Source organism: Agromyces sp. GXS1127 (assembly GCF_050565425.1).
Lineage (GTDB): Bacteria > Actinomycetota > Actinomycetes > Actinomycetales > Microbacteriaceae > Agromyces.
On sequence record NZ_JBOCIG010000003.1, the window covers coordinates 1 to 57,430 of the forward strand.

Genomic DNA, 57,430 nt, shown 5'->3' on the forward strand with positions numbered 1-57,430 from the left:
TTGGGCACGATGACATCCTTCCAGCCCGTCCCGCAGGACAAGCCAACTCAGATGTCACCTACTCGTGCAGCAGACCCCACGACGTGACGGGTTCAGCGCGGTCCCGTTGTCGGACAGCAACCGTTGCGGGACGCCGTGGGCAGCCATGGCCTTGTCGAACACGAGGACAGCGGCGTCGGCGGTCTCGCTGTGCGCGACGAGAGACGCGACGGCGTAGCGGGAGTGGTCGTCGATGAGTTGGAAGATCACGCACTTGCGGCCGCCGGTGAGGACGTACTCGGTCGCGTCCAGCTGCCAGCACGCGTTCGGCGCCGGGTACACGAATCGGCGCCACGCCGAACGCGGCTTCTTCTTCGGCTCCGCCCGCGCGACGCCCGCGTCGCGGAAGATCCGCGCCAAGGATGCGACCGAGGGCACCGGGGTCAATCCCATCGCCCGCATCCTGTCGTGCACGCTGATGGGCCCGTGATCCAACCCGGATGCTTCCAGCGACGCCCTCACCGCCACGGCGCGGGCCTTGACGTCTTCGGTCAGGCGCGTTGGGCTCGAGCGTGGGCGTCGGGAGCGGGGCTCGAGGATCGAGGCCGGTCCGTCGTCCAGCGCCCGCCGGCGCAGCGCGTAGAACGACTTCCGGGAGATGCCGTGTTCGGCGCAGAACGTCGAGACCGCACCCCGAGGCGCATCCTCGGGCCACTGGGCGATCGCGAGACGAACACGAGGGTCAATAGGTTCACTGGCAGCCATCCCCGCAGACTCGCCGCCGAAGTGTCACCCCAACAACCGAGGAAGCGTCACCAATGTCCTGAGGCAGAACTGTCACCGATGTCCTGAGATATGACACGGCGATCCGTGCGTCGGCTTGCCACACGTTCGAACATGTGTTCGAATGAGCCCATGCGGTGGAACGGGCAGGAACTGGGCGTCGAGCAGGAGGGCACGCTGCCGGGCCTCGCTCGCCTGAACAACCTCGTCCGGTCGGTACAGACGCCCGAGTTCACCGGGCTGACCTTCCACGAGGTGCTCGCGAAGTCGGCCCTGAACAAGGTCCCCGGCCAGTCGTACGTGCCGTTCGGCTGGACCATCAACCCCTACCGGGGCTGCAGTCACGCATGTGCCTACTGCTTCGCGCGGCCGACGCACGAGTACCTCGACCTGAGCCCTGGCGACGACTTCGACCGGGAGCTGATCGTCAAGGTCAACGTGGCCGACGTGCTCCGGCGCGAGCTCGCTCGTTCGTCGTGGCGGCACGAGCCGGTCGCCCTGGGGACGAACACCGACCCCTACCAGCGTGCGGAGGGGCGCTATGCGCTCATGCCCGGCATCATCGAGGCGCTCGCCGGCAGCGGCACGCCGTTCAGCGTGCTCACGAAGGGCACGCTCCTCCGTCGAGACCTGCCGCTGCTCGCGAGCGCGCGCGAGCACGTGCCGGTCGACCTCGCGATGTCGATCGCCGTGTACGACGACGAACTGCAGCGATCGATTGAACCCGGCACCCCCACGACGGCGGCGCGCCTGGCCACGGTCACGGCCGTGCGCGAGGCGGGCTTCGACTGCACGGTCTTCCTGATGCCGATCCTCCCGTATCTCACCGACACGCGAGCGCACCTCGACGACGCGCTGCGCCGAGCGAAGGCCGCGGGTGCGACCAGCGTCATCTACTCGGCGCTGCACCTGCGCGGTTCGGTCAAGCCGTGGTTCTTCACGTGGCTCGCGCGCGAGCATCCCGAACTGGTGCCGAAGTACCGGGCGATGTTCCCGGGCGCCGCGGCCTACGCGCCGAAGGCGTACCGCGAGTGGCTCGCCGCGCGCATCCGACCGCTCATGCGCGCGCACCGACTGGAGCGCGGTCGGGAGGACGCGGTCACGGGCGGGGTGCAGTCCTCGGCTGCGACCGGCGCGGAGCGCGGGCCCGGCGGGTCGGGAGCGGCGCGGTTCGCTGCCCGTCGGCGCAGCGAGGTGACGGATGCCGCCGCGCTCGCCGACGCCGCCCCGGCGATGCTCTTCTGAAGGCACCGTGGCAGCGGACGCCCGGCGCCGCTGCACGCGATCGACTTCGGCGGCGACCGCGGCGGATGCGATAATCCGGCCAGCGCCGTGTTCCCCCGCACGGCGGGATCGGAGCACGAATGACCCTCGGCCTGCCCGAGCACCTCGCACGCGCGTCCCTCAGCAGGGCGCTCGCGAGTGCCGGTCACGCCGCCGGCGCCGTGTGCCTCGCCGCCGCGCTCATGGTCGCCCTGGCATCCGTCGTCGTCGATCCTGACCCCGACGGCATCTCCGACCGGCAGACGGCGCTCATCGCGACCGCGATGGTCGTCGTGCAGGCGCTGCTCTACGCGCTCGTCACGCTGAACCCCTCCGTCACGCTCACCGTGACCTACCTCCTCGGCGGCACGGCGGTCGTGTTCGGCCTCACCACGCTGGTGATGCAGCCCGACAACGGCTTCGAGACGACGAACAACGCGGTCCTCGCGATGCCGAGGGTGGCGCTGCTGCTCGTCGGCGGCGCGGGGATCGGATCGCGCATCGCGATCACGTGGGCCGCGCTCGGATGGGGGCTCGGCGAAGCGGCGAGCCTGCTCGGTGCGGCGATCGTCGGCGGGGCGTGGGCGCCGAGCGTCGCCGCGGCCGCGGCGCTCGCGCTGGTCGTGGTCGCGCGGGTCTACGACTCGCTCACCCGGAGCGAAGGGCGCCGTGGGACGGCCCTGCACCGGGCGAGCCAGCAGACGCGCGAGCTCGTGATCCGACACGACTACGAACTGCGCGCGATCGCGCGCCTGCACGACACCGCCCTCAGTCACCTCGTCGCCATCGCGGCAGCCGGCTCGGGCCCGGTCGACGAACGGCTGCGCGCTGCCATCGGCCACGATCTCACGCTCATCGTCGGCCGCGACTGGGCGGCCGAGCACGCCGGGCAGTCCGACGTCGCGCTCGATGCCGCAGGGTCCGCGACGCGCGTGGGCGCTCGCGTGGGGGGCACGGATGGCGCGGGCGCGACCTCCCCCGGGCCGGCCGTCTCGCCGTCCGCCGCCGGCGCGAGGACGACCGCGGAGTCGGGCGGCGCGGACCGGCCGCGCGGCGCCTCCGCCGCGACATCCGACGGTCTCGACGACGCCCTCGCGATGGCCCGCGCCTCGGGCCTCACCGTGAACCTCTCGGGCTCGCCCGAGGCGCTCGCCCGCATCGGGCCCCAGCGGCGGGCCGCCCTCGAGGCCGCCGTCGCGCAGTGCCTCGTGAACGTGGCGCGCCACGCGGGCGTCGACGACGTCGAGCTCGCGATCGGCCCTGGCGACGGCGAGGTGACGGTCGTCATCGTCGACAGCGGACGCGGATTCGACCCGGATCGCGTGCCCGAGGACCGGATCGGGCTCAAGACCTCGATCCGCGGGCGCGTGGAGCAGGAGGGCGGCCGTGCCCGCATCTGGTCGCGACCCGGCGTCGGCACGACCGTGGTGCTCTCGGTCCCGGAGGGCGGCGCATGATCGGCACGATGCGCCTCACCCAGCAGGAGGTCGACCCGATCGGCGCCGTCGCGGCGGGCCCGCTCGTCCCGATCGGCGCGGTGCTCGCCCTCGGCGCCTCGGTCGCGCTGACCGCGTGGCACTGGGAGGAGGTCGGCTCCCCGTTCGCGGCCTGGCTCGGGATCCTGCTCGTCGCGATCGCCGGCCTCGTCGCCTCGCTCTCGGTGCGGGCGTCCCGGGCGCCGTTCACGGTGGACCGGCTCTGGTACGTCGTGTCGCTCGGCGTCGCCGGCGCGGTCGCCGAGTACCTGAGCACGGTCGGCGCCGACCGGTACCTCTACGACGACTACGGGCCGGTCGTCGTCGGCATGCTGATCCTCTCGCTCGCGCCGTTCTGCACGTGGATCTCGCTCCTGCTCGCCGGCACGGTGGCGGCCGCGGTGCTCGCGATCCTCGCCGTCGGGACGGCCGGCTCGAGCGTGCTGGACGTGCCCGCCGCGGTGCTCGTGGTCGTGAACTCGGTCGCCGTGCTCGCCCTCTCGGCGGCCGCGGCGGCGTACTCGGCGACGATCGTCGGCGCGAGCCTGGAATGGCAGCGGCAGGCGAACGCCACCGCGCTCGAGCGCGACGGAGGTCTGCGCGAGGGCATCGTCCGGTCGGTGCAGCAGGGGCGGGTCTCGGTGCTCGGTCGCGAGGTGCTGCCCTTCCTGGCGCACGTCGCCGCCGCCGACCGCATCTCGGTCGCCGACGCCGATCGCGCCCGCGAACTCGCCGACATGCTCCGCCGCGCCCTGAAGGCGGGGATCGAGTCGACCTGGCTGGACGACCTCGCATCCTCGCTCGACGCGGCCCGCGACATCCGGATCACCGTCGACGACCCGGGCGCGACCGCGTCGCGGCTGCCGAGCGACCAACGCCCCGCACTCACCGCGCTGCTGTCGTGGCTGTCGGCCGACGACCGCTCCGAGTCGATCCGGGTGACCGTGCGAGCCGACGACGGACGCGCGCGCGTCACGGTCGACGCGGTGACGGCGGGCGCCGCGCCGGCCCGACGCGACCTCGACCGGTTCGTGGCGGCCGCCCGAGCGGCGGGCGTGCGCGGCGAACTCGAGCTGTCGCGAGAGAATGTCCGGGTGGAGTTCCGCTATGACGCCTGATCCCGACGCCGAGGGGACCGTGCGCGTCGCCATCCTCGACGACCACGCCCTCATCGTCGACGGCCTCGCCGCGTGGATCGGCGAGCACGCGCCCGACCTCGACGTGGCGATCCGCACGACGCAGTGGCTCGACCTCATCCGGCATCCCGAGTTCCCGGTCGACCTCGTGCTCATGGACCTGCAGCTCGGCGACTCCGTCTCGATCGAGTCGCGGATCCGTGCATGCCGCGCGGCCGGCGCCTCGGTCGTCGTGGTGACCGCGCTCGACGACGCCGAGTCGCGCGAGCGCTGCCTCGCGGCCGGCGCCGACGGGTTCGTCTCCAAGACGCAGCCGCTGGGCGAGGTCGTCGGCCTCGCGCGCCGCGCGCTGCTGGGCGGGCGCGGGGGCGCGGTCGCGGTCGACGGCGACCCGGCGGCCGGCGGGGTGGCCGCGCCATCCGACGCCGCCCTGAGCGCCGCCGAGCGACGTGCGGTCGCCCTCTACGTGCAGGGCCGCTCGACCGCCGATGTCGCCGCCGCGATGGACGTCGGCTACGAGACGGCGAAGACGTACCTGCGCCGTGCGCGCGACAAGTACGCGAAGGTCGGCCGGCCCGCCGGGCGACGGGCCGAGCTGATCCGCCGCGCGGCGGAGGACGGGATGCTCGAGTAGTGGCGAAGCTCTACTTCCGGTACGGCGCCATGAACTCGGGCAAGTCGACCGCGCTGCTGCAGGCCGCCTTCAACTACGAGGAGCGCGGGCATCGGGTGCTGCTCGCGAAGCCCGCGATCGACACGAAGGGCGACCGCGACATCGTCTCGCGGCTCGGCGTCGTGCGTGAGGTGGACTTCACGATCGCCCCGCACGATCCGGTGCTCGAGCTGTTCCAGCGTCACCGCACCCCCGTGATCGAGGAGCACGGCCGCGACGTGAGCTGCCTCCTCGTCGACGAGGCGCAGTTCCTGACCGGGGAGCAGGTCGACGACCTCCTGCGCATCGCGCTGCTCGACGACATCCCCGTGCTCGCCTACGGCATCCGCACCGACTTCCAGACCGCCGCCTTCGAGGGCAGCCGGCGGCTGCTCGAGGTCGCGCACAGCCTCGAGGAGCTGAAGACGATCTGCCGCTGCGGACGCAAGGCGATCTTCAACGGACGGCGCATCGGCGACCGGTACGTGTTCGACGGCGACCAGGTCGCGATCGACGGCGTCGAGGTCGCCTACGAATCGCTCTGCGGCGTGTGCTACCTGCAGGAGAGCGGCGGCCGGCTGCGCGGCCGGCACGGGTGAGCAGCCGCCGGCAGCACCGCCCGTCGCGTTTCTCCCCAGTTCGGGGGGCACTTTCGACCCGGTCCTCCGTTGCGGGGACATCCGGAGATAGCCTAGCCATGCCCGTCGACCCGAACGGCGGGCGCTCGGGGGTCGACATCGGGCCCGCGAGCCACTGCGGCGGAGGTGGTGCATGACCCTCACGCGGCAGCCCACCGAGACGAGTCCGGCCGCGGTGGTCGCCGAGTGGCAGCGCTCCTACGCCCGCCGCCTGCTCGTCACCGACCTCCTCGTCATCGTGTTCGCCGTGTACGGATCGCAGTTCATCCGGTTCGGCACGACCGGCACCTCGCTCCGCATCCCCGGCGTCGACGGCGACGCCGACTACCTGCTCAGCTACGCCCTCGTCTCCGCGCTCCTCGCCGCCGGCTGGTTCGCGTCGCTGTCGATCTTCGCGACCCGCGACCGCACCATCATCGGTGCGGGCACCGCCGAGTACCGCCGCATCGCGGACGCGAGCATCCGGGTCTTCGCGATCCTCGCGATCGGGGCCTTCCTGCTGCGGTCCGAGGTCGGCCGCGCGTACGTGCTCGTCGCGCTGCCGCTCGGCCTCGCGCTGCTCATGACCGGGCGGTGGGCGTGGCGCAAGTGGCTGCTGCGCCAGCGCGCCGCCGGCCGGTTCCTGCACCGCGCCATCCTCATGGGGGAGCGGCAGAAGTCCGTCCACGTCGCGCAGCAGATCGCGCGGGACGGCATCTCGGGCTTCCTGATCGTCGGCGCCGTCACCGAGCACGGCGAGGCGGCGCGCGAGCTCGCGCCCGGCATCCCCGTCCTCGGAGCGTACGACGCGCTCGACGCGGCCCTGCGCGATGCGCGCGCCGACACGGTGGTCTTCACCGGCGCCGACACCATCGACCCGCGCGGCATGCGCGAGCTCGGCTGGCAGCTCGAGGCCACGTCGACGAACCTCGTGGTGGCGCCGGCGATGACGGATGTCGCGGGCCCGCGGATCCACGCGCGACCCGTCGCCGGCCTGCCCCTCATCCAGGTCGACTACCCGGTCTTCAGCGGCCGCAAGTACGCGGCCAAGCGCGCGTTCGACATCGTCGTCTCCGCGCTCGCCCTCGTCATCCTGAGCCCGGTCTTCCTCACGATCGCCCTGCTCGTGCGACGCGACAGCGACGGCCCCGCGATCTACTCGCAGGAGCGCGTCGGGCTCAACGGCGAACGCTTCCGCATGCTCAAGTTCCGGTCGATGGTGGTGGACGCCGAGGCGCAGCTGCCGACGCTGCTCGACCGCACCGACGGCAACGGCGTGCTCTTCAAGATGCGATCCGACCCGCGCGTGACGCGCATCGGCGCCATCCTGCGCCGGTACAGCCTCGACGAGCTGCCGCAGTTCATCAACGTCCTGCGCGGCGAGATGTCCCTCGTCGGGCCCCGTCCGCCGCTCGCGGCCGAGGTGGAGCGCTACGACGACTGGGCGCGCCGGCGCCTCCTCGTCCGGCCCGGCATCACGGGTCTCTGGCAGACGCAGGGCCGCTCCGACCTGTCGTGGGACGACAGCGTGCGCCTCGACCTCTACTACGTCGAGAACTGGTCGCTCACGGGGGACGTCATCATCCTCTACCGCACCGGCCGGGCCGTGCTCCGGGCGCAGGGCGCTTACTGATGGCGTGTCCGGATCGTGACCCCGCTCGGGGCCGTCTCCCGGTGAGCCGCGTCTACGATGTCACCCGTGGGTAGGCGAGGAACGGATCGGCCGAAGCGGCCGCTGGTGAAGAGCGCACGGCTATGGGTGCCGGTGACGCTGGGCGTCATCCTCCTCGCCCTCGTGGGTCTCGGCGTCGCGGGCGCGCAGGTCGCCGAACGCGGCTTCGCCGCGAAGGACGAACTCGAGCAGGCCATCCCGCTCGCCAAGCAGGCGCAGCAGCAGATCCTCGCGGGCGACCGCGAGGGTGCCACGGCGACCATCGACCAGCTGCGGACGCATTCGGCGAAGGCCCGCGAACTCACCGACGACCCGATGTGGCGGTCGCTGGAGTGGGTGCCGACGCTCGGGCCGAATCTGCAGGCGGTGCGCGTGACGTCCGCCTCGGTGGACGACCTCGTCGACGGCGTCGTGGAGCCGGCCACCACGTTGAGCATCGACGCACTGAAGCCCGTGGACGGCGCCGTCGATCTCACCGCGCTGACGCAGCTCTCGGAGACGGTCGACGGCGTGGCCGACACGATCGTCGAGGTCTCGGCCGAGCTCGACACGGTCGACCGTGAGTCGCTCATCGGACCCGTCCGCGACGGGATCGACCAGCTCGACGGCGCGGTGTCGGAGCTGGAGCCGATGATCCTCCCCGCCCGCCAGGCCCTCGCGGTCCTTCCCGGCGCGCTCGGAGCCGAGGGACCACGCAACTACCTCGTCCTCTTCCAGAACCTCGCGGAGGCCCGCGGAACCGGGGGCAATCCGGCCGCGCTGCTCCTCGTGAACGTCACCGACGGCCGCATCAGCATCGCCCGCCAGGCGTCGAGCTCGGACTTCCAGAACGGCCGGGCGACGCCCATCATCGAGCTCGATCCCGAGACCGAGGCGCTCTACGGCGACAAGATCGGGCGCTACATGATGGATGTCACGCTGACGCCCGACTTCCCCGAGAGCTCCGAGCTGATCAGGGCGTTCTGGGCCGAGTCGTTCGGCGACCAGGTCGACGGGGTGGTGTCGTTCGACCCGGTCGCGCTCGGGTACCTCCTCGGGGCGACCGGTCCCGTCACGTTGCCGACCGGCGAGAAGCTCACCGCCGACAATGCCGCGAGCCTCGTGCTCAACGAGGTCTACTCGATGTACGAGGAGCCCGAGGACCAGGACGCCTTCTTCGCCGCGGCGGCCGGTTCGGTGTTCAAGGTCCTGACCGCCGGGGGCGGCGACGCCGGTGACCTCGTCGAGGCGCTGAACCGGTCGATCGACGAGGACCGGCTGATGTACGTCCCGTCCGACGCCGACGAGGCCGAGTACATCGCCGGCGCGCGAATCGCCGGCACGCTGCCCGCCGACAACGCCGAGGAGAGCGTCGTCGGCGTGTACGTCAACGACATCACCCAGGGGAAGATGGACTACTACGTCCAGCTCGATGTCGCCGCGTCGACGGACGCCTGCACCGTCGACGCCGGCGCGGCGCCGACCTTCTCGACGAGCGCCACGCTCACCAACACCGTCCAGCCGGGCGACGTCGACGGCCTCGCTGCGTACGTCGCGACGGGCAAGTACTTCCCTCGGGGCGACATCTCGACCGACCTCGTCCTGTACGGACCCGTCGGAACCACGTTCGGATCGGTCACGGTCGACGGGAAGGCCGTCTCCGCGACCCCCCTGCCGCACCTCGGACGCCCCGCGGTGAAGGTCAACGTCCGGAACACGCCCGGCGCGTCGCACGCCGTCACCGCGACGTTCACGGGCGAGGCCGGCGCGGAGTACGGCCCGCTCGAGGTCAGGCACACCCCTCTCGTGCGGCCCGCCGGGATCACGATCGACGCCCCGGGCTGCACCGAGGGCTGACCGCCGATCGCCGCGTGCGCCACCCGCGGCTCGGGCAGAATGGGACGCGATGAAGGGCATCATCCTGGCCGGTGGATCCGGCACCCGCCTGCACCCGGTCACGATCGGCGTCTCGAAGCAACTGCTTCCCGTCTACGACAAGCCGATGGTGTACTACCCCCTGAGCACGCTCATGCTCGCAGGGATCCGCGACGTGCTCGTCATCACGACACCGCACGACGCCCCCCAGTTCCATCGCCTGCTCGGCGACGGATCGCAGTTCGGCATCGCGATCTCGTACGCCGAGCAGGCCGCACCGGAGGGGCTCGCCCAGGCGTTCGTCATCGGTGCCGACTTCATCGGCGACGACGAGGTCTGCCTCGTGCTCGGCGACAACATCTTCTACGGCCCCGGGCTCGGAACCCGGCTCTCGCGATTCCGAGGGCTCGACGGCGCGGCGGTGTTCGCGTACCGCGTGGCCGACCCGGCCGCGTACGGGGTCATCGAGTTCGACGCCACCGGGCGCGCGATCTCGATCGAGGAGAAGCCTGCGAGCCCGAAGAGCGCGTACGCCGTGCCGGGCATCTACTTCTACGACAACGACGTGGTCTCGATCGCCCGGTCGCTCGAACCCTCCGCCCGCGGCGAATACGAGATCAGCGACGTCAACGCGGCCTACCTCGCGGACGGACGCCTCGAGGTCGAGGTCCTGCCTCGCGGGACCGCGTGGCTCGACACCGGCACGGTCGACTCGCTGTCCGAGGCGACCGAGTTCGTGCGCACGGTGGAGCGCCGTCAGAACCTCAAGGTCGGCGCACCCGAGGAGGTGGCCTGGCGGCAGGGCTGGATCGACGACGACGCGCTCCGCGCTCGGGCGGCGGACCTCAGCAGGTCGGGGTACGGCGCGTACCTGCTCAGCCTCATCGAACGCGGAGGGAGCGCATGAGCACGCTGCTCGTCACGGGCGGGGCCGGATTCATCGGCTCGAACTTCGTCAGGCAGGCGCTCGAGCGGACCGACCACGACGTGCTCGTCCTCGACAAGCTCACGTACGCCGGGAACCTCGCCTCGCTCGAGGACCTGCCCTCCGACCGGTTCCGGTTCGAACGCGGCGACATCGCGGACGCCGACCTCGTGGCCCGCCTGGTCGGCGGACTCGACCCGGCGACCGACGCCATCGTCCACTTCGCCGCGGAGTCCCACAACGACAACTCGCTCGAGGGTCCCAGGCCGTTCATCGACACCAACGTCGTCGGCACCTTCACGCTCATCGAGGCGGCGCGTCGGCGCGACATCCGGTTCCACCACATCTCGACGGACGAGGTCTACGGCGACCTCGAACTCGACGACCCTGGGCGGTTCACCGAGCTGACCGCGTATCGGCCGTCCAGTCCGTACTCGTCGACCAAGGCGGCATCCGACCTGCTCGTCGCGGCGTGGGTGCGCAGCTTCGGCCTGCGTGCCACGATCAGCGGCTGTTCCAACAACTACGGCCCCTTCCAGCACGTCGAGAAGTTCATCCCGCGCCAGATCACCAACATCCTCCGCGGGCGGCGGCCGAAGCTGTACGGCACCGGGCGCAACGTCCGCGACTGGATCCACGTCGACGACCACAACAGCGCCGTCCTCGCGATCCTCGAGCGCGGCCGCATCGGGGAGACGTACCTCATCGGGGCCGACGGCGAACGGGACAACCTCGACGTGGTCGGGACGATCCTCGAGGTGATGGGTCGGGATCGCGACGCCTACGACCTCGTGGGCGACCGGCCGGGACACGACCTCCGGTACGCGATCGATGCGTCGAAGCTGCGCGCCGAGACCGGGTGGGCCCCGGGGACCACGGACTTCCGTGAGGGACTCGCGCGGACCGTCGAGTGGTATCGCGCGAACGAGGCGTGGTGGGCCCCGCAGAAGGATGCCACCGAGGCGCGGTACGCGGAGATCGGACGGTGAGCGGCGAACCGAGCCGGCTCGGCGTGCACGAGACCGCGATCGCCGGGCTGCTCGTCGTCGACCTGCCGGTGCACCCCGACTCCCGGGGCTGGTTCAAGGAGCACTGGCAGCGCGAGAAGATGGTCGCGCTCGGGCTGCCCGATTTCGGGCCGGTCCAGCAGAACGTCTCGTACAACGCCGCGGTCGGCACCACGCGCGGGTTCCACGCCGAGCCGTGGGACAAGTACCTCGGCGTCGCGACCGGCCGCGCGTTCGGCGCGTGGGTCGACCTCCGGCCGGGGCCGGGCTTCGGCACGGTCGTCTCCCGTGAACTGCATCCCGGGGTCGCGGTGTTCGTGCCCCGCGGCGTCGCCAACGCGTTCCAATCGCTCGAACCGGACACGGCGTACACCTACCTCGTCAACGACCACTGGTCGGCGGATGCCGCGTATGCCGCCGTCGACCTCGGCGATCCCGCGCTCGGCATCGACTGGCCGGTCCCGCTCGACCGGGCGGCCGTCTCGGAGAAGGACCGCAGGAACCCCCGGCTCGCGGATGCGGTGCCCGTGCCGCCGCGCTCGACGGTGGTGCTCGGCGGCAGCGGGCAGCTCGGCCGGGCGCTCCGCGAGACGTTCGCGGTCGAGGACTCCGGCGGCGGTGGCCGGTCCGTCCGATTCCCGCTCCGCGAGGAGCTCGACCTGTCGGATGCCCGGACGATCGCCGCGTACGACTGGAGCGGCGTCGGCACGGTCATCAACGCCGCCGCCTACACGGCGGTGGACCGCGCCGAGGGGGAGGACCGGGCGGCGGCGTGGGCGGTGAACGCGGCCGGCGTCGCAGCGCTCGCCGATGTCGCCGCTCGGCGGCGGATGACGCTCGTCCACGTCTCCACCGACTACGTGTTCGACGGATCGACGTTCCCGCACCGCGAGGACGAGTCGGTCGCGCCGCTCGGCGCCTACGGCGCCTCCAAGGCCGCGGGCGAGTTCGCCGTCCGACGGGTTCCGCGGCACTACCTCGTCCGCACGAGCTGGCTCGTGGGCGACGGCCCGAACTTCGTCCGGACCATGCTCGACTGCGCCAGCACCGGCACCGATCCCGCGGTGGTCGCCGACCAGACCGGGCGGTTGACCTTCGCGGACGAACTCGCCCGCGGCATCCGTCACCTGCTCGACCGCGACGCCGAACCGGGCACCTACCACCTCTCGAACGGCGGCGCCGTCGTCACCTGGCACGAGGTCGCGCGCGAGGTGTTCGCGGCGGCCGGACACGATCCCGATCGCGTGCGCGCGGTGACGGCCGAGGCCTACGCGGCGGAGGCCGCCGCCGACGGGCGCGCGGTCGCCGCGCGTCCGGCGCACAGCGAGTTCGACCTCGCGAAGATCCGCGCTGCCGGCTTCGACCCGGAGCCTGCGTCGTCGGCGCTCGCGCGCTACGTCGACCGGGTGGTCACGGCGTCAGCGTGACGATGCCGAGCCCGCCGGCCGTCCGGCCGGCGGCGCGGCCTCAGTCGTCGTCGCCGCGTTCGGCCGGCGAACGCCGCGGAAGACGACGTAGTGGTACAGCACGAACCGGAGCAGCACGACGACTACGATGCTCGCCAGGTTGATCGCGTTCACCGCGAGGGGGCCGGCTTCGCGACCGAGCATGGCGGAGGCCGCCACCACCCCCGCCCAGACGATGAGCGCGCCGAGCGCCGTGCACGCCGCGTTCACGATCACGAACAGCGTGATCTCGACCGCCCGGGAATGACCGCCGCGATCCCGGAACGTCCACTCGCGATTGCCGAGGTAGGCGTTGACGAGGGCGACCAGCGACGCGGTGACCTTCGCGACCACCACGTCGGCGCCGAGCACGAGGTAGAGCAGGTTGAACACCGCGATCTCGATGATCGTGCTGATCGCCCCGACCGTGAGGAACCGGGCCCCGAGCCCGGCGAGGCGGCGCCACCGATCGTGCTTCGACATTCGACTACGCTACTACGCGAGCCGACACCGCCCCGCGTGCGGCCGGACGTCGGGAGGGCGTGTGCAGCTGGACCATCTCGTCGTCGTCATGCCCGCGTACAACGAGGCCGAGGGGCTGCCGGGATTCCTCACCGAGATCCACGAGCACCTCGCCCCGCTCGCCGCTCGCCTCGACCTCGTCGTCGTCGACGACCGGTCGACCGACGACACCTACCGCGTGCTCGGGGAGCTCGGCGAACGTCTCCCGGGGCTCCGGGCGATCCGCGCCGACGCGAATCGAGGGCACGGGCCGACTGCGTTGGCGGCGTACCGCGCGGGGCTCGAAGGTTCGCCCGACCTCATCTTGCACGTCGACGGCGACGGCCAGTTCCACGGATCCGATCTCGCCCGCGCGGTGCGCGCCGCGCAGTCGACGGAGGCCGACGTGGTCCACGGCGTGCGACGAGGGCGGGAGGACCCGTGGTTCCGGCGCGCGCTGACGTTCGGCGTGGGGCTCGTGATCGCCGCCGCCGTGGGCCGCCGCGTTCCCGACGTCAACACGCCGCTCCGGGTGTACCGGCCGGCGCCGCTCAGGGAGCTGCTCGAGCTCGTCCCCTCGGACGCGCTCGTCCCGCACGTGCACTTCTCGCTCGCCGAGGTCCGACGCGGCTACGTCGTCAGGTACGTCGACGTGGCCAGCCTGCCGCGGCGCGGCAGCAACCAGACCGGGACGATGTGGGGGGTCGAGCGCCCGCCGAAGCTGCCGCCGAAGCGCCTCCGGCGGTTCGCGGTCGCCGCGGCGAACGAGCTCTGGAGGGTGTCGCTCCGCCCCGGAGCGGCCGGGTGACGGCCTCTCCGGTCCGCGGCGGCTCGGCGACCGACCGCCGGCGTTCCGTCGTCATGCGTGTCCTGTGGTGGGTCGCGGGCGGCGCGCTCGTGATCGGGAACCTGCTCGTCCTCGTCCCCGGCATCGCGGTCGTGCGGCTCTGGGAAGACGAGGCGTTCAACCTCACCGTGCCGCTCAATCTCGTCGACGGGCTGGGCTATGCGAGCGACGGCACGCTGTCCGGGAGCACGCTCACCCCGTTCGACGTTCGCATCTCGACCGGGCCGGTCATCCTCCTGCCGACCGCCGGGCTGATCGCGCTCGGCGTCGATCCGATCCTCGCGGGCAGGCTGGTGGCGAGCCTGGGCTACGTCGGGCTGCTGGCCGCCCTCGGCCTCGTGGGGCACCGGCTCGGCGGGCGGTGGGCCGCGCTCGTCGCGATGGCGCTCCCGCTCGCGTTCGAGACGGCCGCCCTGCCCTCGCCGATCCAGACTCCGGCCGACGTGCTCGGCGAGGTCACCGCGGCGGGATTCCTCGCCGGCGCGCTCCTGTTCCTCCACCGGCGACCGTGGCTCGCGGGACTGCTCGTGGGACTCGCCATCCAGACGAAGTTCATCGCCCTGCTCGCCGTGCCGGCCTTCGCGCTGGCGGTGCTGCTCGACGCGCCGGGCCCGCTGGCCGGGCGGCTGCGGACGACGGTGCCCAGGGTCCTCGCCGCGGCCGGAGCCGCAGCCGTGCCGACGGTCCTGTTCGAGGCCGCCAAGCTCGTCTCGCTGGGTCCGGCGGGCTACTGGGCGAACCTCCGCGATTTCGGATACTTCCTGCTCTCCGGGGGCCAGCGCGGGTACGTCGTGACGGCGCTGGACAAGCTCGGGGCCCTGGCGGGGTCGTGGAACCTGCCCATCGTCGTGTCGGCCCTCGTCGCGGCCCTGGCGATTTCGGGCGGGGCCGCGCTGCTCGTCATCGCGGCGCGACGCGTCCGTCGCACGCCCGCGCTGCTCGCCGATCCGGGTCGGGTGCGAGCCGGGCTCGCGGAGACGACCGCCATCCTGCTCACAGCCGGACTCGGGCTGGCGACGTTCCTGGCCTGGTGGTTCGTGTCGCGGCACACCCCCGCCTGGGTGCGCCACCCCGCGCCCGGGGTCCTGGCCTTCGCGCCGGTCCTCGCCGCATCCCTCGTGCCCGCTGCTCGCATCGTCTGGCGCAGCCATCGCACCACGGTCACGCGGGCCGCCGTGGCCGCGTTCGCGGGCATGCTGCTCGTCGCCTTCGTCTGGTCGGCGGCGGTCCGCGTCGAGACCGTCGGCACCAGGCCCGGCGTGCCGGGCGAGTCCCTGGCCGACCAGCGCGCGGCCGCGCGCGACGTCGCCGAGCTCGGCCACGAGCGGCTCGCGACGTGGTGGGGCGCCCCCGTGAGCGTCGCGGTGCTCGCCGGCGCGCACATCGGGCTCACCGACGCCGGCGCGGCCACCGCCGACGACCCGACCATCTGGTGGGGCGAACCGCCCTTCGACGGGTGCGACGAGGAGCTGCGAACCGGTCGTTACACCGTGTGCGCCCCGTTGCCCTGATATCGCGCGGCGGATTCGCGCTGGTTCGCGCCGGTTCGCGCCGGTTCGCGCGGATTCGCGGGCGTTCTCGCGGGCTCTCGCGGGTCGGACGCGGTGGCGGATGCGAGGATGGCGCAATGGCCGATGCTCCTGACCGCCGGGTGGCGCGCAGCCCGTCACGAGTCGACGGCGTCGACGCCGCGCGGGGCCTCGCCCTCATCGGGATGTTCGTCGCGCACGTGTCGCCCGCCGCGGACGTCGAGTTCTGGGATTCGGTCATCGCCGTCGCCGACGAGCGTCCGCGACTGCTGTTCGCCCTCACCGCGGGGATCGGGCTCGGCCTCCTCTCGGGCGCGATGACACCGCCCGCGTCGGGCGCTCGACGCGCGGAGCTCCGGCGCCAGATCGCGATCCGAGGGGTGCTGCTCATCGCGCTGGGCCTGCTCGTGGTCGCGCTGCTCCGCCCCCTCGTGTTCGTCATCCTCGACGTCTACGGGGTCGCGTTCCTGCTGATGCTCCCCCTCATGTTTCTCTCGGCCCGCGTCGCGCTCCCGCTCGGCATCGGGCTGCTCGCGATCACGCCGGCCCTCGCGGAGCTCGCCGCGCGAGACCGCGGCCTGGCGGAACTCGCCACGCAACCGACGGGCATCCTGGTCGAATGGTTCCTCGTCGGGGCCTATCCCGTCATCATCTGGGTGCCGGTCATGCTGATCGGACTCGGCCTGGCGCGCGCCGGCATCGAGGGCCGCCGGACGATCGCGTCGGCCTCCGTCGTCGCGATCCCCGTCGCGCTGCTCGCCCTCGGTCTCGGACGAGGGCTTCCCGATGCCGACGACATCGCGTCCGCTCCCGACACGACGGCCTGGAGCATCCCCCTGGGGACGTCGCTCGAGACGCTGGGGAACACGGCCGTCGGCGTGGTCGTCGTCGCGGCGACGACCGCGCTCCTCAGCTTCACGGGGCCTGCCGTGCGACGGTACTCGCACGCCATCCTGTCGCCGATCACGGCGATGGGCGCGATGCCGCTCACGATCTACACGCTGCACCTGGTCGTCATCGCCAACGCGAAGTACGTTCGCGACGACGGCGTGGTCTCCGACGATTCCTGGCCCCTGCTCATCGGTCTCGTCGTGGGATCCGCCGCGTTCGCCTGGCTGTGGCGCCGGACGATCGGACGTGGGCCCATCGAGCGGTTCTTCCGGTGGGCGAGCGGGCGCAGCCGAGCGGATGGCGCGGCCGCGGGCGAGTCGCGACGGGCGACGTGACTCGCGGTCGGCGAGGTGAAACGCATCGAGCCCCCTCGCACGGAGGGGGCTCGACATCCGGATCGCGCTGAGGCGCCGGGTTTCCCGGTCGGGGTGACAGGATTTGAACCTGCGACCTCTTCGTCCCGAACGAAGCGCGCTACCAAGCTGCGCCACACCCCGGGGGCCCGAAGGCCTCCACAAGCATAGCCGAGATTTTCCGTTCTCCTGACCACCCGGGATCGCCGGCACCGTCGCGCGCCGCCTCTGGGTCGCGGAGCCCCGAGCACGCCGGCGGAGCTCAGGACGCGGCGGTCAGCGTCATCAGCGTGGCCTCGGGCGGGCACGCGAAGCGAACGGGTGCCGTGATCGACGTGCCCAGGCCGGCCGAGACGTTCAGGTAGGCGCTGCGCAGTCCGTGACGCCACACGCTCAGCCCGCTGGCCTGCTGGCGCGGAATGTCGCAGTTCGTGACGAGCGCTCCGAACCCGGGGAGGCAGACCTGCCCGCCGTGGGTGTGGCCGGCGATGAGCAGCTGCGCGCCGTGGTTCACGAACGAGTTCAGCACGCGTCGGTACGGTGCGTGCGTGACGCCGATCGTGACCGTCGGGCGCACGGTCGGCCCGGTGTCCCGGTCCGGCCAGACGTCCTCGCCGAACGGATCATCGGCACGCAGGTCGTCGATGGCGGCGGCGACGACCTCGAGTCGGTCGTAGCCGCGGTGCGGATCGTCGACGCCGAAGAACTCGAAGTGCGTGCCACTGATCTCGATCGAGGTGGCGGCGTTGTCGAGGTCGACCCAGCCGAGTTCCGCGAAGAAGTCGTGCAGGGCGCCGATGTCGAGGCGTTCGGCACGGGCGACCCTGCCGGACGGCCCGCCGAAGTAGGACAGCGGGTTCTTCACGACGGGCCCGAAGTAGTCGTTGGATCCATTCACGAACACCCCGGCGACCCCTCGGAACGGCTCGAGGGCGCGACGCACGCCCTCCAGTCCGCGGCGGTGCCCGAGGTTGTCTCCGGTGTCGATCACCAGGTCGGGTCGCAGGGCGGCGAGTGACGCCACCCACTCCTGCTTGTCACGCTGCCAGGGCGCCATGTGCAGGTCGGACACGTGCAGCACTCGAACCGGATCGGATCCGGCCGGGAGGACCGGGACCTCGACGCGGCGGAGGGTGTAGCGGCGCCGCTCGACGAGCGAGCCCCACGCGAACGCGGCGGCGCCCGCCGCGCCGATCGCGAGTGCGATCCGCGCGACGGGCGTCAGTCCGGACCCCATCAGTCGCCCTGGTCGGGGGAGTCTCCGCCCGGCTCATCGGGGCCACCGCCCCCACCGGGGAGGTTGAGCTTTCCGACGACGATCTCGATGCGTGCGCCCGCCTTCACGGAGCCGCCCGCACTCGGCGACTGGCTGACGACGATCCCGTCCTGGGTCGGGTCCGTGACATCCTCCTCCCGCCGGTTCACCTTGAAGCCCGCGTCCTTCAGCGTGCGTTCCGCCTCGTCGCCGGTCATGCCGACCACGTTCGGAAGGCCGGACAGGTTGCCCCGGCTGACCTGCAGGCTGATGACCGCACCGCGGCTCGCGGCTCCGGAGGGCGACTGCGCGCCGATCGTGCCCTTGGGCTTGTCGGAGTCGACCTCGCCGTCCATCTGCCAGCCGAAGCCTGCGGACTCGAGCGCCTTCTGCGCCTCCTCGGGCGACAGCCCGAGAACGTCGGGCACCGAGACCTGGGGCGCGTTCAGCATGGAGCCCTGGACCTCGGGGAAGTCGCCTCCGCCGTACCGCTCGTTGGCGACCGACATGACTCGCGGCCAGATCTGGTGGCGGAGCGACGCAGCCTGGCCGGCGTCGAAGTAGGTGTCCCGGAGGTTGACGTGGCCCGTCACGTTGAACACGCCGACGACGGTGGCGACCTCCGTGGAGGCGCCGCTCATCCAGGTGGCTTCGGCGTTGTCCGTCGTACCGGTCTTGCCGATCATCGGGACCCAGGGGGAGGTGCGGGTGGCGGAGGCCGCAGCGGTGCCGCCTTCGGCGGTCCGCTCCATCGCGTAGGCCGTTCCGGCAGCGACCTCCGGCGTCAGTGCCTGCTTGCACTCCGACTTGGGCGGGTCGAGCTCGGTGCCGTCCTGCTTGGTGATCTTGTCGATCGCGATGGGCGAGCACGAGACGCCGTTGCCGGCGATGCCCGCGAACGCGGTCGCCATCGAGAGGGGAGCGATCTCATTCGTGCCGAGAACGGCCGACGGGAACTGCGAGAGCGGGTCGTAGTCGGCCCGGTGCACGCCGAGCGCCTCGGCGGTCTTCGCGATGCCGCACAGGTCGAGCTGCTTGGCCATCGCGACGAACCCGGTGTTGTAGGAGTTCATGGTGTTCTGGACGGCGGTCCAGTACCCGCCGGGGCTGAAGTCGTCGTTCTTCGGTCCCCAGCCGTCGCCGCTCATCGTGCCTTCGCAGCTGTTGTTGAACGAGCCCCAGTTCTCGCGGAATCGCGCATCGACGGACTCGTTGAGGGCGTGACCCTCCTTCAGCCACTCGGCGAGCGTGAAGACCTTGTACGTGGAGCCGGGCTGGAAGCCGCTGGAGCCGCCGTAGTCGATGTCGGCGTTGTAGTTCACCGCGGTGTAGTTCTTGCCCGAGGCGAGCACGTCGGGATCGTTCGAGTAGTCCTTGTTCTGCGCCATCGCGAGGATCCTGCCCGTCCCCACCTCGACGCTGACCACGGTTCCGCCGATGTCGACGCTGTCGGCGGACTTCGGCACGTTGTCGTTCAGGGCGCGGATGGCCTCGTCCTGCACGAAGAGGTCGATCGTCGTGTAGATCTTCAGGCCGCCCTTCTGCAGGAGCTCGCGGCCTTCATCGACCTCGGTCTCGGGGTCGTCGAACTTGTTGCGGATCTCCCACGCGACGTAGTCGCAGAAGAACGCGTGCCCCTTCGCCGTCACGCAGCCGGTGCTCGGCTCCGAGATCTTCGGGGTGACGGGCTCGGCGACCGCAGCGTCGTACTCCTCCTGGGTGATCTTCTTCTCGTCGAGCATCTCCCGGAGGATGTAGTCTCGACGGTCCTTGTTCGCCGCATAGGGCGTCGCCTCGCCTGCCGCGTCGACCGAGTTCGCCCCGTTCTCCTCGCTCTCGGGGTAGTCCAGGCGGAACTTCTCCGGGTGGTTCACGATCGCGATGAGGCTCGCGGCCTGCGCGAGCGTGAGGTCGTGCGCGTTCGTCCCGAAGTAGTACTGGGCGGCGGCCTGCACGCCGTAGACGCGACCGCCGAAGTGCGCGATGTTCAGGTAGCCGCGCAGGATGTCGTCCTTCGAGTACTTCTTCTCGAGCGAGATCGCGTACCGGATCTCCTTGAGCTTGCGCTCGGCGCTGACCTCGGTCGCCGCTTCGTAGGCGGCCGCCTTCTCCTCCTCGGTCGTCGCCTCGGAGACGCCGTTGTTGATGAGCACGTTCTTCACGTACTGCTGGGTGATCGATGATCCGCCCTGGGTGTCCTGGCCGATGACGGTGCTCAGCGCGCCGCGCACCGTACCCTGGATGTCGACGCCGCCGTGGCTGTAGAAGCGCGGGTCCTCACCCGCGACGGCCGCGTCCTTCAGGTACTGCGAGATGTAGTCCCAGGCGACCTCCTCGCGGTTCTCGTCGAAGAACGAGGCGAGTTCGATCCACTCGCCGTCGCCGTTCTTGGCGAGCACCGTCGACTTCTCGGAGAGCTCCTTCGGCTCGAGGTACCCCGGGAGGTTCTCGAACATGGTGATGCTGTTGTTCGCGGCCATGCCCGTGACGGCGAGCGCAGGGGTCACCGCGGCAGTCACGAGGATGCCGGCGAGCGCGCTCATGCCGACGAAGCCGAGGATCCCCGCGGCGGCATCGCTCATCGTTCGATTTTGGGCAGACATAGAGTGGAGCCTAACTGAGGAAGGCTGGCAAAATCCGGCATGCCGCAGGGCCGCAGCGCCCACGGCCGGCTGAGCCTCAGGATAGCCGCCCGTCCCGACATCGAGGAGTCGCCATGCCCGCCTGGGAGTACATCACCACCCCGCTGCTCATCCACAACACCGCCGCGATCCTGAACAACTGGGGATCCGAGGGGTGGGAGCTCGTGCAGGTCGTGCAGGGCCCGGAGGGCGGCCTCGTCGCCTACCTGAAGCGCCCCGCCGGCGATGACTCGTCGGCCGCGGCATCCGCCGGCCGGGCCGCGGCGGCGCAGGCCGCCAAGCAGTTCGAGGGCGACGCCTGATGGCCGCCGTCTCCGCCGAGGCCCGCCTCGCCGAGCTCGGCCTCGAGCTCCCGGATGTCGCGGCGCCCGTCGCCGCGTACGTGCCCGCCGTCGTGACGGGCGACCTGCTCTTCACGTCGGGGCAGCTGCCGTTCGTCGCCGGTGCGCTGCCCGCGACCGGCAAGGTCGGCGACGGGGACGGCCTCGTGCCGGCCGCCGACGCCAAGGAGTACGCCCGGCTCTGCGCCCTGAACGCCCTGGCCGCGGTCAAGGCCGAGCTCGGCTCGCTCGACCGCGTGACGCGCGTGGTGAAGGTCGTCGGCTTCGTGGCATCCGACCCCGCCTTCACGGGGCAGCCGGGGGTGGTGAACGGCGCGTCCGAGTTCATCGGCGAGGTCTTCGGGGATGCCGGCCGCCACGCGCGGTCCGCCGTCGGCGTGGCGGTGCTCCCGCTCGACGCCCCGGTCGAGGTCGAGCTCGTCGTCCAGTTCGCCTAGCGGCGGCCGGGCCGCGCGGCCCGCGCGCGACGGATGCCGCGGCCGGAACGCCCGGCCGCGGCATCCGCTGTTCGACGGGGTCAGCGCACCTGGGCGCTGATGACCTCCATGATCGAGGTGTCGGCGAGCGTCGTCGTGTCGCCGACCTCGCGGCCCTCGGCGAGGTCGCGCAGCAGGCGCCGCATGATCTTGCCCGAGCGCGTCTTCGGCAGCTCGTTGACGATGAAGACCTGCCGCGGGCGCGCGATCGCGCCGATCTGGGTCGCGACGTGCTTGCGCAGCTCCTCGCTCGCTTCGAACGGATCGGTGGCGTGCGAGACCTGGCTGGCCTTGAGGATCACGAATGCGACGACCGCCTGGCCGGTGGTCTCGTCGGAGGCGCCCACGACGGCGGCCTCGGCGGTCCAGGGGTGGGCGACGAGCGACGACTCGATCTCGGCGGTCGACAGGCGGTGGCCCGAGACGTTCATGACGTCGTCGACGCGGCCGAGCAGCCAGATGTCGCCGTCCTCGTCGCGGCGCGCGCCGTCGCCGGCGAAGTACTTGTCGCCGAACTTCTCCCAGTAGGTCTCCTTGAACCGCTCGGGGTCGCCCCAGATGCCTCGGAGCATCGACGGCCACGGCTCGGTCGCGACGAGCAGGCCGCCGCCCTCGCCGTCGACCGGCGTGCCGTCGTCGTCGAGGATGTCGATCGAGATGCCCGGGACGGGCACCTGCGCCGATCCCGGCTTCAGGTCGGTGACGCCCGGCAGCGCGGAGATCATGATCGCGCCGGTCTCGGTCTGCCACCAGGTGTCGACGACGGGGATGGAGCCGCCGCCGATGACGTGGCGGTACCAGATCCAGGCCTCCGGGTTGATCGGCTCGCCGACCGAGCCGAGCAGCCGCAGCGACCGGAGGTTGAACTCGTGCGGGATCTGCCGGCCGAGCTTCATGAACGAGCGGATGGCGGTGGGCGCCGTGTAGAGGATCGAGACCTTGTACTTCTCGACGATCTCCCACCAGCGGCCGGGGTGGGGCGTGTCGGGGGTGCCTTCGTAGAGCACCTGGGTCGCGCCGTTCGCCAGCGGACCGTAGACGACGTACGAGTGGCCGGTGATCCAGCCGACGTCGGCCGTGCACCAGTAGACGTCGCGCTCGGGGTGCAGGTCGAACACGTTCTTGTGCGTGAACGCGGCCTGGGTGAGGTAGCCGCCCGACGTGTGCAGGATGCCCTTCGGCTTCCCGGTGGTGCCGGACGTGTAGAGGATGAAGAGCGGATGCTCCGCCTCGAACGCCTGCGCTACGTGCTCGTTCGACGCGGTCGCGACGGTCTCGTGCCACCAGAGGTCGCGGTCGGCGTTCCAGTCGACCTCGTTCTCGCCGCGCTTGACGACGAGCACGTTGCGCACCGTGCCGCCCTCGGCCTTGTCGAGTGCCTCGTCGACCACGGGCTTCAGCGGGAACACGCGGCCCTTGCGGTAGCCACCGTCGGCCGTGATGACGACGGATGCCTCGGCGTCGTCGATGCGCGATGCGAGGCTGTCGGCGCTGAACCCGCCGAAGACGACCGAGTGGATGGCGCCGATGCGCGCACACGCGAGCATCGCCACGACGGCCTCGGGGATCATCGGGAGGTAGATCGCGACGCGGTCCTGCTCGCCCACCCCGAGGTCGGTCAGCGTGTTGGCCGCGCGCTTGACCTCGTCGGTCAGCTCGGCGTACGTGATGTCGCGGGAATCGCCGGGCTCGCCCTCCCAGTGGATGGCGACGCGGTCTCCGAGGCCGGCCTCGACGTGCCGGTCGAGGCAGTTCACGGCGACGTTGAGCTCCCCGTCGTCGAACCACTTCGCGAACGGCGGGTTCGTCCAGTCGAGCGTGCGGGTGAACGGCTTCTCCCACTGGAGGAGCGTGCGGGCCTGGTCGGCCCAGAACTCGAGCCGGTCTGCGCGAGCGGCGTCGTAGAGGCCCTCGTCGGCGACGGCCTGGGCGGCGAACTCGGGACTCGGGCGGAAGCGCCGGATCTCCTCGAGCGCGTGATCGATCTGCGCGTTCATAGTGGTGCGATCGCTCCTTCGCGAAGTGTTCAGATGACGGGTCGCCTGCCCCACACAGCACCATAGCGCCAGCCGCCCGATGTTTCGCTGCGTGTATCGCTCGCGCTCGCGCCTGCGGCGGGCGTATGGTGGGCCTCGCGCGAGGGGGCGCGACGGGCGGCATCGCGGCTGGGCGACCGCATCGGCGGCCGAGCGCCAGGGCACGACACGGCGCGGGTCGATGGAAATCGTTGCGGATTGTGCGTTTCGCACGTGATTTCGGCTCTCGCAGGCGCTCCGGCTAGAGGATCTCGACGAGATTCCTGTGTGTCCACACAAATGAGGACAAAAAGTACTTGCGCATGGACCTCCAGCCCCTACACTGATGTACGCCCGAACAACTTCGATTCGAGGCCTGCAGCGCATCTGATTCCCCCCAATCGGTGCGTTGCCGAGGCGGCACCTGTTCCCCCCAATGGGTGCCGCCCCCTTCTTTTAACGCGGCGTCCGAGACGTCGACGGCACGAGCTCTCCTCCACAACGGCGTGGCGGAGGGCTCGTCTCGTTTCGGGCGTTCCCCGCCGCCGGCGCCTCCCGAGTGCCGCCTAGCGTCGTGCCCATGTCCGCCCCGTTCGTCGCCGTCCCGTCGTGGGAGACCGACGCCGCGCCCGAGTGGGCACCTCCCGAAGACCGCGAGCTGCCGGATGTCGCGGTGTCGGCCGCCGGCGCCGACCGGGCCGCGCTCGGGGCGCCGCCGCACGCACCCGTGCCCGGAACCGACCGCGCGGCGGCACCCGACGTCACGTCGCTCGGGCCGCTCGCCCCGTTCGCCGCCGACGCGGGCGTCACCGATCTCTTCGTGAACGGCGAACACGGACTCTGGCTCGATCGCGGCGCCGGACCAGAACACCGACCGGAATGGCGGGCCGACGAGGCCGAGGTGCGCGCGCTCGCCGTGCACCTCATCGCGCGAGGCGGCCGGCACATCGACGAGGCGACGCCGGCGGTCGACGTCCGGCTCGGCGACGGCATCCGGGTGCACGCGGTCCTGCCGCCGTTGTCGGCGTCCGGAACGCTGCTCTCGATCCGCGTCCCGCGAGCCGCCGGTGCGAGCCTCGGCACGCTGGCGCGCGCCGGCATGTTCGATCCCGACCAGGAGGTGCGGCTCCGCGACGCGGTCGCCGCCAGGCGCAACCTCCTGATCACCGGTGCCGGCGGCACGGGCAAGACGACCCTGCTCGGCGCGCTGCTGGCCGAGGCGTCTCCGGGCGACCGGATCGTGCTGCTCGAGGACGTCGCGGAGCTCCGGCCGGCGCACCCGCACGCGGTGTCCCTGGAAGCGCGGCAGGCCAACCTCGAGGGCGCCGGCCGGGTGGGGCTCGACGCCCTGCTGCGCGAAGCGCTGCGCATGCGTCCGGATCGGCTCGTGGTGGGGGAGTGCCGCGGGCCCGAGCTCCGCGACCTCCTCGCCGCCCTCAACACCGGGCACGACGGCGGGGCCGGCACCCTGCATGCGAACTCCCTCGCCGACGTGCCCGCGCGACTCGAAGCCCTCGGCGCGAGCGCCGGCATGTCCGCCGAAGCGGTCGCGAGGCAGGCGGTCAGCGCGTTCGACCTTGTCGTGCACCTCGAGCGCCGCGATGGACGGCGTCGGGTCGGCGGCATCGGCGGGTTCGCCCTCGTCGACGGCCGACTGGAGGTGGAGGCGTGCTGACCCGTGCGCTGCGGTCGACGCCGCCCCTGCCGCTGCCCGGGCGCCGGCGGGAGCGCCTGCTCCTCGGCCGGCTCCTCGGCCGGCTCCTCGGCCGGCTGCTCGGTCGCGCGCGACGCGATGAATCGGCCGGCATCGACCTCGTCGCGGGGATCGCCGAACGGATGGCCGCCCTCCTCTCGGCCGGACTCGCACCGGCGACGGCCTGGGCGGCGCTCGACGCGGCCGCGGCGGACGACGCAGCGCCGACGCCGGACGCGGGCGTCATCGCCGCGGCGGCGCGAGCGGCCGTCGACGGGCTGCCCGTCGCGGTCGCCGTCGAATCCGCCCGGTCCACGGATCCGGCCGCGTCGCCGGGATGGTCGGTCCTTGCCGCGGCCTGGGCGGTGGCGGATGCCTCGGGGGCGCCGCTCGCGCGATGCCTCACCATGCTCGCCGCGACCCTGCGCGATGAGGCGCAGCTCCGACGAGAGGCGGCAGCCCTCCTCGCCGGTCCGGCGGCGAGCGCGCGACTCGTGGCGGCGCTGCCGCTCATCGCGGTCGCCTTCGGCGCCCTCCTCGGCTTCGACACGTTCGGCGTGCTGTTCGGCGGGCCGGTCGGCGTGGCCTGCCTCATCTTCGGCAGTGCGCTGCTGTGGGGCGGCGCCCGGTGGAACCGCGCCCTGATCCGACGAGCCGCGGTCGCGCAGCCCTCCGCGGGCCTCGAACTCGAGCTGCTCGCGATGGCGCTCTCGAGCGGCGCCTCGGTCGCCAGGGCCGAGCGGATGGTGCGTGACGCGCTCTCCGGGCACCTGCCGGATGCGACCTCGACGGTGGAGGCGGCATCCGTCGTCGCTCTCGCCGAGCGGGCCGGCGCCCCCGTCGCCGACCTGCTTCGCGCCGAGGCCGGTCGCGTCCGCGGCGCGGCGCGGTCGGCGGGCGCCGCCCGTGCCGCGACGCTCGGGGTGCGCCTGATGATCCCGCTCGGCTGCTGCGTGCTGCCGGCATTCGTGCTGCTCGGCGTCGCACCGCTCATGATCTCCGTCGTCACCGGCACCCTCGGCGCTGCCGCGTGACGTCGACCCGCCTCGTGCCACCGTCGCCGCCACGCGCGGCAGAGTCGCCGCCATGCGCGGCAGAGAGTAGGAGAACCCATGCACGAATCACCGTCCGCCGGCCGGTCCACCGCCGCGACCGACCACGCCGACGTGCGCGGCACCATTCACCAGCCCGTGCGGCGCGGAGCCGCCCGCCGGCGCCTCGTCGCACTCGCACGCCGCCTCGGGGGCGAGCGCGGCGCCGCCACCGCGGAGTACGCGGTCGCCACGATGGCCGCCGTCGGATTCGCCGGTCTCCTCGTGGTCATCCTGCGGGGCGACGAGGTCCGCGGCATCCTCACCGACCTCGTGCGGAATGCGCTCACGGTCGGGTGACGCCGAGCAGGGCAGCGTGACGGCGGAGTTCGCCGTCGCGCTGCCCGCGATCGCCCTGGTGCTCGCCGCGGCGCTCGCGTCGGTGCATGCGGTCGCGCTGCAGGTCCGGCTGGCGGACGCCGCGGCCGACGCGGCCCGCGCGCTCGGCCGGGGCGAGACGGCCGAGATCGCCGTCGGCATCGCATCGCGGCACGTCGGCGAGACCGGCCTCACGATCCTCGACGAGGGCGATCTCGTCTGCGCGCGGTTGTCGAGCCGCCCGGGTGGCCTGCTCGCCGCGCTCGAGCTGCACGCCGAGTCGTGCGCGATGCGGGGCGGGTTGTGACGGCGTCCGGTGCCCGTCGTCCCCGATCCCGCCGCGCCCGCCGATCGGGGCGCTCGGCGGACCAGGCGCATGCGCCCGCGGTCGCCGGCCTGGCGAACGAGGCGGGGGCTGCGACGGTCGTCGGACCGGAGGACGACGCGCACGCGCCCCTGGTCGCCCGCCCGCCGGACGACGGGCATGTGCGCCCGGTCGGCGGCGTGGCGGCCGACACCGGCGCCGCGACCGTCGTCGCCGTCGCGATCCTCGGCGCCGTGGTCGCGCTCGCCGTGGCGGTCGTCGGCGTGCTGGGCGCGTCGGTCCTGGCGCAGCAGGCAGCCAACGCCGCGGATGCCTCGGCTCTCGCCGCGGCCGATGCGCTGAGCGGGGCCATTGCCGGTGAACCCTGCGTCGTCGCCGGACGGCTCGCGAGCAGGAACGGCGCCACCGTCGTGACGTGCTCGGTCGACGGGCCGACCGCGCTCATCTCGGTCGTCGTCGAGGGCGGCCCGCTGAGCGCCACGGCGACGGCCCGTGCTGGGCCGCCCGGCTGGGCCGGGTGACCTGGCGCCATCCGCCGGTCGGCGCGACCGGACACGGCTGCCGGTACGCTCCTGCGATCGCGACCGGCTCAGCGCCCGAGCGCCGCCTCGAGCGCGGTGAGCACCGTGGGGTCCTCGATCGTCGCGGGAACCTTGTACGGCTCCCCGTCGGCGATCTGCCGCATGGTCTTCCGGAGGATCTTGCCCGAGCGCGTCTTCGGCAGGCGGTCGAGCACGGTCACGTCGCGGAAGGCCGCGACCGGGCCGACGGTCTCGCGCACGAGCGCGACGACCTCGCGCACGAGCACGTCGTGGTCGATGACCGTGCCGTGCTTCAGCGTCACGAAGCCGGCCGCACGTTGTCCCTTGAGCTCGTCCCGGATGCCGATGACCGCCACCTCGGCGATCGCCGGGTGGCCGTTGATGGCCTCCTCGAGGCCTCCGGTCGAGAGGCGGTGTCCGGCGACGTTGATGACGTCGTCGGTGCGACCCATCACGTACACGTACCCCTCGTCGTCGAGGTAGCCGGAGTCGCCCGTCGCGTAGTGCCCCGGGAACGCGGTGAGGTACGACGACACGTACTTCTCGTCGCCGCCCCAGAGCGTCGGCAGGCTCCCGGGCGGCAGCGGCAGCTCGAGCACGATGTTGCCCTCGAGCCCGGTCGAGACCGGACGGCCCGTGCCGTCGACGATGCCGACGCGATAGCCGGGCACCGGCACGGTGGGGGAGCCGGGCTTCACCGGCAGCGGTTCGATGCCGCGCGGGTTGGCGGCGATCGCCCACCCGGTCTCGGTCTGCCACCAGTGGTCGATCACCGGGCAGTGCAGTGCGTCGTCGATCCAGTGGTACGTCTCGGTGTCGAGGCGCTCGCCCGCGAGGAACAGGGCTTCGAGGCTCGACGTGTCGTAGCCGGCGAGGTGTTCGAGCGCCGGGTCCTCGCGACGGATGGCGCGCACCGCCGTGGGCGCCGAGAACAGCACCTTCACGCGGTACTCCTCGACCATCCGCCAGAACGCGCCGGCGTCGGGCGTCCCGATCGGCTTGCCCTCGTAGAGCACGGTCGTGGCGCCCGCGAGGAGCGGCCCGTAGACGATGTAGCTGTGGCCGACGACCCAGCCGACGTCGGATGCGGTCCACATCACATCGCCCGCGTGGATGTCGTAGATGTTGCGCATCGACCATGCCAGCGCGACCGCGTAGCCGCCGTGGTCGCGCACCACGCCCTTCGGCGTGCCGGTGGTGCCCGAGGTGTAGAGGATGTAGAGCGGATCCGTCGCCGCGAGCTCGACGGGCGCGACCGGATCGGCGTGGGCGAGCTCGTCCTCCCAGTCCAGCCAGCGGACGCCGACGCGACCGTCGAACGCCGCGGCATCCCCCGGCACCGCCTCGCGGTTGCGCACGATCACGGCCTCGACGCTCAGTTCGTCCTCCGCGACCACCGTGATCGAGCTCGTCACGGTGCCCGCGACCGAACGGTCGCCGACGATCATCGCGAGCGCCTTCTCGACGATCGGCAGGTACTCCACGACCCGACCGGGCTCGAGGCCGCCGGAGGAGGTGACGATGAGCTTCGGCGCGGCGTCCTGGATGCGCACGGCGAGTTCGTTGGTCGCGAACCCGCCGAAGATCACCGAATGCACGGCGCCGATGCGGGCACAGGCGAGCATCGCGATGACGGCCTCCGGAGTCATGGGCAGGTAGATCGCGACGCGATCGCCCCGCTCGACGCCGTTGCGACGAAGCACCCCGGCGAAGAGCTCGACCTCGTGCAGGAGCTCGGCGTAGGTGAAGGTGCGCTTGGACCCCGTCATCGCGGAGTCGTAGGCGAGGGCGACCTGGTCGCCCCGCCCGGCGGCGACCCAGCGGTCGAGCGCGTTGGCGCTGACGTTCAGCGTGCCATCCGGGAACCAGCGGTAGAGCGGCGCGGCACCGGAGTCGAGCGCTCGGGCGGGCGGGCGGACCCAGTCGATGAGACCGGCCGCGTCCAGCCAGAACCCCTCGGGGTCCTCCATGCTGCGGCGGTACTCGTCGGCGTAGCTCGTCGTCGTGCTCATCGCGGGGTTCCTCCCTCGAGGACAGCGGCGGTGCATGCCCTCGGGACTGCGTGTCTTCCGCACCGGCTGTGGTGCGCTGGCGCTCAATGTATACATAGAGGGGTCGAAAGGCGAGGGTCCTTTGGCCTATTCGCAGATTTCAGTGTCTTCGTTGCGCTGATCGCGGCGCCCGTGTATACATGAGTCGTCGACGACGAGGACGGAGGGCCGCATGCGAGCCGGTGAGCGGGCGTACGAGACCCTCCGCAGCGAGATCCTCGACGCGGTGCTCGGGCCGGGCACCGTCCTGCAGGAGGTCGAGCAGTCCGTGCGGCTCGGGGTCAGCCGCACGCCGGTCCGCGAAGCGCTCCGTCGGCTCGCCGCAGACGGCCTCGTCGAGCCGACCGCGCGCGGCACCATCGTCACGGCGATCTCAAGGGACGATATCGTCGCGCTCTACGAGCTGCGCGAGGCGCTCGAAGCGCGCGCTGCGGGCCTCGCGGCACGACGGCGGGCGGATGGCCCGTTCCTCGTGATCCGCGACCGGCTGCGCGACGCACCCCGGCTCCTCGGGGAGGGCGAAGCCGGACTCACGAGCTACTTCGAGATCGTCGACGACCTCGACGCGGCGATCGACGACGCGGCCGCCAATCCGTTCCTGGGCACCGCGCTGCGCAGCGTGCAGCTCCACTCGGCCCGGATCCGCCGTCTCTCGCGCCACAACCCGGATCGCCTCCGGGCGGCCGCGGCCGAGCACGAGCTCATCGTCGATGCGATCATCGCCGGCGATGCCGAGCTCGCCTCCCATGCCACCCACGTCCACCTCCACCGCAGCCTCACCAACGCGCTCGCGAGCGCTCCGGACGATGAGGCGGCACGGTCGGCCGAGGCCGATGACGGGCCGCGCGTCGCGTGAGCGAGGCATCCGCTCGCCTGATCGGCCGCCCCGTTGCGATCGGCCGGACCGCCCGGTTCCCAGCGGGCACGCAGACCACCGCAATGAACGAAGCGAACACCGAACCGAAAGGCCGAACCGTGCAGCAGCACCACGTGCGCGTCCACCGCAGCGAGGAGAACCTCGCCCGCCCCGACCAGCTCGCCTGGAAGATCGCCGAGGTCGCCGCCGACCCGGTCGAGGTGACCGACGAGGTCGCCGAGATGGTCGTGAACCGCGTCATCGACAACGCCTCGGTCGCCGCGGCATCCCTCACCCGCGGGCCGATCATCGCGGCCCGGTCGCAGGCGACCGCGCACCCCGTGTCGGTCGGCGGCGAGGGCGCGACCGTGTTCGGGCTCGAGCCCGCGCGTCGCACGAGCCCCGAGTGGGCGGCGTGGGCGAACGGGGTCGCGGTCCGCGAGCTCGACTTCCACGACACGTTCCTCGCGGCGGAGTACTCGCACCCGGGCGACAACATCCCGTCGATCGTCGCGGTCGCGCAGCACCTCGCCTCGCAGCGCGGCCTCACCGGCCGCGAGGTCGTGCGCGGCATCGCCACGGGCTACGAGATCCAGGTCGACCTCGTGAAGGCCATCTCGCTGCACCGGCACAAGATCGACCACGTCGCGCACCTCGGCCCGTCGGCCGCGGCGGGCATCGGCACGCTCCTCGGCCTCGACCCGGAGACGATCTTCCAGGCCGTCGGCCAGGCCCTCCACACGACGACCGCGACCCGCCAGTCGCGCAAGGGCGAGATCTCGACCTGGAAGGCGCACGCCCCCGCGTTCGCCGGGAAGATGGCCGTCGAGGCCGTGGACCGCGCGATGCGCGGGCAGACGAGCCCCGTGCCGATCTACGAGGGCGAGGATGGCGTGATCGCGTGGCTCCTCGACGGGCCGGACGCGAGCTACGAGGTCCCGCTGCCCGAGCAGGGCGAGGCGAAGCGCGCCATCCTCGACACCTACACGAAGGAGCACTCGGCCGAGTACCAGGCGCAGGCCTGGATCGACCTCGCCCGCAAGCTCAACCGCGAGCACCCCGAACTCGTCGCCGAGCCGTCGCGCATCGCGAGCCTCGTCATCCACACGTCGCACCACACGCACTACGTGATCGGCTCGGGCGCGAACGACCCGCAGAAGTACGACCCGACCGCGTCGCGCGAGACGCTCGACCACTCGATCCCGTACATCTTCACCGTCGCCCTGCAGGACGGCACGTGGCACCACGTCGACTCGTACGCGCCCGAACGCGCCGGCCGCCCCGACACCGTCGAGCTCTGGCGGAAGGTCACCACCGTCGAGGACCCGGAGTGGACCCGCCGCTACCACTCGCTCGACATCGCCGAGAAGGCGTTCGGCGGCCGCGTCGTGATCACCCTGACGGACGGCACGACCATCGCCGACGAGATCGCCGTCGCCGACGCGCACCCGCTCGGCGCCCGGCCGTTCGGCCGCGAGCAGTACGTCGAGAAGTTCCGCACGCTCGCCGACGGCGTGCTCGAGGCGGCCGAGATCGAGCGCTTCCTCGACGTCGCCCAGCGCCTGCCGGAGCTCGGCCCCGACGAGCTCGGCCAACTCACGATCATCGCCGCGCCCGGCGTGCTCGCCCAGTTCGAGACGCCCCGCGGCATCTTCTAGGAGGACCCATGCTGTACGCCCAGACCACCCCGGCCGACAAGCGCGCCGGATTCCGCGAGCGCCTCGCGAGCGGCCAGCTGCTCCGCTTCCCCGGCGCGTTCAACCCGCTCTCCGCCCGACTCATCGAGCGCAAGGGCTTCGACGGCGTCTACATCTCGGGCGCCGTGCTCTCCGCCGACCTCGGCCTGCCCGACATCGGCCTGACGACCCTCACCGAGGTCGCGGTCCGGGCGAAGCAGATCGCGCGGATGACTGAGCTGCCCGCGATCGTCGACGCCGACACCGGCTTCGGCGAGCCCATGAACGTCGCCCGCACCGTGCAGGAGATGGAGGACGCGGGCCTCGCGGGCCTGCACATCGAGGACCAGATCAACCCCAAGCGGTGCGGTCACCTCGACGGCAAGCAGGTCGTCGACGAGCACACGGCGCTCCAGCGCATCCGCGCCGCGGTCGACGCCCGACGCGACCCGAACTTCCTCATCATGGCGCGCACCGACATCGCCGCGGTCGACGGCCTCGACGCCGCGATCGATCGCGCGAAGGCGCTCGTCGACGCGGGCGCCGACGCCATCTTCCCCGAGGCGATGCGCTCGCTCGAGGAGTTCGCGGCGATGCGTGCCGCGGTCGACGTGCCGCTGCTGGCCAACATGACCGAGTTCGGCAAGAGCGAGCTGTTCACCGTGCAGCAGCTCGCCGACGTCGGCATGAACCTCGTGATCTGGCCGGTCTCGCTCCTGCGCCTCGCGATGGGCGCGGCCGACCGCGGCCTCGACGAGCTGGCGGATGCCGGTGCTCTCACGCGCCTGCTCCCGGAGATGCAGCACCGGGCCGACCTCTACGACCTCATCGACTACGAGGGCTACAACCACTTCGACACCTCCATCTTCAACTTCACGGTCGCGCGCTGAGGCGCGGCCCCGAGAGGAGCACGACATGACCGACACGATGACCGCCCCGGCGCCCGCACCCGAGATCCGCAAGGGCCTCGCCGGCGTCGTGGTCGACACGACCGCGATCTCGAAGGTGAACCCCGAGACCAACTCGCTGCTGTACCGCGGCTACCCGGTGCAGCAGCTCGCCGCGACCAAGCGCTTCGAGGAGGTCGCCTACCTGCTCTGGCACGGCGAGCTGCCGGATGCCGCGGAGCTGGCCGAGTTCCGTGCCGCCGAGCGGGCCGGCCGGGCGCTGCAGCCGAACGTGAAGGCCGCGATCGACCTGCTGCCCACGACCGCGCACCCGATGGACGTCGTCCGCACGGCGGTGAGCGTCATCGGCGCCTCCGACCCGACCACCGACGACGCGAGCCGCGAGGCGAACCTCGCCAAGTCGATGTCGCTGTTCGCGGCGCTGCCGGCGATCGTGGCGTACGACCAGCGGCGCCGTCGCGGCGAGGCGCTCGTGGACCCCCGCGACGACCTCGACTACTCGGCGAACTTCCTGTACATGTCCTTCGGCGAGGTGCCCGACCAGGTCGTGGTCGATGCCTTCGACGTGTCGATGATCCTGTACGCCGAGCACTCCTTCAACGCCTCGACGTTCACGGCGCGCGTCATCACCTCGACGCTCGCCGACCTGTTCTCCGCGGTCACGGGCGCGATCGGCGCGCTCAAGGGTCCGCTGCACGGCGGGGCGAACGAGGCCGTCATGCGCATCTTCGACGAGATCGGGGATGCCGCGAACGTCGTGCCGTGGCTCGATGCGGCGCTCGCCGAGAAGCGCAAGATCATGGGTTTCGGCCACCGCGTCTACAAGAACGGCGATTCGCGCGTGCCGACCATGAAGTCCTCGCTCGACACGCTCATCGCACACTACGACCGGCCCGACCTCGCCGAACTCTACGACGCGCTCTCGGGCGAGTTCGTCGAGCGCAAGGGCATCCACCCGAACCTCGACTACCCGTCGGGCCCGGCCTACCACCTCATGGGCTACGACACCGAGACGTTCACGCCGCTGTTCGTGGCCTCGCGGGTCACGGGCTGGACGGCGCACATCATCGAGCAGGCCGCGTCGAACGCGCTCATCCGCCCGCTCTCGCACTACGACGGGGTCGACGAGCGCCACGTGTGATCCAGACGGTCGGCGGGCCTGAGGCGGGGCGCACCGACGTGCTGCGCCCCGCCTCAGGCATCCGCCTCAGTCGAAGACGGTCTCGATGAAGCGGTACTCGACGGCCGACGGGCGGTCGTCGCCCGGCGACTCGAACTCGAGCCCCGCGCCCCGGGAATAGACGTAGTGCTTGCCGCCGTCGCCGGGGAAGCTGATCCGGGGTTGCGGATCGCCGGTGTCGAGGAACCCGGTCGAGACCGTCTTCCCCTCGAGAGGCCCGTCGATCAGCTTGGCGGTGTAGGTGCCGGATGACGTGTCCATGCCGTCATTCTCCACTCGTCCTGCACCGGCGCAAGGGGCTTTCCTCCCGTCGTCGCCTCGTGCCATGAGCGGTGTCCTCACGGTCGATATGTGTATGGTGTGCCATGTCGGCGTCCTGCGCCGGCCGATGGCACACCGCTCGGGGGCGCGGCGATGATGTGCGTCCCTCGTTCCCGTCCATTAGCAAGAGGAGTCCGGTGTCTGGCGCGAAGAAACTCGTGATCGTGGAGTCGCCGACCAAGATGCGGTCGATCGCCGCCTATCTCGGCGACGGGTACGAGGTGCTCTCCTCCGTCGGTCACATCCGCGACCTCGTCGAGCCGAAGAACCTGCCGCCGGAGCTCAAGAAGGGCTCGCTCGGCAAGTTCTCCGTCGACGTCGAGAACGGGTTCGAGCCGTACTACGTCGTCTCCGATGCGAAGAAGAAGACGGTCGCCGAACTCAAGCGCGCGCTGAAGGGCGCCGACGAACTCCTGCTCGCCACCGATGAGGACCGCGAGGGCGAGGCCATTGCGTGGCACCTCCTGCAGGAGCTGAAGCCCAAGGTGCCCGTTCGCCGCATGGTCTTCCACGAGATCACGAAGGACGCGATCCTCAAGGCGAAGGAACAGACGCGCGAGCTCGACACGGCGCTCGTCGACGCGCAGGAGACCCGGCGCATCCTCGACCGCCTCTACGGGTACGAGGTCTCGCCGGTGCTCTGGCGCAAGGTCGGTCCCGGCCTCTCGGCCGGCCGCGTGCAGTCGGCCGCGACCCGGCTCGTCGTCGACCGCGAGCGCGAGCGCCTCGCGTTCGTCGCGGCCTCGTACTGGGATCTGATCGGCACGTTCACGAAGGAGACCTCGTCGTTCGAGGCACGGCTCGTGCGCGTCGGCGGAGAGCGCATCGCGACCGGCCGCGACTTCGACGACGCCGGTCGGCTCACCGGCAAGGCGGTCGTGCTCGACGAGGCGACCGCGCAGTCGCTCACCGCGGCGATCCGCGACGACACGGTCGCCCGCCGCGTGAGCCGCGTCGAGTCCAAGCCGTACTCGCGTCGCCCGGCCGCGCCCTTCACGACCTCCACCCTGCAGCAGGAGTCGGCCCGCAAGCTCCGCCTCTCGGCGCGCGACACCATGCGCGTCGCGCAGTCGCTGTACGAGAACGGGTACATCACCTATATGCGCACCGACTCGGTGTCGCTCTCGCAGCAGGCGATCCAGGCAGCGCGCACCCAGGCGACGAAGCTGTACGGCGCCGACAGCGTGCCCGACAAGCCCCGCGCGTACGCCGGCAAGTCGAAGAACGCGCAGGAGGCGCACGAGGCGATCCGCCCCTCCGGCGAGGTGTTCCGCACGCCGTCCGAACTGCAGAGCGTGCTCCGCGGCAGCGAGTTCAAGCTGTACGACCTCATCTGGAAGCGCACGGTCGCCTCCCAGATGGCCGACGCCAAGGGGCAGACCGCGACGGTCACGATCGAGGTCGGTCCGACGGCGACGGATGCCGCGGCGCCCGAGTCGCCGACGGCCGCGGTCGCCGGCACGACCGCGGAGTTCACCGCCAGCGGCACAGTGATCACCTTCCGCGGCTTCCTCGCCGCGTACGAGGAGAGCCGCGACGAGGAGCGCAACGCCGACGAGACGCCGGGCGAGGCGAAGCTCCCGCAGCTCGCCGAGGGCGAGGCCGTCGGGCTCGCGGAGCTCGAGGCGAAGGGCCACGAGACGAGCCCGCCGCCGCGGTACACCGAGGCGAGCCTGGTCAAGCGGCTCGAGGAGCTGGGCATCGGCCGCCCCTCGACGTTCGCGTCGATCATCTCGACGATCCTCGACCGCGGGTACGTCACGCAGCGCGGCCAGGCGCTCGTGCCGAGCTGGGTCGCCTTCTCGGTCGTGCGCCTCCTCGAGGAGCACTTCGGCGACCTCGTCGAGTACGACTTCACGGCCGAGATGGAGGACGACCTCGACCGGATCGCCTCGGGCGAGGCCGACCGGGTCGACTGGCTCAACGAGTTCTACTTCGGCAGCGACCGCCACACCGGCCTCCGCCAGGTGGTCGACAACCTCGGCGACATCGACGCGCGTGAGATCAACTCCATCGCGATCCGCCCCGGCGTGACGCTCCGCATCGGGCGATACGGGCCCTACCTCGAGGTCGTGGACCCGGAGGCGGCCGCCGACGCCCCGCCGCGCCGGGTCAACCTCCCCGAGGGCCTCGCCCCCGACGAGCTGACGACCGAGAAGGCGCAGGAGCTCATCGACGCACCCGTGCAGACCGACCGGGTGCTCGGTGCGAACCCCGACAACGGCAAGCAGGTCGTGGTCAAGGACGGCCGGTTCGGCCCGTACGTCACCGAGGTCGAGCCCGAGCCGGAGGAGCAGGCGGCTGCCGCGGCATCCGTCGACCCGGCGACCGGCGAGGTGGTCGAGGCACCCAGGAGGCGGGCCGCGAAGAAGGCCGCCGCCCCGAAGCCCCGCACCGCGTCGCTGTTCAAGAGCATGCAGATCGAGGAGGTCGACCTCGCCACCGCGCTGAAGCTGCTGGACCTGCCGCGAGTGGTCGGTCTCGATCCCGAGTCAGGCGACGAGATCACCGCGCAGAACGGCCGATACGGCCCGTACCTCAAGAAGGGCACCGACACCCGCACGCTGCCGAGCGAGGACGCGATCTTCGACATCGACCTCGCCGGTGCGCAGGAGCTGTTCGCCCAGCCGAAGTACGGCGCCCGCCGCGCCTCGAGCGCTCTCAAGGAGTTCGCGGAGGACCCGGTCAGCGGCAAGCCGATCAAGGTCAAGGACGGCCGGTTCGGGCCGTACGTGACGGACGGCACGACGAACGCGACCATCCCGCGGGCGGAGTCCGTGGAGGACATCACCTTCGAGCGCGCGGTGGAGCTGCTGCAGATCAAGCGCGACAAGGGTCCGGCACCGGCGCGGGGCAAGCGCACGGCCGCCGCGAAGTCGGGCGCGAAGGCGCCGGCCAAGCGCACCGGCACGCGCACGGCGAAGAAGAGCTCGTGAGCCCGGGGCTGTTCCTCACCCTCGAGGGCGGCGACGGATCGGGCAAGACCACCCAGGCGGAACTCCTCGAGCAGTGGTTCACGACTAACGGTCGCACGGTCGTGCGCACCCGCGAGCCGGGCGGCACCGACGTCGGCGTCGAGGTGCGCGAGATCGTGCTGCACCACCGCGGCGACATCGCCCCGCGCGCCGAGGCGCTCCTCTACGCCGCCGATCGGGCCCACCACGTCGCCACGGTCGTGCGCCCGGCACTCGCGCGCGGCGAGGTCGTCGTGCAGGACCGCTACATCGACTCGTCCGTCGCCTACCAGGGCGCGGGTCGCGTGCTCGACGCCGCGGAGGTGCGATCCATCTCCGAGTGGGCGACCGAGGGCCTCGCGCCCGACCTCACGGTGCTCCTCGACCTGCCGTGGGAGGTCGCGCGCCGCCGGCTCGACGGGGCGCGGACCAGGTACGACCGGCTCGAGGCGGAAGCGGGGGAGTTCCACGCCCGGGTCCGCGAGGCCTACCTCGTGCTCGCCGAGGCCGAGCCCGAGCGGTTCGTCGTCGTCGACGCGACGCTGCCGGTCGAGGACATCCACGCCCGGATCCGGGCTCGCATCGAGCGGCTCGCGTGAGCGGCATCCGCTCGGCACACGGTCAGCGGCCTCACAGCGCCCTTGACAGCGGCCGAAGGTAGCGTGGGAACGTGACCGTGTGGAGCGACCTGACGGGTCAGGATGCCGCGATCGACGTGCTGCGTGCCGCCGCCGCGGCGGCCGCGTCGTCTCGGGCGTCCTCCGACATGACGCACTCGTGGCTCATCACCGGCCCGCCCGGGTCCGGGCGCTCGAACCTCGCCTACGCCTTCGCCGAGGCGCTGCTCTCCGGTCGTCCCGACGGCGATGAGACGACGCGGGCGCAGGTCACCGCTCGCAGCCATCCCGACCTGCACGTGCTCGCGACCGAGGGCGTCATCATCAAGGTCGCCGACGTGCGGAAGATCGTGGAGCGCTCGCACTACGCGCCGTCCGTCGGCCATCACCGGGTGATCGTCGTCGAGGACGCCGACCGCATGACGGAGCAGACGTCGAACGTGCTGCTCAAGGAACTCGAGGAGCCGCCGGAGCGCACCGTCTGGATCCTCTGCGCGCCGAGCGAGGCCGACCTGATCCCCACGATCCGCTCGCGGGTGCGCTCGGTGCGGCTCCAAGTGCCGGGCGTCGCCGCGGTCGCCGACCTCCTCGTGCGGCGCGACGGCGTCGACCGCGAGCTCGCACGACGCGCCGCGCGCGAGGCGCAGAGCCACATCGGCATGGCGCACCGGCTCGCCACGAGCGCCGAGGCCCGCGACCGCCGCGACGAGACGCTGCGCCTCGCGCTGAACGTGCGTTCCACCCCCGGCGCCGTGCTCACGGCGGCACGGCTCATCGAGATCGCCGGCGACGATGCGAAGGCCATCACCGAGCTCCGCGACGCGGAGGAGCGCGAGCACACCCTCCGCTCGCTGGGCGTCGCGCCCGGCCAGGCGGTGCCCGCGGCGCTCCGGTCCCAGATCCGCGCGCTCGAGGAGGACCAGAAGCGCCGCGCCACCCGGAGCCTGCGCGACGGGATCGACCGCATCCTCGTCGACCTCGCGTCCCTGTTCCGCGACATCCTCGTCACCCAGCTCGGCGCTGAGGTCGACCTCGTGAACCGCGGGATCGCCGACGATGTGGCGCGCGCCGCCGCGTCCGCGACGCCGGCCCAGACGCTCGCGACGCTCGACGCCATCCAGGAGGCCCGCATCCGCATCGAAGCCAACGTCCAGCCCACGCTCGCCCTCGAGGCGATGCTCGTCGCGGCGATCCGGCGGCCCGAGCCGGCGCGCGAGGTCCGTTCGTGAGCGCGCGTCGCCGACTGCTCGCCGGCGCGGGCGCCGTCGCGGCATCCGCCCTTATGCTCACCGGATGCAGCGCGCCGTCGTTCCTCGCAGGCGGGACCGACCGCTCCGAGCCCACCGGCGAGACGGTCGCCGCCGAGCTCGAGCCGTTCTACTCGCAGGTGCTCGAGTGGGACCGCTGCGACGACGTGTGGTGTGCGACCGCCACCGCGCCGCTCGACTGGAGCGACCCCGGCGCGGGCGAGATCGAGCTGGCACTCGTGCGCAAGCCCGCGAGCGGCGAGAAGCTCGGCTCGCTGCTGGTGAACCCCGGTGGACCCGGCGGATCGGGGTTCGAGTTCATCGCCGAGTCCCTCGACTACGCGACCGGCCCCCGCCTCCAGGACCGGTTCGACGTGGTCGGCTTCGACCCGCGCGGCGTCGGCCGGTCGAGCCCGGTCACCTGCTTCGACGCGGCGGAGATGGACGACTTCCTCTACGGCATCGTGCCCGCCGAGCGCGGCAGCGACGAGTGGATCGCCGAGGTGACCGAGGCCAATCGCGAGTTCGGCCAGGCATGCGCCGACGAGACCGGCGAGCTCCTCGGCAACGTCGACACCGTCAGTGCGGCGCGCGACCTCGACCTGCTCCGCGCCATCCTCGGCGACGACCGGCTGAACTACCTCGGATACTCCTACGGCACCTTCCTCGGTGCGACGTATGCCGGGCTCTACCCGGAGAAGACCGGGCGCCTCGTACTGGACGGCGCCGTCGATCCGACGGCGAGCAGCCAAGAGGTCAGCGTGGCGCAATCCGTCGGCTTCGAGGATGCGCTGAAGGCCTACCTCGGGGACTGCCTCGACGGCGACTGCCCGTTCTCCGGGTCGGTCGACGACGCCGCCGACGAGGTCTCCCGGCTCCTCGCGTCGGTCGAGCGGAGCCCGCTGCGCGGCAGCGACGGGCGCATGCTCGGCGCCGACGCGCTCGTCATGGCGATCATCTACCCGCTCTACAGCGCGGAGAGCTGGCCGTACCTCAGCGAGATGTTCGAGTCCGTGATGTTCGGCGAGGCCGACACGGCACTCGCGTTCGCCGACCTCTACTACGGCCGCGAACCGGACGGAACGTATCTCGACAACTCGACCGAGGCCTTCCGTGCGATCAACTGCCTCGACGACACCTACGACGACGACCCCGTGAAGATGCGCACCGACGCCGAGGCGCTCGCGGCGGCCGCGCCGATCATCGGGCCGTACTTCGGCTTCGGCGACATCGGCTGCGCGCAGTGGCCGGTCGCCGGCGACGCCGAGCGCGGCGCGATCACGGCCGAGGGCGCCCCGCCGATCATGGTCATCGGCACGACCGGCGACCCGGCGACGCCGTACCAGTGGGCCGAAGCGCTGGCCGAGCAGCTCGAGTCCGGCTTCCTCGTCAGCTACGAAGGCGAAGGACACACGGCCTACCGCAAGTCGAACGCCTGCGTCGACGACACCGTCGAGGACTTCCTCATCGACGGCACCGTGCCGGCGGCCGACCCGAAGTGCTGAGAACCGGCGGCAATTCGCTCGACGCCGGGCCCGCACCGCGCGGCGGGGCCGCGTGGTCATGAGCGCTCCGAAAACCCGCTAACATGGTCTCTCGTGCCGTCCGCTGCGAAACGCGACGGATGCCACGCCGCCTTAGCTCAGTCGGCAGAGCGATTCACTCGTAATGAATAGGTCGTGGGTTCGATTCCCACAGGCGGCTCGACTCGAAGGGCCCGGACGACGTCCGGGCCCTTCGTTCGTCCCGGCCTGAACGGCCGCCGCCGCGGCGGGACCGGCGGCCGTCGCTCAGAGCGCCGCGAGGAACGCCCGCACCCGCTGCATGAGCAGCGCGGATGCCTCGGGGTCGTACGCGTCGAGCGACGAGTCGGCGAAGAGGTGCTGGTCGCCGGGGTAGATGAACAGCTCCGCATCCGGCGTGGAGGCGACGAGTTCGCGGGCGGCCGGCAGGTCCTCATCGAAGTACTCGTCGCCCTCCTTGCCGTGGACCTGCACGGGCACGCCCTCGGGCCAGGCTTCCCCGAACTCGGACACGGGGATGCACGAGTACATGAGCAGGGCGCCGCGGGCTCCGGGCCGAGTCTGGGCGAGCTGCTGGGCGATCGTCACGCCGAAGGAGAACCCGGCGTAGACGAGCCCGGATCCGAGCCCCTCGGCCGCATCGGCGCCCCGCTTCCGGATCGCATCGAACCCCTGCTCGCGTACGAAGGCGAACCCATCCTCGAGGCTGCCGAAGGTGCGGCCATCGAACAGGTCGGGGGTGTGCACGGTGTGCCCCGCCGTGCGGAGCTCGTCGGCGAAGACGCGCACCCCGTCGGTGAGGCCCTGGATGTGGTGGTACAGCAGCACGTCGGCCATGTCAGTGGCGCTCCTCGTCGATTGATCCAAACTACTCGAACAATCGGCGATGCTAGTCTGATCGATCATGGAGGACAACCCCCCGGACTACGAGCTCGCCGATCGGATGGCGCTCACCGAGCCGGCGCAGGTGCAGGCCATCGCTCATCCGCTGCGCACCACGATCCTGCAGCTCCTCCACGAGCGTGCCGCGACCGTCACCGAGCTCGCCGCCGCGGTCGGTCGCCCCAAGAGCACGGTCGCCCATCACGTCGACGTGCTCACCCGCAACGGCCTGCTGGCCGTCGTGCGCACGCGCCGGGTACGGGCGATCGAGGAACGCTTCTACGGGCGCACTGCGCGCATGTTCCACGTCACGGCGGAGCCGGCGACGAGCGGGGCCGACCTGCCGCGCGACTTCAACGACTTCGAGGTCGCCGCGCGCGAGTCGGCGACGGCATTCGAGCAGGGCACGCTGTGGGGCTTCATCCGGCACGCACGCATCTCTCGCGACCGGGCGTCGCAGTTCTGGGAGCGGATGGCCGCCCTCGTCGACGAGTTCGACCGGATGCCGCGGTCGGGCGAGACCGTGTACGGATTCGCGGTCGGCATCTACCCGACCGACCACCCGACCCTGCCGCACGGGGAACGCACGGACCGCGACGACGCCTGACCGGTCTCGCGAGGCTCAGGACGTGGCGGCCTCGCCGGGCCGCACGAGGCCCGACTCGTACGCGAGGATCGCGATCTGCACGCGGTCGTGCGCGCGGAGCTTCGTGAGCAGCCGAGAGACGTAGGTCTTCACGGTCGACTCGCTGAGGAAGAGCGTCGCGCCGATCTCGGCGTTGGACCGGCCGCGCCCGACGAGGCGGATGATCTCGAGCTCGCGCTCGGTGAGCTCGAGGTCGGGCGGCAGGGCCGATTCCGGGGAGGGAACGGACGCGAACCGCTCGAGCAGCCGTGCCGTCACGGCCGGCGCGAGCATCGCGTCGCCACGCGCGACGACGCCGACGGCGTGCACGAGGTCGGCCGGGGGCACGTCCTTCAGCAGGAACCCGGATGCCCCTGCGCGCACCGCGGCGAACACGATCTCGTCGAGGTCGAACGTCGTCAGTGCGAGCACCCGGCTCGACGGGTCCCCGTCGAGGATGCGGCGCGTGGCCTCGATGCCGTCCATGACCGGCATCCGGATGTCCATGAGGACGACGTCGGGGTCGAGTTCGGCGGCGGCCGCGACCGCCGCAGCGCCGTCGCCGGCCTCTCCGACCACCTCGATTCCGGCCCGCTCGAGGATGAGTCGGAACCCCACCCGTACGAGTTCCTGGTCGTCGACGAGGAGGACGCTCGTCGATGCCGCCCCGGTCACGAACCCGCCTCGGTGGGGAGGGAGGCGCGGACGCGCCATCCGCTCGGCCCCGGCCCCGCCTCGATCGTGCCGCCGTACAGGGCGACGCGCTCGCGCATGCCGAGGAGACCGTGCCCGGCGGGGCGTGCGGGAGCGGCGACATCGCCGTCATCGGTCACGGTGATCTCGACGCGGTCGGACGAGCGATCGATGGCGACCGAGGCCGAGGCTGCTCGCGCGTGGCGTCGGACATTGGTGAGCGCCTCCTGCACGACCCGGTAGACGGCGAGCTGTCGGCCGGCAGAGAGATCGCTCGTGTCGTCGGCCCGGAAGTCCACGACGAGTCCCGTGCCGCGCGCCTGCTCGATCAGCTCGGGGATACGGGCGACGCCCGGCTGCGGCGAGAGGGCATCGTGGTCGTCCTCGCGCAGCAGCTCGACGACGCGTCGGACCTCCGCCAGCGCGTCGGTGCCCGTCGTCCGGATCGCCTCGAGCGCCCGACGGGCGGCCGCTGCATCGACGTCGACGACCTCGGCCGCGGCGCCGGCCTGGACCACCATCACGCTCACCGAGTGCCCGAGGATGTCGTGCAGCTCGCGCGCGATCCGAGCACGTTCCTCCGCGACCGCACGGAGAGCGGCCTCGCGGGCGTCGCTCTCCGCCGCGATGGCCCGCACGGCGGCATCCGCCGCCCGCCGCTCGGAGACCCGCATGCCGATGCCGACGAGGAAGATCGTGATCAGCACGCCCCAGTGGAAGAAGACCTCGCTCGGGCCCTGCAGCTCGGGGACGAAGAGGTCGGCGAGGATGACGGTCGCGAAGATCGAGCCGCACACGATGGCCGACGTCCGGGCGCTGCCGTGACGCGCGCCGGTGTACAGCGCCAGGGCGACGGGAAGGAAGCTGCCGAAGAAGAGCACCTGCGTGTCGCCGGCGGTCCCGATGAAGCACGCGACCCACGTCAGCGGGACGCCGACGAGCGCGAGCGGCGCGACCCGACGTACCGCGAGCAGCACCGCGCAGATCACGATGGCGACCGAGCTCAGCACCGGCGAACCCGTGCCCTGCACCGATTCGAACGGCACCCACACCTCGGCGAGCCCGAGTGCGGCGACGAGCGCGGCGACGGCGACGTCCTGGGCGAGATGCCAGCGGGTGCGGCGGTCCACGACCGCAGGCTAGCGGTCCGGGCCCCCAGGCGGAATCTCCGAGCGGTGATCGGCGAGTCGACTTCGGGTGATCGTGGCGGTGCGTGGGACCGATGACGTCGACGGCGCGGCCTTCATAGCTTCGTGCCGACGCCGCGGAACGGCCGCGGCCGACCGAGGGGAAGTCCGTCCATGTCCACGTCCCGTGCACTCCCGTCCGTCCGCCGGGTGCTCGTCGCCGGCTCACTCGTCGCGGCCATCGTCCTCGCCGCGATCGGGATGCTGCTGCAGCCCGAGTTCCCAGCAGACCCGAACGAATACGTCGAACTCCTGGCAGGCTCGGCATCCGCCGCGATCGGGCTCCAGCTCTTCCTGTGGTCCCAGGTGTTCTGGGCGATCGGGCTGGTGGGCCTCGCCCATGCGACGAGTCACCGCACGCCCGTGCTCGCCACGCTCGGCGCGGCCTGCAGCGGTCTCGGAGCGTTCGGTCACGCCGCCTACGGCGGGGCGAGCCTCGTCACGCTCGGCATGGCGCGGTACGCCGTGGACTCCGGTGACCTCGAGGGGGCTCAGGCCGCGTTCGGCGCCACCCAGGGCGGCGACTTCGCGCCGTACCTGCTCGCCGGGCTCGGCGGCACCGTGATCGGCGTGATCCTCGTCGCGGTCGCGCTCCTTCGATCCGCGGTCGCACCGCGCTGGGTCGCGATCGCGCTGCTCGCCTGGGTCGTGATCGAGTTCGTCCTGCCGAACTTCCTGGCGGGTGCGTGGATCACGTACACGTCGCTCGTGGTCGGCGTCGTCGCCTTCACGGGCGCCGCGGTCGCCGTGCTTCGCGGCGGCTCGCGCGCCTGGACGACGATGCTCGAGGCGGGATCGCCGGAGCGCGACGCGGCGGCGCCGGTCGGGGCAGCGACAACGCCCTGACCGGTCGGGCTCCCGGCGCGCGGCCCGCCCCGATCGCCGCCGCCCGCCGGCGCACGGAGGACCCGGACGTTCGTCCGGGTCCTCCGTGCGCTCGCCCGGGTCCTCGGGGCCTGTGCACGACCTATGGGAGCGGCACCGCCCGGATCGCCGTGGCGTACGCGGCGTGCCCGGTCGCGTTCGGGTGGAAGGCGTTCACGGTCGAGGTGGTGAGCCATTTCCAATCGTTGATCCACGGGCTCGTGCTGCCGATGCCGTGGCCGGCGAAGTCGTCCTCGACGTCGACGAACACGGCGCCCGCGGAGGTCGCGGCGGCTTCGACGACGTTGTTCAGGTCGACCGTCTCATCGTTCACCTCGTCGGCCCAGGAGTACTTCGGGTTCACGCCCGACGTGTTCTCCCAGAACAGCAGCGGGTAGCCGGCGACGATCACCTTCGCACCGGTGGCCCGGGCCTGGATCCCGTCGACCACCGCGACGATGCCGGCCGCGAACTCGGGCGACGCCACGATCGCGGCGCCGGCTGCGATCTTCGACGAGCACGACGAGTTCACGATCACGAAGCAGTTCTGCATCACGTCGGCGAAGCCGACGTCGTTGCCGCCGACCGTGACCGTCACCAGCTTCGCCGTCGTCGGGATCATGGCGATCTGCCGGGCGAGCACGTCCGCCGTGTCCTTGCCCGAGCACGCGGGGAAGGCGACGAGCTTCTTGTCCGCATCGGCGTCGAGGAGCTTCGGGTAGCTCTTCGAGCTCGTGTAGCACGTGCCCTCGAGATAGCTGCCGGCGCCCACGCCGGCCGCGAACGAGTCGCCGAGCGCGGCATACTCGAGCTCGGTCGTGCCGCCCCCACTACCGCCGCCTCCGCCGGGCTTGCCCGGCTTGTCGGGCTTGCCTGCCGCGACGGCGGCGGATGCCGCATCCGCAGGCCCCGCGACGGCGGTGCCGAGCACGAGCGCCAGGGCGGCCAGGAGGGCGGCGACGAGCAGTGCGATGCGCCGGCGCTCGACGGGCGAGGACGCGATGGTCACCGCTTCGGCCTTCGACATGATCGCCGCCCCTAGCTCGTCAGCACCGCGAGGATCGCGTCGCGGTAGACGGCCTGACCGGTCGCGGTCGGGTGCAGGAAGGTCAGCGGATCGAACTGATCGGCGCCGAGCCACGGCTCGGGCGTGCCGACCTGGTGCCCGACGTACGCGAAGGCGAGGCTCGTGTAGTCGACGTTCGCACCGGCGCCGGCCGCGCCCGCCGCCGCCGCGCCGATCTGGGAGTCGAGTGCGAGGGTCGCGGCGTTCACGGTGTCGGTCAGCGCGCTCCACCCGCTCACGAACGGAACCGGGTAATCGGTCACGATGATGCGCGCGTTCGGTGCCCGCTCCGCGATGGCGACCAGCAGCCCGCCGAGCTGCTGCCCGATGACCCCGGAGGCCAGCAGCTGCTGCGCCTCGGCGATCGCCGTCCCGCACGCGAGCGACTCCGGGGCGGGCGCGCAGATCGCGAGGATCTCGCCGACGCCGAGGTCGTTGCCGCCGACCGTGATCGTCACGAGCGTCGTGCCGCGGTTGACCTGCGAGAGCTGGGTTTCCGCGACATCCGAGATCGTCGCGCCGCTGCAGGCGGCCTGTCGGAGCAGGTTGGTCCTCGGTACCGCGTCGAGCAGGACGGGATATGCGGCATCCGACCTGAGGCAGCCGTCGAGCGGGATGCCGGCGCCCTGCCCGGCCGCGTACGAATCGCCGAGCGAGACGTACCTGTTGACGGGGTCGGGCGGAGCCGCGAGGGCGGATGGAGCGGCGCCGAAGAACACGGCGACGAGGGCGACCGTGGCCCCGGCGATCGAGCCGACGATGCGGCTCCTTCGGTTCGAATGTGCCGACATGGCCGAAACCTAGCGGGAAGGTGAGGTTCCCGCATATCCCAGAACAGGTGTCATCTGGACATCGACCTCCGGATCCGCACGGGGGAGGCTCGCCGCTAGGCTGGCGCGCATGACGGCACGACTGCCATGGGGCATCCTCGCGACGGGCGGCATCGCCCGCCTCTTCACCTCCGACCTCGTCCGCAACGGCTTCGACGTGCGCGCCGCGGGCTCGCGCTCACTCGACTCCGCGCGGGCGTTCGCCGACGAGTTCGCCATCCCGACGGCATACGGCAGCTACGCCGACCTCGTGGCCGATCGCGACGTCGATGCGATCTACATCGCCACGCCGCATCCGTGGCATGCGGCATCCGCCCTCGCGGCGATCGAGGCGGGCAAGCACGTGCTCGTCGAGAAGCCGTTCACGCTCAACGAGGCCGAGGCACGGCTGGTCGCCGACGCGGCGCGCGCACACGGCGTGCTCGCGCTCGAGGCCATGTGGACCCGCTACCTGCCGCACATGGTGCGGATCCGCGAGATCATCGCCGCGGGCACCATCGGCGAACTGCGATCGATGATCGCCGATCACACCCAGAAGCTCTCCGACGACCCCGCGCACCGCCTCAACTCGCTCGAGCTCGGCGGCGGCGCGCTCCTCGATCTCGGCATCTACCCCGTCTCGTTCGCGTGGGACCTGTTCGGAGCGCCCGCGGTGATCCAGTCCACGGCCATCTTCAAGGAGACCGGCGTCGATGCGCAGGTCGCCGTGCAGTTCGGATACCCCGAGGGCCGCATCGCATCGACCTTCTCGGCGAGCGACTCCCGCGGTCCGAACCGCGCACTCATCCTCGGCTCCGAGGCGCGCATCGAGATCGACGGCGTCTGGTACACGCCGACCGGCTTCCGGGTGATCGGCCACGACGACGCGGTCCTCGAGGAGTACTCCTCCGAGGTGAACGGCCGCGGCATGCACTACCAGGCGGCCGCGCTCGAGCAGCTCGTCGCCGACGGCCGGCTCGACGGCGGCGACATCCTGCCGACCGAGGAGTCGGTGGCCATCATGGGCACGCTCGACCGCATCCGGGCCGAGATCGGGCTGCGCTACCCGGGTGAGGACTGACGCCGCAGGCGGGGGAGCCGCCGCGATGCCGCCGAGCGATGTCGCCGAGCTGACCCGCCGCCTCGTCGCGATCGATGCGACGAACCCCTCGCTCGTTCCAGGCGGGGCCGGCGAGCGGGAGCTCGCCGAGGTCATCGCGGCCTGGCTCGCCGAGCGCGGGTTCGAGGTGCGCCTCGTCGGAGCGGATCCGACCCGTCCGAGCGTGCTCGCCCGGCGTCGCGGCACCGGTCGCGGTCGCACGCTGATGCTCGCCGGGCACCTCGACACCGTCGGCGGCGGAGGCAGCGGGGCGGACGCCTCGGGGCGGGCACCGGAGGCGGATGGCGCGGCCGGCGACCCGATGGCGGATGCCGCCGGCGGCGCCCGCTCCGACCGGGTCGTCGGTCGTGGCGCGTACGACATGGCCGGGGGCCTCGCCGCCGCGATGGTCGCTGCTGCGGCGGCACCGGGCGACCTCGCGGGCGACATCCTGCTCGCGTTCGCCGCCGACGAGGAGTTCGGCTCGGTCGGCATGGAGGAACTCCTCGCGGCGATCGACGCCGATGCGTCGGCACCCGATGCGTCGGCCTCTGTCGAGCACACCGCGGCATCCGACGGGCGGGCCGCGGCATCCGGCGGAGGCGCCGTCACGCCCGCGCGTCGGGCCGGTCGGCCGTCCGGCGCGGTGGTGCTCGAGCCGACCGACCTCGAGGTCACCGTCGCCCACCGCGGCTTCGCCTGGTACCGCGTCGAGTACGAGGGCGTCGCGGCGCACGGTTCGCAGCCCGAGCTCGGTGTCGATGCGGTCCAGCGTGCGCTCGACGGGCTCGTCGCCCTGCGCGAGCTCGGCCGCGACCTCGGCGCGCGGTCGCGGCATCCGCTGCTCGGCACCGCCAGCGCCCGCGTGGCCACCATCGAGGGCGGGACGGATGCCGCGACCGTCGCCGACCGATGCGTGCTCGTCGTCGAACTGCGCACCTTGCCCGGCGACCCAGATCCGGGTGCCGAGGTCGCGCGCGTGCTCGCCGCGTCGGGGCCCTCCCGGATCGTGCCGCTCGTGGCGCGACCGGCGATGGAGTCGGCGACGGATGCCGCGATCGCCCGGTCGGTGCTCCGCGCGGTCGAGGAGATCACGCGTGCGCCCGCCGTGCGGCGGGGCGACCCGTGGTGGACGGACGCGGGCCTCATCGACGAGGCCGGCATCCCGGTCGTGCTCGTGGGGCCCGAGGGCGGCGGAGCCCACGCGGACGAGGAATGGGTGTCCGTGGCGTCGCTCGAGACGCTCACGGCGGTGATCGGCCGCGTCATCGTCGACTTCTGCGGTGCTCCCGCCGAGCGCTGAGGCGTCCGGCTCGCGGCGCCGGCCGCAGGCGGCACTCGGGACTCGTCCGGGCGGCCTCCGTACAATGCCCGGGTGCGCGACGAGACGGATGCCGCGGGCGCGACGCCCGAACCGGGGGAGACCCGCTCCCCGGGCGACCCCGCCGCGCCGTCGTCGTCGGAAGCGTCCGACGGTCGCCGGCCACGCGGCATCCGTGCGCTGATCGCCGAGCACCGCGTGCTCGCGGCCGCGGCCGGGGTCGCCGCCGTCGGGCTTGTCGGCACCGCCGTCGCGTTCGCCGCGACGATGCCCGGCGACGAGTCGACGCCGGTCGCGAGGGTCGCGCCGTCGCCGACCCAGACCCCGAGCGCGACGCCCACGCCGACCCCCACCGCGACGCCCACCCCCGAACCCGCCGCGCGCGTGCGGACCTGCTCGGTCGCCGGGCTCGCGGCAGATCCGCGACTGGCGAACCTGCAGGCGCAGGTCATGAACGCGGAGACCGGCGAGGTGCTCTTCGACCGCGGTGGGCTCACGGCCTCGCGCACCGCGAGCGTCATGAAGGTCGTCACCGCGGCGGCGGCGCTCGCCGTGTTCTCGCCCGACGACCGATTCGCGACCACCGTCGTGAAGGGCTCCGAACCGGGTTCGGTCGTGCTCGTCGGCGGCGGCGACCTGACCCTTTCGCGCACCGCGACCGGGAACGAGACCGTCTATCCCGGCGCGGCCCACCTCGACGACCTGGCCGCCCAGGTGCGCGCGGCGTGGAACGCCGATCCGTCCAACCCGCCGCTCACGAAGCTCATCCTCGACTCGTCGTACTTCGGCGGGGAGACCTGGCACGCGAGCTGGGCGGCGACCGAGCGCGAGCTCGGCTACATGCCCGAGATCACGGCGCTGATGGTCGACGGCGATCGCGACGACCCGTACGCGAACACCTCGGGGCGCGGCGCCGACGCGGTCGGCCGTGCCGGCGACGCGTTCGCCGCCGAGCTCGGCGGCATCTCGGTCGTCGAGCGCGGCGCGGCGCCGGCCGGCGCGACCGAGCTGGGTCGGGTCTGGTCGCCGACGGTCGCGCAGCTCATCGACAAGTCGCTCATCGTCTCCGACAACACGGTCGCCGAGATGCTCGCGCGGCAGGTCGCGATCGCGGTCGGAACCGGGAACACGTTCGAGGCGATCGACCCCGCCGTGCGCCAGGCGCTCGAGACGTACGGCATCGCGCGCGGCGGCATCCGCGTCATCGACGGTTCGGGGCTCTCGCCCGACGACGCGGTGCCGCCCGCCTACCTGACGCGGCTGTTCGCGAAGGTCGAGGCGCGCGAGGGGAACCTCGGGGTGATCCGCGACGGCCTCCCGGTCGCGGGCCAGCGCGGATCGCTGTCCTACGCCGACCGGTTCGCGGGCGACAACGCCGTCGCGGACGGCGCGGTGTTCGCCAAGACGGGCTGGATCGACACGGGCTACACGCTCGCGGGCATCATCCATGCCCAGGACGGCACGACCCTGACCTTCGCGATCTACGCGCTCGGCGACGTCTCGCAGATCACGGCCGACGCGAAGGTCGCGATCGACACGCTCGCGACCGGCTTCCACCGCTGCGGCGACGAACTCTCGAACGAGTGACCGAGGGCCTGCCGAGGCATCCGCGAATCGCGACAGAATGGGAAGCGGCGGCCGGAGCAACCCCGCCCGAGACCCGAGGAGCGAAGGAGCCGATCATGAGTCGGGCCCTGTTCATCATCGACGTGCAGAACGACTTCACCGAGGGCGGCGCGCTCGGCGTCGACGGCGGTGCGGCCGTGGCCGCCGGCATCACGGCGTACCTCGCCGAGCACGCGGAGCGCTACGACCTCGTCGTCGCCTCACGCGATTGGCACAACGCCGACGACGACAACGGCGGGCACTTCGCGACGGACGCCGCGCCCGACTACGTGGTGACGTGGCCGAAGCACTGCATGGCCGGCACGCCGGGCGCCGAGTACCACCCAGCGCTCGACACGAGCGCCGTCGACGTGCACATCCGCAAGGGGCAGGGTGTTCCGGCGTACTCGATCTTCGAGGGTACGGACGACTCGGGCGCGTCGATCACCGAGGTGCTCGAGCGCCACGGCATCACCGACGTCGACGTGGCGGGCATCGCGACCGACTACTGCGTGCGCGCGAGCGCGCTCGACGCGATCGAGCACGGGCGCCACGTGCGCGTGCTGCGCGACCTGGTCGCGGGCGTCGCGCCGGAGTCGTCCGAGGCGGCGATCGCCGAGCTCGGTCATGCCGGCGCCGCGATCGTCGACTCGTCGGAGCTTCCGCCGGGCGAGGTCGGCGAGGGCCGCGACGACCATGCGGACGACGGGCCCGATCAGGACAGTGCGACGGATGCCGCCGGCGGGCCGGCCGATGATGAGGCGGGTCGCGCGTGATCCCGCAGGCGTCATCCGCGCCGCTCCTGCACGCCGAGTCGCCCGACGGGGTGCTCATCGCCTATCGGGTGCACGGCGACGACGCCGAGTCGGGCCGTCCTCCCGTGCTGCTCGTGCACGGCTTCGCGTCCGACTCGACCGTCACGTGGGAGGGCACGGGGTGGGTGCGCGCGCTCGTCGAGTCCGGGCGACGCGTGATCACCACCGATCTCCGCGGGCACGGAGCGAGCGACAAGCCCGTGACCGCCGACGCGTACGCGCCCGACCGGCTCGGTGCCGACCTAGTCTCCGTGCTCGACTCGGCGGGCGCGCCGCGCTGCGACGCCGTCGGCTACTCGATGGGCAACCGCGTGATCTCCGCGCTGTGCGAGCTCGCCCCCGACCGGGTGCGGCGCGTCGTGGTGGGCGGCGCCGGCCCGACCGAGCTCTTCGCGACCTGGGACGTCGAGGACGCGCGCGGCTACCTCGTGGACGGGACGCCGCCGCGGAACCCCGTGATCGCGCAGGTGCTCGGGCCTGCGATCCGCGCGGGCGCCGATCGCGATGCGCTCCTCGCGTGCGTCGAGGGCGTCTCGGGCGCCCCGCTGGCGATCCCCGGAGGCATCCCCGTGCTGTTCGTCGCGGGGGAGGAGGACCCGGTGCCCCTCGGGGTCCAGCAGCTCGCCCTCGACTGGGGGAGCGATCTCATCACCATCCCCGGTCGCGACCACGTGTCGACGCTCACGTCCCGCACGTTCAAGGACGCGGCGATCGACTTCCTCGTCTGAGCCCGGGTCGCCTCACGCGCCCGTGGCGCGCGCTCGCACGGCGGACGGCGGCTCGCCGAACTCGGCGCGGAAGGCGCGGCTGAAATGCGCGGCGTCGGCGAAGCCCCAGCGACCGGCGACCTGGCCGACCGGCCGGTGCGCCGCGAGCGGGTCCAGGAGTTCGCGGCGGCAGCGGTCGAGCCGCCGGGAACGGACCCAGCTGGAGACGGTGAGCCCTTCCTCGTGGAAGATCGCGTGGAGGTGGCGCGTGGAGATGAAGTGCGCCGCGGCGATCGACGCCGGCGTGAGGTCGGGGTCGCCGAGGCGGCCCTCGAGCCAGGCCTGGATGCTGCGAAGCATCGCCCGGTGGGGTCGGTCGGCGTCGCGGGCGACGTCGAGCTCGCGCGCGTAGAGCGTCGTCACGAGATCGACCGCGTTCCGGGCGAGACGGCCGCCGACGGCCCCGCCCAGCTGGTCGAGGTCGCCGGCGAGTTCGGCGAGGAAACGCGCGACGACACGGCCGAGCCCCTGGTCGCCCGCGATGCGGGCGGCGGTCATGCCCTGCACGGCGTCGATGGGCAGTTCGAGCATCCGGTGCGGCACCATGAGCACGAGCGTGCTGAAGGCCTCCTCGAAGACGAGCGTGTACGGCGAGTCGGTGTCGTAGATCGTGAGGTCGCCGGGCCGGAGCACGGCCTCTCTGGAGTCCTGGATGAGCAGGCCGGTGCCGGAGAGCTGGAGTCCGAGCTTGAACGAGCGATGCTCGGACCTCGCCACGAGTTCGGGCGTCCGGTGGATCTCGTGGCCGGTCGCGGTGACCACGGAGAGGTGGATGTCGTCGCCGACCGACGCGCGGATGTCGCCGCGGAACGCGTCCGGATCGTCGGAGCGCACGCGGAGCGGCACGAAGGACTGCGAGGCGAGTGCGCTGAACTCGGCGAAGTCGAGCGGTAGTGCGGAGGCGTCGAAGGCGGGCGCATCCGGGGCGAGTGCGGGGGAGGATCCGTGCGGCACGGGATGCACCTCATCTCTGGGCGGGACGTCGATGTCCGGGTCGAGAGGAAACTCTACGCTCGTTGAGCGAAATTCGACAGGGCGGGTCTGCGGTGGAGGTCAACCGGCGTACGCTCTGCGACAAGCCCGGGGCGGCGGCGCACGGAACCATGGGCTGGAACCGGGCGGTGCCGCCGTGGCTCGCCCTTCCGTCGACCAAGGGATCCCCAGCCATGACCTCCTCAACGACGACGTCGACGCCCGCGGCGACCGGTGCACTCGGCCACCGGCGCCTCGGCGTGCCATCCGTCACCCTCATGATCATCGCGGCGTCGGCGCCGCTGACCGTGGTCGCCGGCGGGGTGACCACGACCTTCGCCGTCACGGGCGTGATCGGCGTGCCGGTCGGCTTCATCGTGCTCGCCGCGGCCCTGGCGGTCTTCGCCGTCGGCTACGCGGCGATGAGCCGCTACGTCACCAACGCCGGCGCGTTCTACGCCTACATCGCGCAGGGCATCGGACGACCCTTCGGCGTGGGCGCCTCGCTCGTCGCGCTCGTCGCGTACAACGCCATGCAGGTCGGCATCTACGGACTGTTCGGGTTCCAGATGTCGATGTTCCTCGAGGCGAAGTTCGGCATCACCACGCCGTGGTGGCTGTGGATCTTCGCCTGCATCGCCGTCGTCGGCACGCTCGGCGTGAACCGCGTCGACCTGTCGGCGAAGGTGCTCGGCATCCTCGTCGCGCTCGAGTTCGCGGCCGTGCTCGTGTTCGACCTCGTCTCGTTCGCCGTCGCGCCCGAAGGCGTGAGTACTGCCGGCATCGAGCCCGCCAACCTGTTCGTCCCGGGTGTCGGCGCGGTGCTCTCCTTCGGCGTCGCCGCATTCATGGGGTTCGAGTCGGCGGCGATCTACGGGGAGGAGTCGAAGGACCCGAAGCGCACGGTCGCGCGCGCGACCTACGCCGCCGTCGCCATCATCGGCGTGTTCTACGCGTTCAGCGCCTGGGCGTTCACGGTCGGCATCGGACCGTCGCAGATCGTCGAGGCCTCGGCGACCTACGGTCCCGACCTCATGTTCGTCTTCATGGGCGAGCACGCACCGGCCATCGTGAGCGACCTCATGCAGGTGCTCTTCCTCACGAGCCTCTTCGCGGCGCTGCAGTCGTTCCACAACGCCGTCGCCCGGTACCTGTTCTCCCTCGGCCGCGAGGGCGTGCTGCACCGAAGCCTCGGCTCGGTGCGTGCCGCCTCGCGAGCGCCGTGGGCCGGCTCGGTCGCCCAGAGCGTGATCGCGATCGTCGTGACGCTCGGGTTCGTCGTCGCCGGCGAGGTCGTGGGGCTGAAGGCCGACTTCGCCCCGGTCGAGTTCCTCTACCCGGTCCTCACCATGTTCACGTGGCTCACGAACACGGGCGCGATGGGGCTCGTGCTCCTCATGGGCATCATCGCGATCGCGGTGATCGGCTTCTTCCGCCGCGATCGGCGCGGACTCGGGGCCTGGCAGACGCTGATCGCGCCCGCGATCTCCGCGGTCGTGCTGTTCGCGGTGTTCGTGCTCATCCTGGCGAACTTCAACGTGCTGCTCGGCCAGGCGGAGACCACCGCGGCCACGTTCGTGCTGCCCGCGCTGCTGATCGTCCCGGGCGTCGCCGGCGTCGTGTGGGGGCTCGTCATCCGGCGGCGGAACCCGGAGCTCTACGCCCGGGTCGGCCACGGCATCGAGGAGGCCGAGGCGGCCGTCGTCGAGGTCCCGGCGCACCGGGGGATCTAGGCGCCGAGCGTCGCCGCGAAGCCGGGAGCAGCCATGGCGGCGAGCATGACGGTCATGCTCGCCGCCATCACGCCGTGTCCGATCCCGCTGCGGCCCTCGCGCACCGCACGAACCGCGACCCAAGCCCCGAGCGCGACCACCGCGAGCACGACGAGCGTGCCTGCCGGGAGCACGGCCATGACGTGGGTGTGCGTCTCGTCGGTCGTCCCGGCGACGTCGCGGCCGGCGGCGGCCACGAGCCATCCGGCCGCGATGAGCGCCAGCGCGTGGTGCAGGTCGTCGAGGGGGCGGCCTCCGAGGCCGACCGGCCGGCGGCGCCTCGGCGAGGCGGATGCTCGGTCGCGCGACCGGTCCACGCGGGATCGGACGCCGATCGCGAGGCCCGCCAGGACGAGGATGCCCGCCCAGGCCACGCCCGGGAGCATGCCGGCGAGCGCCGTGTCAAGCATCGCGGCGAGCATCGCGACGGCGGCGAGCGCATCCAGGGTGCGGAGTCGCCGACCGCGGGCGAGCGTCGCCCCGGTCCCGGCGAGCGCGCCCGCGAGCATGACTCCGTGTGCGATCTCGGCCATTCGTTCCCCGAATCTTCCCTGTTCCGGCGAGTCCGGTTATATTACTCGACAAACGTAGAGAAAAACGAGGTGCACCATGACGACGATGTCGACCACCCGAGCCGCAGAGCGGCACCACTCGCACGATCCGGGCACGCCCGCCATCGACCCGATGCGCGGCCTCTCCGCCGACGAGATCGACGCGACGCGCGAGATCCTGGCCGAAGCCGGCCTCCTCACCGAGCAGACGCGGTTCGTGTACGTCGGACTCGACGAGCCGGCGAAGCCCGACGTCCTCTCGGGGGCCGAGCTGCCGCGCATCTCCCGAGCCCTGCTGCTCGACCGCGCGACCGGCGAATCCGCAGACGTGCGCGTGTCCGTCACCGACCGCGCGATCGTCAGCCGAACCGGGATCGACGGCGCGAACGGGCAGGTCCCGATCCTCGACGTCGAGTTCGAGGCGATCTACGACCTGCTGGGCGCCGAGCCCGAGTGGCACGAGGCGCTCGCCAAGCGCGGCATCACGCACGAGCAGGTCGCGCTCGCCCCGCTCTCGGCGGGGGAGTACGGATTCGAGGCCGAGCGGGGGCGCCGCGTCATCCGCGTGCTCGCCTTCATGCGGCACGACGAGCAGGACCACTGCTGGGCGCACCCCGTCGACGGGCTCTGCGCCTACGTCGACATGATCGAGGGCCGGATGTTCGAGCTCATCGACCACAAGGTCTACGAGATCCCCGCCGAGTCGGGCAACTTCGACGACCCGGAGGTGCAGGGCGCGCCGCTCGACACGCTGAAGCCGATCAGCATCACCCAGCCCGAGGGGCCGAGCTTCACCGTCGAGGAGGACCGGGTCAGCTGGGCCAACTGGCGGTTCTCGCTCGCATTCGATGCGCGCGAGGGGCTCGTGCTCCGCCGCATCCGCTACGTCGACGCCGACCAGGGCGGCATCGAGCGCGACATCGTCTACCGCGCCTCCATCGCCGAGATGGTCGTGCCCTACGGCGACCCGTCGCCCGCGCGCTTCTGGCAGAACTACTTCGACACCGGGGAGTACGTCTTCGGCCGCTACGCGAACTCGCTGCAGCTCGGGTGCGACTGCCTCGGCGAGATCCGGTACTTCGACGCCACCATCGCCGACGAGTTCGGCCACCCCCGCGTCATCCCGAACGCGATCTGCATGCACGAGGAGGACTACGGCACCCTCTGGAAGCACACCGACATCTACACGGGCTCGAACGAGGTCCGCCGCCAGCGGCGCCTCGTGATCAGCTTCTTCACGACGGTCGGCAACTACGACTACGGGTTCTACTGGTACCTCTACCTCGACGGCACGATCGAGTGCGAGGCGAAGCTCACGGGCGTACTCTTCTCGTCGGCCTACGACCCTGAAGCCGGCGACCACGCGAGCGAGGTCGCTCCCGGGCTCGGGGCCCCGTACCACCAGCACCTCTTCAGCGCGCGGCTCGACATGATGGTCGACG

Annotated in this window: 49 protein-coding genes, 2 tRNA genes and 2 pseudogenes (1 of these 53 cut by a window edge); 38 read left to right on the forward strand and 15 right to left on the reverse strand. The window is 72.0% G+C overall.

Translation table 11 applies throughout. The features are described from left to right. Positions 1-72: 72 nt before the first annotated feature. A pseudogene (locus ACQ393_RS05510) lies at positions 73-744 on the reverse strand (DDE-type integrase/transposase/recombinase); the annotation flags it as partial. 150 nt (positions 745-894) lie between these two features. Between ACQ393_RS05510 and ACQ393_RS05515 the strand changes: the two are divergent. The 10 genes from ACQ393_RS05515 to ACQ393_RS05560 all read left to right on the forward strand — a co-directional run bounded on the left by ACQ393_RS05515 (position 895) and on the right by ACQ393_RS05560 (position 12,790). Continuing rightward, positions 895-2,007: an Rv2578c family radical SAM protein gene (locus tag ACQ393_RS05515; RefSeq protein ID WP_430645826.1), complete on the forward strand. Its 1,113-nt coding sequence runs from the start codon at positions 895-897 to the stop codon at positions 2,005-2,007. A gap of 119 nt (positions 2,008-2,126) precedes the next feature. Further along, the gene (locus ACQ393_RS05520) at positions 2,127-3,482 is read left to right on the forward strand and encodes a sensor histidine kinase (protein WP_430645827.1); all 1,356 of its coding nucleotides are present in this window, start codon (positions 2,127-2,129) and stop codon (positions 3,480-3,482) included. Between the two features lie 8 nt (positions 3,483-3,490). Beyond that, positions 3,491-4,618: a hypothetical protein gene (locus ACQ393_RS05525; RefSeq protein WP_430645828.1), complete on the forward strand. Its 1,128-nt coding sequence runs from the start codon at positions 3,491-3,493 to the stop codon at positions 4,616-4,618. Continuing rightward, entirely contained in the window at positions 4,608-5,270 is a 663-nt protein-coding gene (locus tag ACQ393_RS05530) for a response regulator (RefSeq protein WP_430645829.1), read from the forward strand. Before ACQ393_RS05525 ends, ACQ393_RS05530 begins: the two co-directional genes overlap by 11 nt. Further along, a complete protein-coding gene (locus tag ACQ393_RS05535) occupies positions 5,270-5,887 on the forward strand; it encodes a thymidine kinase (protein WP_430645830.1) in 618 nt (205 codons plus the stop codon). Before ACQ393_RS05530 ends, ACQ393_RS05535 begins: the two co-directional genes overlap by 1 nt. Before the next feature lie 172 nt (positions 5,888-6,059). Next, positions 6,060-7,538 (forward strand): sugar transferase, encoded by a 1,479-nt coding sequence (locus ACQ393_RS05540; protein ID WP_430645831.1) that lies wholly within the window; start codon positions 6,060-6,062, stop codon positions 7,536-7,538. A gap of 66 nt (positions 7,539-7,604) precedes the next feature. Next, complete coding sequence (locus ACQ393_RS05545) at positions 7,605-9,413, forward strand: DUF4012 domain-containing protein (protein WP_430645832.1); 1,809 nt, start codon at positions 7,605-7,607, stop codon at positions 9,411-9,413. A gap of 49 nt (positions 9,414-9,462) precedes the next feature. Then, positions 9,463-10,338 (forward strand): glucose-1-phosphate thymidylyltransferase RfbA, encoded by an 876-nt coding sequence (gene rfbA / locus ACQ393_RS05550; protein WP_430645833.1) that lies wholly within the window; start codon positions 9,463-9,465, stop codon positions 10,336-10,338. Next, positions 10,335-11,345 (forward strand): dTDP-glucose 4,6-dehydratase, encoded by a 1,011-nt coding sequence (rfbB, locus tag ACQ393_RS05555; RefSeq protein ID WP_430645834.1) that lies wholly within the window; start codon positions 10,335-10,337, stop codon positions 11,343-11,345. The genes rfbA and rfbB overlap by 4 nt, the downstream gene beginning before the upstream one ends. Further along, positions 11,342-12,790: a sugar nucleotide-binding protein gene (locus ACQ393_RS05560; RefSeq protein WP_430645835.1), complete on the forward strand. Its 1,449-nt coding sequence runs from the start codon at positions 11,342-11,344 to the stop codon at positions 12,788-12,790. Before rfbB ends, ACQ393_RS05560 begins: the two co-directional genes overlap by 4 nt. Here the strand turns inward: ACQ393_RS05560 and ACQ393_RS05565 are convergent. Beyond that, the gene (locus tag ACQ393_RS05565; RefSeq protein ID WP_430645836.1) at positions 12,782-13,291 is read right to left on the reverse strand and encodes a GtrA family protein; all 510 of its coding nucleotides are present in this window, start codon (positions 13,289-13,291) and stop codon (positions 12,782-12,784) included. The genes ACQ393_RS05560 and ACQ393_RS05565 overlap by 9 nt on opposite strands. Before the next feature lie 61 nt (positions 13,292-13,352). Between ACQ393_RS05565 and ACQ393_RS05570 the strand changes: the two genes are divergently transcribed. From ACQ393_RS05570 to ACQ393_RS05580, 3 genes are all read left to right on the forward strand, one after another. Next, positions 13,353-14,117 carry a glycosyltransferase family 2 protein gene (locus ACQ393_RS05570; protein ID WP_430645837.1) on the forward strand — a complete coding sequence of 255 codons (765 nt, stop codon included), beginning with the start codon at positions 13,353-13,355 and terminating at the stop codon, positions 14,115-14,117. Then, positions 14,114-15,667 carry a hypothetical protein gene (locus tag ACQ393_RS05575; RefSeq protein WP_430645838.1) on the forward strand — a complete coding sequence of 518 codons (1,554 nt, stop codon included), beginning with the start codon at positions 14,114-14,116 and terminating at the stop codon, positions 15,665-15,667. Before ACQ393_RS05570 ends, ACQ393_RS05575 begins: the two co-directional genes overlap by 4 nt. A gap of 116 nt (positions 15,668-15,783) precedes the next feature. After that, the gene (locus tag ACQ393_RS05580) at positions 15,784-16,911 is read left to right on the forward strand and encodes a heparan-alpha-glucosaminide N-acetyltransferase domain-containing protein (protein WP_430645839.1); all 1,128 of its coding nucleotides are present in this window, start codon (positions 15,784-15,786) and stop codon (positions 16,909-16,911) included. Between the two features lie 88 nt (positions 16,912-16,999). Here ACQ393_RS05580 and ACQ393_RS05585 read toward each other — a convergent pair. From ACQ393_RS05585 to ACQ393_RS05595, 3 genes are all read right to left on the reverse strand, one after another. Continuing rightward, positions 17,000-17,073 (reverse strand) — tRNA-Pro (locus tag ACQ393_RS05585). A 118-nt stretch (positions 17,074-17,191) separates the two neighbouring features. Beyond that, positions 17,192-18,166 carry a metallophosphoesterase gene (locus tag ACQ393_RS05590; RefSeq protein ID WP_430645840.1) on the reverse strand — a complete coding sequence of 325 codons (975 nt, stop codon included), beginning with the start codon at positions 18,164-18,166 and terminating at the stop codon, positions 17,192-17,194. Next, positions 18,166-20,766 carry a transglycosylase domain-containing protein gene (locus tag ACQ393_RS05595; RefSeq protein WP_430645841.1) on the reverse strand — a complete coding sequence of 867 codons (2,601 nt, stop codon included), beginning with the start codon at positions 20,764-20,766 and terminating at the stop codon, positions 18,166-18,168. The genes ACQ393_RS05590 and ACQ393_RS05595 overlap by 1 nt, the downstream gene beginning before the upstream one ends. A 134-nt stretch (positions 20,767-20,900) precedes the next feature. Between ACQ393_RS05595 and ACQ393_RS05600 the strand changes: the two genes are divergently transcribed. Both ACQ393_RS05600 and ACQ393_RS05605 read left to right on the forward strand, forming a co-directional pair. Then, entirely contained in the window at positions 20,901-21,128 is a 228-nt protein-coding gene (locus tag ACQ393_RS05600) for a hypothetical protein (protein ID WP_430645842.1), read from the forward strand. After that, positions 21,128-21,604, forward strand: coding sequence for a RidA family protein (locus ACQ393_RS05605; protein ID WP_430645843.1), 477 nt, complete (start codon positions 21,128-21,130; stop codon positions 21,602-21,604). Before ACQ393_RS05600 ends, ACQ393_RS05605 begins: the two co-directional genes overlap by 1 nt. Positions 21,605-21,684: 80 nt before the next feature. Here the strand turns inward: ACQ393_RS05605 and acs are convergent, their stop codons facing one another. Beyond that, positions 21,685-23,640 (reverse strand): acetate--CoA ligase, encoded by a 1,956-nt coding sequence (gene acs, locus ACQ393_RS05610; protein WP_430645844.1) that lies wholly within the window; start codon positions 23,638-23,640, stop codon positions 21,685-21,687. Positions 23,641-24,238: 598 nt separating this feature from the next. Here acs and ACQ393_RS05615 point away from each other — a divergent pair. From ACQ393_RS05615 to ACQ393_RS05635, 5 genes are all read left to right on the forward strand, one after another. Next, the gene (locus ACQ393_RS05615; protein ID WP_430645845.1) at positions 24,239-25,333 is read left to right on the forward strand and encodes a TadA family conjugal transfer-associated ATPase; all 1,095 of its coding nucleotides are present in this window, start codon (positions 24,239-24,241) and stop codon (positions 25,331-25,333) included. Then, complete coding sequence (locus tag ACQ393_RS05620) at positions 25,327-26,385, forward strand: type II secretion system F family protein (protein ID WP_430645846.1); 1,059 nt, start codon at positions 25,327-25,329, stop codon at positions 26,383-26,385. Before ACQ393_RS05615 ends, ACQ393_RS05620 begins: the two co-directional genes overlap by 7 nt. Before the next feature lie 78 nt (positions 26,386-26,463). Continuing rightward, positions 26,464-26,742 carry a DUF4244 domain-containing protein gene (locus ACQ393_RS05625; RefSeq protein WP_430645847.1) on the forward strand — a complete coding sequence of 93 codons (279 nt, stop codon included), beginning with the start codon at positions 26,464-26,466 and terminating at the stop codon, positions 26,740-26,742. Positions 26,743-26,758: 16 nt separating this feature from the next. Continuing rightward, entirely contained in the window at positions 26,759-27,067 is a 309-nt protein-coding gene (locus tag ACQ393_RS05630; protein ID WP_430645848.1) for a TadE family type IV pilus minor pilin, read from the forward strand. A 197-nt stretch (positions 27,068-27,264) separates the two neighbouring features. Next, positions 27,265-27,606, forward strand: coding sequence for an Rv3654c family TadE-like protein (locus ACQ393_RS05635; RefSeq protein WP_430645849.1), 342 nt, complete (start codon positions 27,265-27,267; stop codon positions 27,604-27,606). Between the two features lie 68 nt (positions 27,607-27,674). On the opposite strand, the gene ACQ393_RS05640 is transcribed toward ACQ393_RS05635, so the two are convergent. Next, positions 27,675-29,639: an AMP-binding protein gene (locus ACQ393_RS05640; protein WP_430645850.1), complete on the reverse strand. Its 1,965-nt coding sequence runs from the start codon at positions 29,637-29,639 to the stop codon at positions 27,675-27,677. Positions 29,640-29,850: 211 nt separating this feature from the next. On the opposite strand from ACQ393_RS05640, the gene ACQ393_RS05645 reads away from it, so the two are divergent. The 4 genes from ACQ393_RS05645 (at position 29,851) to ACQ393_RS05660 (ending at position 34,259) form a co-directional block, all read left to right on the forward strand. Continuing rightward, the gene (locus tag ACQ393_RS05645; protein ID WP_430645851.1) at positions 29,851-30,534 is read left to right on the forward strand and encodes a GntR family transcriptional regulator; all 684 of its coding nucleotides are present in this window, start codon (positions 29,851-29,853) and stop codon (positions 30,532-30,534) included. Between the two features lie 119 nt (positions 30,535-30,653). Then, positions 30,654-32,192, forward strand: a complete 1,539-nt coding sequence (locus ACQ393_RS05650) for an MmgE/PrpD family protein (protein WP_430645852.1) — start codon at positions 30,654-30,656, stop codon at positions 32,190-32,192. 8 nt (positions 32,193-32,200) lie between these two features. Then, positions 32,201-33,100, forward strand: coding sequence for a methylisocitrate lyase (gene prpB, locus ACQ393_RS05655; protein WP_430645853.1), 900 nt, complete (start codon positions 32,201-32,203; stop codon positions 33,098-33,100). A 25-nt stretch (positions 33,101-33,125) separates the two neighbouring features. Continuing rightward, on the forward strand, positions 33,126-34,259 hold the full coding sequence (locus tag ACQ393_RS05660; protein ID WP_430645854.1) for a bifunctional 2-methylcitrate synthase/citrate synthase: 1,134 nt from the start codon (positions 33,126-33,128) through the stop codon (positions 34,257-34,259). A 66-nt stretch (positions 34,260-34,325) separates the two neighbouring features. Here ACQ393_RS05660 and ACQ393_RS05665 read toward each other — a convergent pair whose 3' ends face one another. Continuing rightward, the gene (locus tag ACQ393_RS05665; protein ID WP_430645855.1) at positions 34,326-34,559 is read right to left on the reverse strand and encodes a hypothetical protein; all 234 of its coding nucleotides are present in this window, start codon (positions 34,557-34,559) and stop codon (positions 34,326-34,328) included. A 197-nt stretch (positions 34,560-34,756) separates the two neighbouring features. On the opposite strand from ACQ393_RS05665, the gene topA reads away from it, so the two are divergent. From topA to ACQ393_RS05690, 5 genes are all read left to right on the forward strand, one after another. Next, complete coding sequence (gene topA / locus ACQ393_RS05670) at positions 34,757-37,555, forward strand: type I DNA topoisomerase (RefSeq protein ID WP_430645856.1); 2,799 nt, start codon at positions 34,757-34,759, stop codon at positions 37,553-37,555. After that, positions 37,552-38,172, forward strand: coding sequence for a dTMP kinase (tmk, locus tag ACQ393_RS05675; protein ID WP_430645857.1), 621 nt, complete (start codon positions 37,552-37,554; stop codon positions 38,170-38,172). Before topA ends, tmk begins: the two co-directional genes overlap by 4 nt. A 71-nt stretch (positions 38,173-38,243) precedes the next feature. Continuing rightward, complete coding sequence (locus ACQ393_RS05680; protein ID WP_430645858.1) at positions 38,244-39,419, forward strand: DNA polymerase III subunit delta'; 1,176 nt, start codon at positions 38,244-38,246, stop codon at positions 39,417-39,419. Next, positions 39,416-40,942 (forward strand): alpha/beta hydrolase, encoded by a 1,527-nt coding sequence (locus tag ACQ393_RS05685; RefSeq protein WP_430645859.1) that lies wholly within the window; start codon positions 39,416-39,418, stop codon positions 40,940-40,942. The genes ACQ393_RS05680 and ACQ393_RS05685 overlap by 4 nt, the downstream gene beginning before the upstream one ends. Positions 40,943-41,068: 126 nt before the next feature. Then, positions 41,069-41,141: transfer RNA gene (locus ACQ393_RS05690), tRNA-Thr, on the forward strand. An 86-nt stretch (positions 41,142-41,227) separates the two neighbouring features. Here ACQ393_RS05690 and ACQ393_RS05695 read toward each other — a convergent pair. Then, complete coding sequence (locus ACQ393_RS05695; RefSeq protein ID WP_430645860.1) at positions 41,228-41,797, reverse strand: dienelactone hydrolase family protein; 570 nt, start codon at positions 41,795-41,797, stop codon at positions 41,228-41,230. A 67-nt stretch (positions 41,798-41,864) separates the two neighbouring features. Between ACQ393_RS05695 and ACQ393_RS05700 the strand changes: the two genes are divergently transcribed. Continuing rightward, positions 41,865-42,449 (forward strand): ArsR/SmtB family transcription factor, encoded by a 585-nt coding sequence (locus tag ACQ393_RS05700; RefSeq protein WP_430645861.1) that lies wholly within the window; start codon positions 41,865-41,867, stop codon positions 42,447-42,449. A gap of 15 nt (positions 42,450-42,464) precedes the next feature. Here ACQ393_RS05700 and ACQ393_RS05705 read toward each other — a convergent pair whose 3' ends face one another. Both ACQ393_RS05705 and ACQ393_RS05710 read right to left on the reverse strand, forming a co-directional pair. After that, positions 42,465-43,142: a response regulator gene (locus tag ACQ393_RS05705; protein WP_430645862.1), complete on the reverse strand. Its 678-nt coding sequence runs from the start codon at positions 43,140-43,142 to the stop codon at positions 42,465-42,467. Then, positions 43,139-44,290, reverse strand: a complete 1,152-nt coding sequence (locus ACQ393_RS05710) for a sensor histidine kinase (RefSeq protein ID WP_430645863.1) — start codon at positions 44,288-44,290, stop codon at positions 43,139-43,141. The genes ACQ393_RS05705 and ACQ393_RS05710 overlap by 4 nt, the downstream gene beginning before the upstream one ends. Before the next feature lie 171 nt (positions 44,291-44,461). On the opposite strand from ACQ393_RS05710, the gene ACQ393_RS05715 reads away from it, so the two are divergent. Beyond that, complete coding sequence (locus ACQ393_RS05715) at positions 44,462-45,193, forward strand: hypothetical protein (RefSeq protein WP_430645864.1); 732 nt, start codon at positions 44,462-44,464, stop codon at positions 45,191-45,193. Positions 45,194-45,314: 121 nt separating this feature from the next. Here ACQ393_RS05715 and ACQ393_RS05720 read toward each other — a convergent pair whose 3' ends face one another. Further along, positions 45,315-46,238 (reverse strand): SGNH/GDSL hydrolase family protein, encoded by a 924-nt coding sequence (locus ACQ393_RS05720; protein ID WP_430645865.1) that lies wholly within the window; start codon positions 46,236-46,238, stop codon positions 45,315-45,317. Between the two features lie 11 nt (positions 46,239-46,249). Then, complete coding sequence (locus ACQ393_RS05725) at positions 46,250-47,068, reverse strand: SGNH/GDSL hydrolase family protein (protein ID WP_430645866.1); 819 nt, start codon at positions 47,066-47,068, stop codon at positions 46,250-46,252. Positions 47,069-47,177: 109 nt separating this feature from the next. Here ACQ393_RS05725 and ACQ393_RS05730 point away from each other — a divergent pair, with 109 nt between their 5' ends. The 5 genes and pseudogenes from ACQ393_RS05730 (at position 47,178) to ACQ393_RS05750 (ending at position 52,654) form a co-directional block, all read left to right on the forward strand. Further along, positions 47,178-48,167, forward strand: a complete 990-nt coding sequence (locus ACQ393_RS05730; protein ID WP_430645867.1) for a Gfo/Idh/MocA family protein — start codon at positions 47,178-47,180, stop codon at positions 48,165-48,167. After that, positions 48,157-49,488 (forward strand): M20/M25/M40 family metallo-hydrolase, encoded by a 1,332-nt coding sequence (locus ACQ393_RS05735; RefSeq protein ID WP_430645868.1) that lies wholly within the window; start codon positions 48,157-48,159, stop codon positions 49,486-49,488. Before ACQ393_RS05730 ends, ACQ393_RS05735 begins: the two co-directional genes overlap by 11 nt. Before the next feature lie 72 nt (positions 49,489-49,560). Then, positions 49,561-51,093 (forward strand): D-alanyl-D-alanine carboxypeptidase/D-alanyl-D-alanine-endopeptidase, encoded by a 1,533-nt coding sequence (locus tag ACQ393_RS05740; RefSeq protein ID WP_430645869.1) that lies wholly within the window; start codon positions 49,561-49,563, stop codon positions 51,091-51,093. 95 nt (positions 51,094-51,188) lie between these two features. Further along, positions 51,189-51,761, forward strand: a pseudogene (locus ACQ393_RS05745) (isochorismatase family protein); the annotation flags it as partial. Between the two features lie 122 nt (positions 51,762-51,883). Next, complete coding sequence (locus tag ACQ393_RS05750) at positions 51,884-52,654, forward strand: alpha/beta fold hydrolase (protein ID WP_430645870.1); 771 nt, start codon at positions 51,884-51,886, stop codon at positions 52,652-52,654. Positions 52,655-52,666: 12 nt separating this feature from the next. Here the strand turns inward: ACQ393_RS05750 and ACQ393_RS05755 are convergent, their stop codons facing one another. Beyond that, a complete protein-coding gene (locus tag ACQ393_RS05755) occupies positions 52,667-53,647 on the reverse strand; it encodes a helix-turn-helix domain-containing protein (protein WP_430645871.1) in 981 nt (326 codons plus the stop codon). Between the two features lie 212 nt (positions 53,648-53,859). On the opposite strand from ACQ393_RS05755, the gene ACQ393_RS05760 reads away from it, so the two are divergent. After that, positions 53,860-55,398, forward strand: a complete 1,539-nt coding sequence (locus ACQ393_RS05760) for an APC family permease (RefSeq protein ID WP_430645872.1) — start codon at positions 53,860-53,862, stop codon at positions 55,396-55,398. Here the strand turns inward: ACQ393_RS05760 and ACQ393_RS05765 are convergent. After that, positions 55,395-55,970 (reverse strand): hypothetical protein, encoded by a 576-nt coding sequence (locus ACQ393_RS05765; protein ID WP_430645873.1) that lies wholly within the window; start codon positions 55,968-55,970, stop codon positions 55,395-55,397. The two genes, ACQ393_RS05760 and ACQ393_RS05765, sit on opposite strands and share 4 nt — an antisense overlap. Before the next feature lie 85 nt (positions 55,971-56,055). Here ACQ393_RS05765 and ACQ393_RS05770 point away from each other — a divergent pair, with 85 nt between their 5' ends. Next, positions 56,056-57,430, forward strand: partial view of a primary-amine oxidase gene (locus ACQ393_RS05770; RefSeq protein WP_430645874.1) — the 5' portion only. 650 nt of this gene lie beyond the right edge of the window; the window shows 1,375 of its 2,025 coding nt (coding positions 1-1,375); the start codon lies at positions 56,056-56,058; its stop codon lies off the right edge, out of view.

Excerpts from the sequence above, each read along its gene's own strand:
- ACQ393_RS05515 (WP_430645826.1), top strand. The coding sequence starts at position 895 with ATGCGGTGGAACGGGCAGGAACTGGGCGTCGAGCAGGAGGGCACGCTG.
- ACQ393_RS05520 (WP_430645827.1), top strand. The coding sequence starts at position 2,127 with ATGACCCTCGGCCTGCCCGAGCACCTCGCACGCGCGTCCCTCAGCAGG.
- ACQ393_RS05525 (WP_430645828.1), top strand. The coding sequence starts at position 3,491 with ATGCGCCTCACCCAGCAGGAGGTCGACCCGATCGGCGCCGTCGCGGCG.
- ACQ393_RS05530 (WP_430645829.1), top strand. The coding sequence starts at position 4,608 with ATGACGCCTGATCCCGACGCCGAGGGGACCGTGCGCGTCGCCATCCTC.
- ACQ393_RS05540 (WP_430645831.1), top strand. The coding sequence starts at position 6,060 with ATGACCCTCACGCGGCAGCCCACCGAGACGAGTCCGGCCGCGGTGGTC.
- rfbA (WP_430645833.1), top strand. The coding sequence starts at position 9,463 with ATGAAGGGCATCATCCTGGCCGGTGGATCCGGCACCCGCCTGCACCCG.
- rfbB (WP_430645834.1), top strand. The coding sequence starts at position 10,335 with ATGAGCACGCTGCTCGTCACGGGCGGGGCCGGATTCATCGGCTCGAAC.
- ACQ393_RS05565 (WP_430645836.1), bottom strand. The coding sequence starts at position 13,291 with ATGTCGAAGCACGATCGGTGGCGCCGCCTCGCCGGGCTCGGGGCCCGG.
- ACQ393_RS05580 (WP_430645839.1), top strand. The coding sequence starts at position 15,784 with ATGGCCGATGCTCCTGACCGCCGGGTGGCGCGCAGCCCGTCACGAGTC.
- ACQ393_RS05590 (WP_430645840.1), bottom strand. The coding sequence starts at position 18,166 with ATGGGGTCCGGACTGACGCCCGTCGCGCGGATCGCACTCGCGATCGGC.
- ACQ393_RS05595 (WP_430645841.1), bottom strand. The coding sequence starts at position 20,766 with ATGAGCGATGCCGCCGCGGGGATCCTCGGCTTCGTCGGCATGAGCGCG.
- ACQ393_RS05600 (WP_430645842.1), top strand. The coding sequence starts at position 20,901 with ATGCCCGCCTGGGAGTACATCACCACCCCGCTGCTCATCCACAACACC.
- ACQ393_RS05605 (WP_430645843.1), top strand. The coding sequence starts at position 21,128 with ATGGCCGCCGTCTCCGCCGAGGCCCGCCTCGCCGAGCTCGGCCTCGAG.
- acs (WP_430645844.1), bottom strand. The coding sequence starts at position 23,640 with ATGAACGCGCAGATCGATCACGCGCTCGAGGAGATCCGGCGCTTCCGC.
- ACQ393_RS05615 (WP_430645845.1), top strand. The coding sequence starts at position 24,239 with ATGTCCGCCCCGTTCGTCGCCGTCCCGTCGTGGGAGACCGACGCCGCG.
- ACQ393_RS05625 (WP_430645847.1), top strand. The coding sequence starts at position 26,464 with ATGCACGAATCACCGTCCGCCGGCCGGTCCACCGCCGCGACCGACCAC.
- ACQ393_RS05640 (WP_430645850.1), bottom strand. The coding sequence starts at position 29,639 with ATGAGCACGACGACGAGCTACGCCGACGAGTACCGCCGCAGCATGGAG.
- ACQ393_RS05645 (WP_430645851.1), top strand. The coding sequence starts at position 29,851 with ATGCGAGCCGGTGAGCGGGCGTACGAGACCCTCCGCAGCGAGATCCTC.
- prpB (WP_430645853.1), top strand. The coding sequence starts at position 32,201 with ATGCTGTACGCCCAGACCACCCCGGCCGACAAGCGCGCCGGATTCCGC.
- ACQ393_RS05660 (WP_430645854.1), top strand. The coding sequence starts at position 33,126 with ATGACCGACACGATGACCGCCCCGGCGCCCGCACCCGAGATCCGCAAG.
- ACQ393_RS05665 (WP_430645855.1), bottom strand. The coding sequence starts at position 34,559 with ATGGACACGTCATCCGGCACCTACACCGCCAAGCTGATCGACGGGCCT.
- ACQ393_RS05695 (WP_430645860.1), bottom strand. The coding sequence starts at position 41,797 with ATGGCCGACGTGCTGCTGTACCACCACATCCAGGGCCTCACCGACGGG.
- ACQ393_RS05700 (WP_430645861.1), top strand. The coding sequence starts at position 41,865 with ATGGAGGACAACCCCCCGGACTACGAGCTCGCCGATCGGATGGCGCTC.
- ACQ393_RS05715 (WP_430645864.1), top strand. The coding sequence starts at position 44,462 with ATGTCCACGTCCCGTGCACTCCCGTCCGTCCGCCGGGTGCTCGTCGCC.
- ACQ393_RS05720 (WP_430645865.1), bottom strand. The coding sequence starts at position 46,238 with ATGTCGAAGGCCGAAGCGGTGACCATCGCGTCCTCGCCCGTCGAGCGC.
- ACQ393_RS05725 (WP_430645866.1), bottom strand. The coding sequence starts at position 47,068 with ATGTCGGCACATTCGAACCGAAGGAGCCGCATCGTCGGCTCGATCGCC.
- ACQ393_RS05730 (WP_430645867.1), top strand. The coding sequence starts at position 47,178 with ATGACGGCACGACTGCCATGGGGCATCCTCGCGACGGGCGGCATCGCC.
- ACQ393_RS05760 (WP_430645872.1), top strand. The coding sequence starts at position 53,860 with ATGACCTCCTCAACGACGACGTCGACGCCCGCGGCGACCGGTGCACTC.
- ACQ393_RS05765 (WP_430645873.1), bottom strand. The coding sequence starts at position 55,970 with ATGGCCGAGATCGCACACGGAGTCATGCTCGCGGGCGCGCTCGCCGGG.